We start from the raw sequence: 55,133 nt of genomic DNA on the forward strand, positions 1-55,133 counted from the left end.
GCCAGGACCGGGAAGGCCAGCAGGACCAGCACACCGGTCAGCAGCACGTTCCAGGTGAAGATCGGCATGCGGAACATCGTCATGCCGGGTGCGCGCATGCAGATGATCGTGGTGATGAAGTTGACCGAGCCGAGGATGGTGCCGAAGCCGGAGAAGGCCAGACCCATGATCCACATGTCGGCGCCGATGCCCGGGGAGCGGACCGCGTCCGACAGCGGGCTGTAGGCGAACCAGCCGAAGTCGGCCGCGCCCTGCGGGGTGAGGAAACCGCCCACCGCGATGAGCGAGCCGAACAGGTACAGCCAGTAGGCGAACATGTTCAGCCGCGGGAACGCCACGTCCGGCGCGCCGATCTGCAGCGGCATGATCCAGTTCGCGAAGCCCGCGAACAGCGGCGTCGCGAACATCAGCAGCATGATCGTGCCGTGCATCGTGAACGCCTGGTTGAACTGCTCGTTCGACATGATCTGCAGACCCGGCCGGGCCAGCTCGGCGCGCATGAACAGCGCCATCACGCCACCGATGACGAAGAACGCGAACGACGTCACCAGGTACAGCGTGCCGATCGTCTTGTGATCCGTGGTCGTCAGCCACTTCAGGTGCCTCATGCCCCGCCTGTGTCCCGGTCCCGCCCGCACGTCACACTTCAGGGGCGCGACGAGCATCACGGGAACCGGGTGTGACGATCGGGAAGGTGCCGGACACGAACGGGACATGAGCAACGACGAGATCTTCGCCGCTGCCTACCGCGAGCACTACTGGGCGGTCAGCCGCTATGTCGCACGGCGACTGGACGGGCGGGCCGGTGAGGTGGAGGAAGTGGTGGCGGAGGTGTTCACGGTCGCCTGGCGGCGCCGGGCCGACCTGCCGGACACCCCCCTGCCCTGGCTGTACGGCGTGGCGCGCAACTGCCTGGCCAACGCGGTGCGCGGGCACGGGCGCCGGCGCCGGCTCGTCGACCGGCTCGGCAACGACGACACCGCCCACGGCCGGCACATCGCGGCGGGCCCCGAGGCCGACACGCCCGGCGGCTGGGTGCACGAGGCCCTCGCCCGGCTCTCCCCGGCCGACCAGGAGGTACTGCGCCTCGCGGCCTGGGAGGACCTCGGCGTCGAGGAGATCGCCGTCGCCCTCGGCTGCGGCAGCCGGGCGGCGTCCATGCGGCTGCACCGGGCGCGGCGCCGCCTGAGAGCGGAGATCGACCGTATGCGCCCCGCGCCCGCCCTCACCGAGCATCCCCGCGTGACCGTCCCGAAGGAACACGGCCATGGCTGACGAACTCGACCTGCTGCGCAGCGCCGACCCGGTGCCTTCCGACGACCACCGCTTCGGCGACGGCCCCCTGAACCCTCGCGCGGAGCACCGGCTCGCCAGGCTACTGACCGGGGCCGACGAACGGGCCGCCGGGCGCCCGGGGGAGGGGCAGGAAGCACGATCCGGTCGCCTCCGCCTGCCGTCGGTGTCCTGGTCCGGCCGTCCGGTCGTCCCGTCGCTGCCGGGCGCCGGGCGGCTCCGGATCGTCTGGGGCCTGCTCGCCACCGCTCTCGTCGCCGCCCTGACGCTCGGCCTCGTGGTGAGCGGCCCGAGCAGTCCGCCCGCGGTCGCCGCGCCCCGTCCGCTGGTGATCGAGACCGGTTCCGCGCCCGTGCCGCTGGACCGGCTGGCCGAGCGCGCGGCGGCCCTGGCCGGGGATCGCGACGCGCCTCGCCTGCGCAAGGGCACGCACGTACAGTCCTGGAGCCTCGGCATGTCGGACGACGATCCGCCGGTCACCCTGGCCGAGGAGCGGCTCGTGCGCTGGCGCCCCGACGGCAGCCACACCGAACTCGTCGTGGCGACCGACCCCCGGCACCCCGGCCGCCCCGTCCTCTCCGACGAGGACGGCACGCCCCGGCTCGTCGACGACGGCCACGTCCTGCTCGACCGCACCTACCCGCCGAGCTGGAGCGACGCCCCGCCCCAGTCACCTCCGCCCCGCGCACCGGACCGGCTGCGCGCCTACCTGACGGAGACCCAGTACACCGACACCCCCTTGACCACGCCCGAGCTGCTGGACGCCGTGGCGACGCTGCTGGACCACTGGACCCTCGGCGCCCGGGAGAGCGCGGCGCTCGCCCGGCTCCTCGCCGACACCGAGGGGCTGCGCCCGGCCGGCCGGGTGACCGACCGGCTGGGCCGAAACGGTCAGGCCTACGTCACCGACGACGCGCACGGCGTCCGCCGCATGCTGATCATGGACCCGGCCACCGGTGCCGTCCTCGGCCTGGAGAGCACCCTCACCGCGCCCGACCCCGAGTACCGCGCCGACCGGGGCGCCGTCATGGCGTACAGCGCCTGGATGCCCTGATCACGCCCCGGGCGCACCGAGCCGGGGGGGCCTCCTACTCGTCCCAGGCCTGCACCAGGGTCTGTTCGGCGATCTTGCCGTCCCGCAGCGACAGCATGGACTCCGACAGGACGCGCACGCCGTCGGAGTACTCGCAGCTCTCGCTGTACGCGGCCTCGTCGCCCTGGATCACGCAGCGCTCCAGCTTGTGCGACATGTCGCGGCTGTAGACGTCCTCCAGCATCCGGCCGATCTCGTCCCGGCCGTGCAGGACCTTGGGGTGGCTCGGCTGGGTCGTACGGTCCACGATCCGCAGCTCGGCGTCGTCCGCGTAGAGGGAGAGGAGGATGTCCGGGTTCTCCCCTTCCAGGCCACGGCGGAGTGTCTCTCTGTCGAAGGCGGGGTCTGCGGCGGTTCCCATGGTGACCTCCTCCGAAGGGTCTCTCCTCCCGAGCCTCCTCCCGCCCGGCGGCCCCGGCAAGCGCTGGGGACGCTGGTCCTGACGGGTGAGCGCGGCGGCCCGCCCGTGTCCGCCGGGGGCCCGGGCGCGTTGCCCCATACATGATCTCAACACGACGTATCGTCGCCGCCGTTGGTCTCGCCGCTGGGGTCACCGGCCTCGCCGCGCCGATGGCGCACGCGGCCGACGCCGGGGCGAAGAGCCCGCTCAGCCCGATGGCCGCCCTCGACTCGCTGACCGTGAGCGACATCCCCGCCGAGCACAAGGACGAGATCCCGCGGCCCTCCTCGCAGCTGGCCGGGCTCAACCGCCTCAACGACCTCGACCAGCTGAACCAGGTCGTCGGCCTGGTCTCCCCGGTCTTCGGCTTCGTTCCGAACATCCGCTGACGACCGCGCCCGCGTGAGGGCCGCCCGGCTCCGGGCGGCCCTCACCCGCGCCCGGACTCAGTCCGCGGCGGCCAGGAACTGCGTCGCCGCCAGCTCAGCGTAGAGCGGGTCGGCCGTCACCAGCTCCCGGTGCGTGCCCACGGCCCGGACCCGGCCCGCGTCCATCACCACGATCCGGTCGGCCATCGTCACCGTGGACAGCCGGTGCGCGACCACCAGGACCGTCGTCGTGCGGGCCACGTCCGCGACGGTGTCGCGCAGCGCCGCCTCGTTCACCGCGTCCAGCTGCGAGGTCGCCTCGTCGAGCAGCAGCAGCCGGGGCCGCCGCAGCAGGGCCCGGGCGATGGCGACGCGCTGCCGCTCACCGCCCGACAGCTTGGTGCCGCGGTGCCCGACGAGCGTGTCGAGGCCGTCCGGCAGCCGGGCGACCAGCCCGTCGAGACGGGTCGTCTTCAGCACCCGGGCGAGGGCGTCCTCGTCCGCGTCCGGCCGGCCCAGCAGCAGGTTGTCCCGCAGGGAGCCCGACAGGACCGGCGCGTCCTGCTCCACGTAACCGATGGCGGCGCGCAGCCGGGGCAGCTCCCAGTCGGCGAGGTCCCGGCCGTCGAGCGTGATCACCCCCGAGTCGGGGTCGTAGAACCGCTCGATCAGCGAGAACACGGTGGTCTTGCCGGCGCCGGACGGGCCCACGAACGCGGTCATGCCCTGCGCGGGGACGGTGAACGTCACGCCGTGGTGGACGTAGGGCAGGTCGTCGGCGTAGCGGAAGCGCACGTCGTCGAAGGCGACGGCGGCGGGCTCCGTGCCGGGGGAGGGCAGCGGCGCGGGCGCGGCGGCCGGCTCGGCCGGCAGGCCCAACGCCTCCTGGATGCGGGTGAGCGCCGCGGCACCCGTCTGGTACTGCGTGATGGCCCCGACGACCTGCTGTATCGGCGACATCAGGTAGAACACGTACAGCAGGAACGCCACCAGGGTGCCCACGTCGACGGCGCCGGTCGCGACGCGCGCACCGCCCACCGCGAGCACGGTGATGAAGGCGATCTGCATGGCCAGCCCGGCCGTGTTGCCCGCGGCCGCCGACCACTTGGCGGCCCGCACGCTCTGCCGCCACGACTCCTGCGCCGCCTCGTGCAGCGTGATCTCCTCGCGGTGCTCCGCGCCGGACGCCTTCACGGTGCGCAGCGCGCCGAGGATCCGCTCCAGCGAGGCACCCATGACGCCCACCGCGTCCTGCGCCTGCCGGCTCGCCTTGTTGATGCGCGGCACGATCACGCCGAGGACCACGCCCGCGCCCAGGATCACCGCCAGGGTCACGCCCAGCAGCACGGCGTCCACCAGGCCCATCATCACCACCGTCGCGACGAGCGTGAGCCCGCCCGTGCCCAGGCCGACGAGGGAGTCGGTGGTGACCGCGCGCAGCAGGGTCGTGTCGGAGGTGATGCGGGCCATCAGGTCCCCGGGCTCGCTGCGGTCCACCGCCGGGACCCGCAGCCGCAGCAGATACGACGACAGGGCGCGCCGCGCGCCGAGCACCACCGACTCGGCGGTCCGCTGCAGCACGTACGAACCCAGCGCGCCCACCGCCGCGTTGGCGACCACCAGGCCGGACATGGCCAGCAGCGCGCCGGTGATGGCCCGCTCGTGCGCCAGGTCGTCGATCAGGCCCTGCGCCACGAGCGGCAGCAGCAGCCCGGTCGCCCCGGTGACCAGCGAGAGCACGGCGCCGACGACCAGCGCCCGGCGGTGCGGCCGGACGTAGCCGAGGAGCAGCCGCCAGGGAGGTGGGGCGGTGTCGGTCTCTGCGATGCTCACGTCGCTCCTTCGGCGTCCGGCTCAGCGTTCAGGCTACGTCCGTGCCGGCCCGTGCGGCCTGCCCTTTTCCCGGAGAGGCAGGTGGCCGATCCGTGCCTGTTACCGATCGGTCGCGCGTAGGGTCGGGAGGGACGGACCCGGCCGACGAAGGAGTCAGCGCATGGCGCAGGAAGTACGCGGTGTGATCGCACCCGGCAAGGACGAGCCGGTGCGGATCGAGACCATCGTGGTGCCGGACCCCGGACCGGGCGAGGCGGTCGTGCGCGTCCAGGCCTGCGGCGTGTGCCACACCGATCTGCACTACAAGCAGGGCGGCATCAACGACGACTTCCCGTTCCTGCTCGGCCACGAGGCCGCGGGCGTGGTCGAGGCCGTCGGCGAGGGCGTGAGCGACGTCGAGCCCGGTGACTTCGTGATCCTCAACTGGCGCGCGGTGTGCGGCAAGTGCCGCGCCTGTCTGCGCGGCCGGCCCTGGTACTGCTTCGACACGCACAACGCGCGGCAGAAGATGACCCTCACCGACGGCACCGAGCTGTCCCCGGCGCTCGGCATCGGCGCCTTCGCCGAGAAGACGCTGGTCGCCGCCGGGCAGTGCACCAAGGTCGACCCGGCCGTGGCCCCGCAGGTGGCCGGGCTGCTCGGCTGCGGCGTGATGGCCGGTATCGGCGCCGCCATCAACACCGGCAACGTCGGCCGGGGCGACTCGGTCGCCGTCATCGGCTGCGGTGGGGTCGGCGACGCGGCCATCGCCGGCTCGCACCTGGCCGGAGCGGGGACGATCATCGCCGTCGACATCGACGACCGCAAGCTGGAGACCGCCCGCTCCATGGGCGCCACCCACACGGTCAACTCCCGCGAGACCGACCCCGTCGAGGCCATTCGGGAGCTGACCGGCGGGTTCGGCGCCGACGTCGTCATCGAGGCGGTCGGCCGCCCCGAGACCTACAAGCAGGCCTTCTACGCCCGCGACCTGGCCGGCACGGTCGTCCTCGTCGGCGTGCCCACCCCCGAGATGAAGCTGGAACTGCCCCTGCTGGACGTCTTCGGCCGCGGCGGATCCCTGAAGTCGTCCTGGTACGGCGACTGCCTGCCTTCCCGGGACTTCCCCATGCTGATCGACCTGCACCTGCAAGGACGCCTGGACCTCGGCGCGTTCGTCACCGAGACCATCGGTCTGGACGAGGTGGAGAAGGCGTTCGAGCGGATGCACCACGGGGACGTGCTGCGTTCGGTGGTGGTGCTCTGATGACCACGCGCGTCGAACACCTCGTCACCTTCGGGCAGTTCACCCTCGACGGCGGCACCTGGGACGTCGACAACAACGTGTGGATCGTCGGCGACGACCACGAGGCGATCGTCATCGACGCCGCCCACGACGCCGACGCCATCGCCGAGGCCGTCGGCGACCGACGCCTGACGGCCATCGTGTGCACGCACGCCCACAACGACCACATCGACGCCGCCCCCGCCCTCGCCGAGCGCACCGGCGCCACCGTCTGGCTGCACCACGACGACCTGCCGCTGTGGAAGCAGACCCACCCCGACCGCGAGCCCGACGCCTGGCTGGTCGACGGCCAGGTCATCGAGGCCGGCGGCGCCGACCTCAGGGTGATCCACACCCCGGGGCACGCGCCGGGCGCGGTGTGCCTGTACGACCCGGGCCTCGGCACCGTCTTCACCGGCGACACGCTCTTCCAGGGCGGCCCGGGCGCCACCGGCCGGTCCTTCTCGCACTTCCCGACGATCATCGACTCGATCCGCGACCGGCTGCTCGGCCTGCCGCCGGAGACCGTCGTGCGCACCGGCCACGGTGACTCCACCACCATCGGCGCGGAGGCCCCGCACCTCCAAGAGTGGATCACCCGGGGCCACTGACCGCGTGTCGCCCGCAAAAGGCGACAGAGGATGTCCGGCTTACCCGTCACCCTGAGACCGGCACACAGTCGAGGACACGGGAGGCCGGACATGTCAGCTCCGCTCAAGGACAAGGTCGCACTGGTCGCGGGGGCGACCCGGGGCGCCGGACGGGGCATCGCCGTCGAACTGGGCGCGGCCGGCGCCACGGTCTACGTCACCGGCCGCACCACGCGCGAACGCCGCTCGGAGTACGACCGGCCGGAGACCGTCGAGGACACCGCCGACCTGGTCACCGAGGCAGGCGGCCGGGGCATCGCGGTGCCCACCGACCATCTCGACCCGGCGCAGGTGCGCGCCCTGGTCGACCGCATCGCGGACGAGCAGGGCCGCCTCGACGTCCTCGTCAACGACATCTGGGGCGGCGAGAAACTCTTCGAGTGGGACAGCCCGCTGTGGGAGCACGACCTGGACAACGGCCTGCGCCTGCTGCGCCTCGCCGTCGAGACGCACGTCATCACCAGCCACCACGCCCTGCCCCTGCTGCTGCGCAACCCCGGCGGCCTGGTCGTCGAGGTCACCGACGGCACCGCCGACTACAACGGCGACCACTACCGCGTGAACTTCTTCTACGACCTCGCCAAGAGCGCCGTCCTGCGCATGGCCTTCGCCCTCGGCCACGAGCTCGGCCCGCACGGCGCCACCGCCGTCGCCCTCACCCCCGGCTGGCTGCGCTCGGAGCTGATGCTCGACACCTACGGGGTGCGGGAGGACAACTGGCGCGACGCCCTGGAACGCGTCCCCCACTTCGCCATCTCGGAGACCCCGCGCTACGTCGGCCGGGCGGTGACCGCGCTGGCCGCCGACCCGGACGTGGCCCGCTTCAACGGCACCTCCCTCTCCAGCGGCGGCCTGGCCCAGGTGTACGGCTTCACGGACCTCGACGGCAGCCGCCCGGACGCCTGGCGCTACCTGGTCGAGGTCCAGGACCCGGGCAAGCCGGCCGACACGACCGGTTACCGCTGACGGGGACGTCTCCGGAACGACCCGTGTCCGAGATGCCCTTTATGTAGTCGTCCAACTGTCATGCGCCGGTGGGGAATGTCACCGTTCCGTCGCATCCCCGCCGGGCGCACAACCGGAGCCCCCTCACGGCCGTCTAGCTGGCAGACATCGCAGACCACTGACGTGAAGGGGCATGACAAGCCATGGGGGACGTACGCAGACGGGGTGCCGTCGTACTGGGGGTCACCGCGCTGGTGGCGCCGCTCACGCTCGCGCTCGGCGCCACGCCGGCCGCCGCGGCGAGCTGCACCACGCAGACCGGCCCGTACCAGAAGCAGGTGGAGAAGTTCCTGGGCCGTCCGGTCGACGGCAAGCAGTCCGCCGCCGACTGCAAGGCCATCAAGGCCTTCCAGACCAAGCACGGCATCACTCCGAACATCGGCTACGCCGGATCCGTCACCTGGGGCGTGATGGACCTGATGCAGAAGCAGAAGGCCGTCGGCAAGAACCCCAACAAGGACGGCAAGTGCCCGGTGAACAAGGGCCGGATCGCCTGTGTGAACCTCACGCTCCAGCTGAGCTGGATCCAGGACGGCAAGAAGCTCGTCTACGGCCCCGTCCCGGTCCGCACCGGCCGCAACGGCGACGAGACCCGCACCGGCCTGAAGAAGATCTACTGGCGCAACATCGACCACGTCTCGTCCATCTACGACGTGCCGATGCCCTACGCCCAGTTCTTCGACGGCGGCCAGGCCTTCCACCAGGCGAACGTCAGCATGTGGAACCCGCCGGGCTCGCGCGGCTGCGTCAACATGACCAAGACCGACGCCAAGAAGTACTGGTCCATGCTGAAGAAGGGCGACGACGTCTTCGTCTACGGCCGCAAGCCGGGCACCTGATACCGGGCACCCGGCCCGCCCCGGACCCGGCCCTACCGCGGTGCGTCCCCGAAGTCCGGGACCTCCAGCCGCACACCGCCCTGCCGCGCCGACTCGTGCGCGACGATGCCCGGCAGGGTGTAGCGGGCGGCCACCCAGGCGTTCACCGACGGCAGGGTGCGCTCGTTGACGGCGGTCACGAAGTCGTCCACCAGGAAGTGGTGGCTGCCCTCGTGGCCGTTGTGGAGGTGGTCGAACTCCCTCGGCAGGCGCCCGCGGTCGTGCACGGGTGCCGACCCGGAGGTGAAGGCGGCCCGCAGCTCCGGCGCGATGTGCTGCAGGGAGGGGTCGTCGGGGGACATGGTGGGCTTGGGCTCCAGCAGTTCGCTGATGTCCTTCACCCCCTGCTTGTCCTGCCACAGGGCGACCGTGGCGAGTTGCTCCATGCTCGCCTCGGTGCCGAAGAACCGGAAACGCGACTCCCGTATGTGCGAGGGGTAGCCGACCCGCCGGAACTCGTTCGTGCGGAACGAGCCGCCGCCCGCCACCTCGAACAGCGCGGTGGCGTTGGAGAAGTCGTTGCCGAACTGGCTGATCTCCTTGTCGAAGACGCCGTCGCCCCGGTCGTCGACGACCCCGATCGCCGAGACGCTGACCGCGTGCGTCCGCCAGGCGCCCAGCACCCCGCCGACCGCGTGCGTCGGGTACAGCAGCGGCGGGTAGCTGGCGGTCGCCTTCCAGTTCTCGCCGCCGCTGTACTGATAGGCCTCGTAGAAGCCGAGGTCCATGTCGTGGACGTAGTCGCCCTCGGCGTAGAAGAGCCGCCCGAAGGCGCCCTCGGCGATCTGGTTGCGTGCGTGCACGGTGGCCGGGTTGTACTCGCTGGTCTCGCCCATCATGTAGGTCAGCCCGGTGGCCTTGACCGCGTCGATGATCGCCGCGATCTCCTCCGTGCTGATCGCCATCGGGACCGCCGAGTACACGTGCTTGCCGGCGTTGAGCCCCTGGAGCACCAGCGGCCCGTGCGTCCACCGCTGCGTGAAGATCGCGACCGCGTCGACGTCCTCCGACTCCAGCATGGCCTGGTAGGACGGGAAGGTGCCGGCCAGCGACTGCGCGGCGGCGAGCCGTTCGGCCCGCTCGGGCAGCAGGTCGGTGACGTGGACGGCGCTGACGCCGGGATGGGCCTGGAACAGCGTGGCGAACTGGCCCGAGAACTGTCCGGCGCCGACGATGCCGAGGGAGAACGTCATGGAACGCGTGCCCTTCACTGGGAGAGGATGAGGTTGATCTGGTCGTTGGTCTCGTCGAGGCTGCTCACGGGCTTGCCGTTGCCGTAGATGTCCTCCATGGCAGGGGTCATGAGCGCCGTCACGTCCGCCGAGTAGCTGGCGATCGGATAGGAGAAGGTCCGGAAGTTCTTCTTGTCGGCCACCGGCTCGGTGAACGACGAGACGTCGATGCCCTTCTTCCGGTACGCGGCGACGGCGGCCTCGGTCCCGGCCCTGGTGGCGGGGAAGACCACGCCGTAACCGCCGACGACCCTCTGGCACTCGTCCGAGGCCAGGTACGCCACCCACTTCTTGGCGCCCGCCTTGTTCTTGGACGCCCTGGTGACGGAGTCGGCGAGGCCGTTCATCATGGTGGCCCGCTTTCCGGTGGGGCCGACCGGTGTCACGGCCGTCTTGATGTCCCTGCCCTTGAAACCGGCGTACGTGGAGATCATCCAGGCCCCGTCGAAGGCGGTGGCGGCCTTGCCCGCGGCGACCTGCGTGTTGGCCTGGTTGGACTGGACGTTGTAGTCGGACAGCGGAGGCATGTAGCCCTTCTTCGCCAGACCGAAGTACCACCGGATGACCGACTGGAAGGTCTTGCTGTCGTACTGGTACTTCGTGCCCCAGCGCGGCTTGTCCAGGTAGCTCCAGCCGGCGGAGGCGGTGAAGGGGCTCCACTGGGTCTGGCCGTCACCGAAGCCGCCGCCGTTGGTGGCCAGCCCGTACACCCTGACGTTGTTCCGGTCGAAGCCCGGCTCGTCGCCCCGCTTGCCGTTGCGGTCGATCGTCAGGCGGGCGATGGCCTTCTCGAAGGTGCCGCCGTCCCGCGGGTTCCACGACAGGCTGTTGAGCTCCCCGGCGGTGAGACCGGCGTCCTTCGCCATCCTCGCGTCGTAGAACAGCGCGACGGTGTCCCAGTCCTTGGGCGCGCCGTAACGGTGGCCGTCCCTGCCGACCCAGTTGGCGGCGAGGCCCGGCTGGTAGTCGGAGTCCTCGATGCCGAGGTCGTCGAGCGGTTCGAGGACCCGCAGATCGGCGTACTGGCCGAAGTTCTGGATGTGGTCGGTGAACACGTCCGGCTGGGTCCCCGCGATGAAACCGGCCGTGAGCTTGGTCCAGTAGTCGGACCAGCCCAACTGCGTGATCCTCACCTTCAGTCCGGGGTTCTCCTTCTCGAACCCCTTGGCGCAGGCCTGGTAGGCGGGCAGCTGGTTGGCGTCCCACAGCCAGTAGGTGACCGTGTTCGGGGAGGATCCGGCGGCGCCTCCCTGCGCGCATCCGCTGACCAGGGACAGCGCCAGCGCTCCGGCCGCCGCGACGAGCGTACGCAGACGAATTCGCATCACAGTCCCCTTACTTGATCCCGGTGAAGCCGATGGAGCCGACGATGCGCCGGGCGAAGCAGGCGAACAGCACCAGCATCGGCAGCGCGGCGATGAGCGTCGCGGCCATGAGCCCGGACCAGTCGACGCCGGTCGCCGGGGTCTGCGCCCGGAAGATGGCCAGTGCGACGGTCAGGACGCGGGAGCTGTCGCTGTAGGAGACCATCAGCGGCCAGAAGTAGTCGTTCCAGGACGTGATGTACGTCAGCACGCCCAGCGTCACGAGCGGGGTGGAGGCCATCGGCAGCACCACGCGGAAGAAGATCCTGACCTTCCCGGCGCCGTCGAGCAGTGCGGCCTCCTCCACCTCCTTGGGGATGTTCATGAAGAACTGACGCAGGAAGAACACCGCGAACGGGGTCATGAACATCGTCGGCAGGGCGATGCCCAGGAGCGTGTCCACCAGATGCAGTTGCTTGATGAGGACGAAGTTCGGCAGCAGCGTGAAGATGGCCGGCACCATCATCCCGGCCAGGAACAGCCCGAACACCGCGTCCCGTCCCCGCCAGCGCAGCCGCGAGAAGGCGTAGGCGGCCATCGCGGAGAAGAAGATCTGGCAGCCGGTGATCAGGGTCGAGACGAGCACGGAGTTGAGCAGGTAGCGCCAGAAGTCCAGCCCGCCGCCCGCGCCGCCCTGCGCGATCGCCTCCTCGGCGGACTGCAGGCCCAGGGCCCGCTCGAAGCCGCTGAGGGTGAGGTCCACCGGCAGCGGGTCGGTCGGGTCCGCGCCGAGGCCCGCGTTGGTGGAGAGCGCGGTGCGCAGGATCCAGTAGAACGGCAGCAGGGTGATGAGGACGATCAGCCCCATCACGGTCCAGGCGACGGCCCGCCCGAAGGAGAAGGCGCGTCGGGCCGGTCGCACCCGCGCCGGTGTCGTTGTCGTCACGGCGGTCATGGCCGGTGTCTCCCTTCCGTCAGCCGAGGTCGGTCCGGCCGGCCCGCGTGAGCCGGTACTGGAGGACGGTGATCGCGCTCAGCACGACCAGCAGGGCGACGGACATGGCCGAGGCGTAGCCGAACTGGAAGCGGCCGAACGCCGAGCCGTAGATGTAGTACTGCAGGACGTTGGTCGCGTTCGCCGGCCCGCCCGCGGTGGTCACCGCGACGGTGTCGAACACCTGGAACGAGCCGATCACCGTCATGATCAGCACGACCGCGAGGACCGGCCGCAGCAGCGGCATGGTGATCCGCCGGAACATCCGCCACTCGCTCGCGCCGTCCACCCGGGCCGCCTCGTACATGTCGTTCGGGATGGCCTGCAGACCCGCGAAGAGCAGCAGCGCGGTGTACCCGACGTGCCGCCACACGTTGATCAGCGCGATCGTCGGGATCGCCCAGGTCTCGTCGGCGAGGAACGGGATCCGGTCGACGCCGACGGCGCCGATGATCTCGTTGCCGATGCCCAGCTGGGTGTCCAGGATCCACAGCCAGACCAGACCGGCCACGACGTTCGACATCAGGTAGGGCGTGAGCACGATGCCCCGCAGCATCGCCGACTGCGTCAGCCGCTGGAGGAGCACGGCGATGGCGAGCGCCGCGACCGTCTGGACGCCGATGTTGATGACGACGTACTCGACGGTGACCCACAGGGAGTTCCAGAAGATCGGGTCGTTGACCATGCGGACGTAGTTGTCCAGGCCCACCCACTCCGCGGGTGTCAGCAGGTTGTAGCGGGTGAAGCTCAGATAGACGCCCCGCAGGGTCGGCCAGAGCAGGAAGACCAGGAAGCCGAGGAGCGCCGGCGCGATGAACAACGCGGCCAGCCGCCCGTCCCCGCGGTCCTCCCCGGCCCCGCCCGGTCGTGTTCGGGTTCTGCTGCGGACCTCTGCCGCGTCACCCGTGGGCAGACGCGACGGAGGGCTGCTGGAGGCGATGGTCATCGGGAGACTCCCTCGCTGCGGCGGCTCGTCCTCTGGCGGGACTTACTTTTGGTGCGAAACAATTGCCGCGTCAAGAGGAGGGCGAACATCTTTTCCCAGAAACCTCCACCGGCCTAGAGTGGTCCTGTTCGTTTCAGTGCGAAAAAAAGTGAGGGTGACGTTCATGACCGCAGGCGCCGCCGGCTGGCTGCCGCTGAGCCAGGGGGAGCGCTCGGTGGCGATCGAGGTGCTCGTGAACGGCCCGTTGTCGCGGAGCGAACTCGCCCGGCGTCTGGGCCTGTCGGCCGGCAGCCTGACCCGGCTGACCAAGCCGCTGATCGAGTCGGGCCTGCTGGTCGAGGTGCCCGAGGCGGGAGTGCCGGCGGAGACGCGCCAGGGCCGGCCCTCCCAACCGCTGGACGTCGTCGCCGACTCCGGTTTCTTCCTCGGCTTCAAGATCACCGAGGACATGGTCTACGGCGTGGTCACCACCCTGCGCAGCCACATCGTGGCCCGCCGCGACCGCCCGCTGACCACCCACGATCCCGCCGAGGTCGCCGACCTGCTCGCCGCGATGACGGCCGACCTGGCCGCGGCGCATCCGGGGCTCGCCGGCATCGGCATCGGCGTCGGCGGCTTCGTGCAGGACCGGGCCGTGGTGGGGGAGTCGCCCTTCCTGCTGTGGCGGGACGTGCCCCTCGCCGAGCTCGTCCGGCGGCGCACGGGGCTCCCCGTCGTCGTCGAGAACGACGTCGCGGCCCTGGTCGAGGCCGAGACCTGGTTCGGGGCCGGGCGGGGCCTGGACCGCTTCGTCGTCCTCACCATCGGCGCCGGCCTCGGCTACGGACTCGTGCTGGGCGGAAAGCGGGTGCCCTTCGCCGAGGAGGACCGCGGCTTCGGACGCCACTGGATCGTCGACCCCAACGGCCCGCTCACCCCGGACGGACGGCGTGGCAGCGCGGTCTCGCTGCTGACCATCCCCAACATCCGCTACCAGGTCCAGGCCGCCACCGGCCGCGACCGGACCTATGAGGAGATCCTCGCGCTCGCCGCCGCCGGGGACCCGATGCCCGCCCGGGTCGTCGAGGAGGCGGCGCGCGCCCTGGGCACGCTCGTCGCGCAGATCTCCAACTTCGTGATGCCGCAGAGGATCCTGCTCGCGGGGGAGGGGGTGGGGCTGATGGACGTGGCGGGCAGGACGGTCGAGGAGACGGTCCGTGACCACCGTCACCCGCTGGCCGCTCCGGTCGACCTGGAGACGAAGGTGTCCGACTTCCACGACTGGGCGCGTGGCGCTGCCGTGTTGGCCATCAAGGTGCTGGTCCTGGGATCGGCCGAAGCGTGAACAGGCTCACGTTTACCGGGACATGGACGTGATCAGCAACACTGTCCGTAATGTCCCTTTGGCTCGTGATTACTCACATCGTCTTCACCTGCGGAGACGTATGCTTCACACCATGTCCACCACTGTTGAACCCTCTTCCGAGCGATCGGCTGACGAGGTCAACGAGGAGATCCGGGCCCTGTGGCGCCGATCGGGCGGGACACTGAGCGTCGAGCAGCGCGAGGAGTACCAGCGCCTCGTCCTGGAGTGGGCCGCAGCGGCCCCGCAGTCGGCGCCGGCGGCCTGACCCGCCCGGTCCCGCTGAGGCATCGGACCCTCGTCCCCGGGCACCCCTGACCCGATGGGTGCCCTTCTCGCACTGTCCTCGGCCGTCGTCCACGGCATCGTCGTCCCCCGAGCTCTCGGCCTCGCTCTGGCAGGGCGGTGCCCCCATCACCGGCGGCCTCCTCTCCCGTCGGACGCACCACACCGCCGTCACCTTCCTGGGACGACGGGCGGCGGTCCCGGGCCGGCCTCATCCCCAAGTCGCCGAGTAGTACTGCCGGTACGCCTTGCGGTCCTGCTCCGCGCGGATCCACCGCGTCGCCACCAGGGCCACCAGGCTGCCGGCGATGACCAGCAGGCCCGGGCCCACGTTGCGCGGGTCGGTGAGCCGGCTCAGCAGCGACGACACGTCCGCGCCCGACACCGGCGCCGACGACCCGGGTGAGGCCGCGGCGGCGCCCTGCGACGCCGACGGCGCGGGCGCCGCACCCGTGCCCCCACCGGCCTGCCTGGCCACGATCAGCTTGACCCCCAGCTCGGTCAGCGCCTTCGTCACCGGCTGGAAGAACGTCGTACCGCCCGCCACGCAGTCCCCGCTGCCGCCCGACGTCACGCCGAGCGCGATCCCGTCGGCGAACATCGGGCCGCCGCTGTCCCCGGGTTCGGCGCACACATTGGTCTCGATGAGCCCGGTGACCGTCCCCTCCGGGTAGTTGACCGTCGCGTTGAGGGCGGTCACCTCGCCCTCGCGCAGTCCGCTGGTGCTGCCGCTGCGGAAGATCCTCTGCCCGACCTCGGGATCGGCCAGGCCCGTGATCCGCACCCCCTTGCCGCCGCCGACCGACACCACGTCCGCGCCCTGCCCCGCGCGCCCGCCGTCGTACTTCACGAGGGAGTAGTCGTCGCCCGGGAAACTTCCCCGCAGCGAGGTGCCGACCTGCTCGCGGCCCCGGTCGTCGGCGAACCAGACGGAGCCGTCGGGCCCGCAGTGCCCGGCCGTGAGGATGTAGTCGCTCCTGCCGTCGGTGACGTTGAACCCCGCCGAGCAGCGCCCCGCGGTCGACAGGATCGGCTCCGCTCCGTTGAGCCGTGTCGTGAACGTGCCCGCGGTGCGCTCCATCCGGACGAAGCCGCCGATGCTCTCCGCGACATCGGTGAGCCGGGACCAGTCGGAGGCCGAGACGGTGCTGTCGCCCCGCACCACGACCTGGTTGCCCTTGTAGTCCAGGGCCCAGGCGGTGCCGGCGACCCGGGGGGCCGAACGCAGCGTCGCCGCGGCCGACTTGAGGTCCTTCATGCTGTGGGCGACCATCTTCGCCCGGGCGCCGGCCCGTTCGACCTCCGCGGCGGCCTTCTCGTCCGTGACCGCGACGACCGGACGCCCGGCCGCGTCCACCCAGCTGCCGGCCGTGCGGGAGGCGCCGAGGCGGGACACCAGGTCGGTGCCCGTGCCGGTGGCCGGCTTCGCCGCGTAGGGGACGCCGATGGACGGGTCGGGAGGCTCGCTCGCCACGGCGCGTGTGACCATCGTTCCTCCGAGGAGGAGACCGCCGACGGCCGCCAGCCGTGCCACTCGCCGGACGACCCGTCGTCGTGCGTGCCTCATGCATGGCTCCCGAACCAGAACAGCGCGGTGCGAACACCGCGGGGCCCTCCGTCAGTTGAGCACCCTTCAACCCATACGGGACCGAGCCGTGCGGTGTTCACCCCGTGCGTGATCAATTCGCCCTGCCGGCCACCGGGGCGGCCAGCAGGGCCCGGCTGCGCGCGTCACCCCACACCGAGCCGGGGTCGACGTACGGCCGCAGCAGGGCGGTGAGCACCGGGTCCCCGCGTCCGTTCAGCTCGTCGGAGGCGATCTTGCGGGCAATGCCGGCCAGGAAGTCCGCCACCTGCACCCGGGCGTCGTCCCGCGCGACGACCAGGCGCAGCCCGGCCAGGGCCACCCCGGTCTGCCGGGCCGCCTCCTCGATCCAGGCGATGCGGTCCGGGGTGAGCATGTTCTGCCGGTCGTGCACCAGCCGGACCGGCCGCCCCTCCCCGCTCCACAGCGCGGCCGTCCGCACGATCGCCGGGAGCAGCGGATTGAGCATCGGGATCAGCGGCGGTCCGTCCAGGAACTCCGCCCGGTAGGCCTCCGCGCGGCCTCGCGTCGTGGCGAGCCGGTCGAGGAACCGGGCCGCCTCCGTGCCCGGGTGCGCGTGGCGCAGGGCGTCGACGGTGCCGTAGAAGGCGTCCACGGGGTCGCCGTGGTCGCGCACCCGCAGCAGCCGGTTGGCCGCCTCCAGGAAGGCTCGCCAGCCCTCGTCCCCGAAGGTGGGGCGTCCCGCGCGGAACAGGGCCGGGGCCCCGGCCGCGCCGTCGAGCAGCACGCCGACGGCCCGCTCCACCACGAAGTACGACTTCTCCATGAGGTGCACCCGCGCCCGCCCGTGGATCGGTCCCTCCGGCGCGAGCAGCCACTCCAGCACCGCCCGGTGCTTCTCCCGCAGCAGGTGGTTCGCCTTGTACTCCTCGGCGGGGGAGCGGATCCGGTCCCTGATCTCCCGTACGGCCGCCGCGGCCGCCGCGACGGACAGCGACACGCTGCCGTGCGCGAACACGTCCGTGTTCCCGCCCGTGAGGTTCTCGCCGTCCGATCCGGACTCGTCGCAGGCGATCTCCAGGAAGGCGCCCGGCGCCCCGTCCTGCTCCCCGTCCTCACGATTCCCGCTCACCGCGCAGCCCCCTATCGTGTGCCCATGACCAGGATCCCGCACGAGACGTCCGGTGAACGGAATCCCCTGCAGGCCCTCACCCTGGAACAGCTCCGGCGCCGCACGAGTGCGAAGTGGCGCGCCCACCCCGAGGACGTGCTGCCGCTGTGGGTGGCCGAGATGGACGTGCCGCTCGCCGAACCCGTCGCGCGTGCGGTCACCGGCGCGCTGGAGATCGGCGACACCGGTTATCCCGCCGGTACCGCCTACGCGCAGGCCCTGGCCGGCTTCGCCGCCGAGCGGTGGAACTGGGACGGGATCGCCGTGGAGCGCACCGCGATCGTGCCCGACGTCATGCTGGGCGTGGTCGAGATGGTCAAGCTGGTCACCGGGTACGGGGACGCGGTGGTCGTGAACCCGCCGGTGTACCCGCCCTTCTACGACTTCCTCACGCACCTGGACCGGCGCGTGGTGGAGGCTCCGCTCGGGGCGGACGGGCGCCTCGACCTCGACGTTCTGGAGGAGACGTTCCGGCGGGCCGTCGCGGACGGCGGGCGTGCCGCCCACCTGCTGTGCAGCCCGCACAATCCGACCGGCACCGTGCACACGTCCGAGGAGCTGTCCGCCGTCGCCGCACTCGCCGAGCGGTACGGCGTGCGGGTCGTCGCCGACGAGATCCACGCCCCGCTCGTGCTCGGCGGCACGGGCTTCGTGCCCTACCTGAGCGTGCCGGGCGCCGAGCGCGGCCTGTCGCTGATGTCGGCCTCCAAGGCCTGGAACCTGGCCGGGTTCAAGGCCGCCGTCGCGATCGCCGGGCCGGGGGCCGCCGTTGACCTCGCCCGGATGCCGGCGGAGGTCGGGCACGGCGCCAGCCACGTCGGCATCATCGCCCACACGGCCGCCCTGCGCGACGGTGGCCCCTGGCTGGACGCGCTGCTGACCGGCCTCGACGCCAACCGGCGGCTGCTCGCGCAGCTGTTGGCCGAGCACCTGCCCGCCGTCCGCTACCGACCGGGCGACGCCACTTTCCTGGCCTGGCTCGACTGCCGCGGGCTCGGGCTCGGCGACGACCCCGCGGACGTCTTCCTGCGCCGCGGCCGCGTCGCCCTCACCTCCGGTCCGCCCTTCGGCACCGGCGGGGCCGGGCACGCCCGGCTCAACCTGGCGGCCTCACGCGAGGTGATCACCGAGGCGGTGCACAGAATGGCGGCCGCGCAGGTCTGAGACCGCTGCGCGCCCGTAGACTGCCCGCCATGGACGACAGGGCGTTGGATGAACTGGGCGCGGGCAAGTACCTGCTGGTCACCAGTTTCCGCAAGAACGGCACGCCGGTCGCCACCCCCGTCTGGGTGGTGCGCGACGGCGACGCGCTCGGCGTCTGGACGGTGGCCGACTCCTGGAAGGTCAAGCGGATCCGCAACCGCGCCGACGTCCTGGTCGGCCCCTGCGACCTGCGCGGCAACCCGACCGGTGCGCAGGTGCCGGCCACGGCGGAGATCTGCGACCCGGACACCACCGCGCGCTACCGGAAGCTCATCGCCCGCAAGTACGGTCTGACGGGCCGGCTCACGCTGCTCGGCAGCCGGCTGCGCCGGGGGGCTGACGGCACGGTCGGCCTGCGGATCGTGCTCGCACCCTGAGGCGCGCCGTCGCGGACCACCTGTTCCCGAGCCGGTCGGGTGTGAGGGGGCGTCAGCTCCAGGCCCGGTACGGCTCGTCCAGGAGCTGGAAGACCGGCTCGCCGCGTACCGGGTCCTTGGCCGTGGACAGCCGGACGCGGTCCCCGCTGTGGATCCCGATGGGCGGGCCCATGACCCGGCCACGCACGACGAACCCCTCGGACATCTCGATCAGGGACACATTGCGCGCGGCGGGCGTGTTGCGGTGCACCACGGTGGAGTGGCGCACCGTGCCCGTGCCGGCGCTGCGCTCCGTACGCAGGTCGGAGCCCCGGCAGACCGGACACAGCAGCCGGTGGTACATGGCGGTGCCGCACCAGGTGCAGCGTTGGAAGAGGATGGCGTCGGCGTCCGCGCTCCTGGTGTCGAGCAGACCCGTCGCGGAGCCGGCGGCCTGCTGAGTGACGCTTCCTGAGTGGTGGTACACGCTGGTCAACTCCCTGCACTCGGCCGGAATTGCGCGGGCGCGGTCACCCGCGCACACGCGTGCGCGGTTCGCCGTGCCACCGTGCACGCAGCACAGAGTATGGCACTCAGTGCCACTCGTAAAGGCACTCCGTACCATCAATGTGGGCCCCTCAGGGCCGCCCCATCGCCGACTCGATCTCCTGCACCACACGCCACAGCGGCGCGCCACGCCGCGAGACGACGACCACCACGTCGTCGGGCTGCTCCGTGACCGGAGGCACCGGCGTGCCGCCGAAGGCGGACTGCACGTACGCCAGCGCGTGGTCCATCGCCGCGTTCGCCTCGCCCCGCCCGTCGGAACGCAGCCACGAGCGCAGCGCGTTGTTGTGCGCGGCGACCACCGCCGCCGCGATCACGTCGGCCCGCAGGGTGCCGTCCCGCCGGGCCGCGAACCGCCGGCGCAGATACTCCGCGAGGGCCCGCTCGTAGCGCCACACCACCGACAGCTCGTAGGCGCGCAGCGCGGGAACCTCCTTGGTGAGGCGGTAGCGCTGCACGGAGAACGTCGGGTTCTCGGCGTACATCCGCAGCACGAGCCGGGCCGCGTCGCAGACCCGCCGTACGGGTTCGTCGTCGTCCGCGCTCGCCGCCAGGAAGGCCGTCATGTCGGCCAGGCACCGCTCGTGGTCCGGGAAGACCACGTCCTCCTTGGAGGGGAAGTAGCGGAAGAAGGAACGCCGTCCGACCCCGGCGAGCGCCACGATGTCGTCGACGGTGGTCTGCTCGTACCCCCGCTCCAGGAACAGCCCGAAGGCCGCCGCCACCAGGGCGTCCCGCATGCTCGGCTTTCCGTTCCCCGGATCGGCTTTCTCGGAGCTCATGCCCCGGAACGTAGCACCCGCGAGGCCCGATATGGCACTCAGTGCAGCTGTGGGGAGGTACTGAGTGCTTTCCGGGCCGGGCCGGTCGGCCGTTTGAGCTTCCGGTGCCGCCGCCGCGTATACAGCGGCAGGACGATCCCCGACGCCGGGCACCCCCGAGCCCGGACCGAAGGAGAGCAGCGTGTCGACACCGTCCGGGCCCCGGCCGCCGCACGGCGAACCGCCCCTCGAACCCATCCGCGTGCTGCGGCCGCGGCGCACCGACGCGCTCGCGGAACTGATGCGGGAGTACCACGAGGAGACCCGCCGCGCGACGGGCGGTCCCGCGGCCGGCGACTACGAGTCCGTCACCCTGCCCCGCTCACCGGCCGGTCCGCGAGCCCCCTCGCGTCCGCCGGCCCCTTCGGAAGCCCTGACCCAGGAGCTCCCGCCGCTCGCACCGGCCCACGGCGGTGGCCGTGCCGCGCCTCGAGGCGCCGGGCCGCGCCGCGCCGCCGTCGCGGTGGCCGTCGCCGCCGCGGCGGTGCTCGGCTTCGGCGGCGCGCTGCTGCTCGTGGAGGGCGGCGGCACCGCGGACGAGGCAGCCCCCGCCCCCCGGCCCACCCGGTCCGCCGCCGCCCCCGCGCCCGCGCCCACCCCCACCCCGCCCGCCGCCGACCCCGACGGCCCCGGCACGCTCCGCGAGGGGGCGACCGGCCCCGAGGTGACCGAACTCCAGACACGGCTCCTGCGCATCCCGGACGTCTACCGGGACGGCTCCACCAGCGGTCGCTACGACCCCACCCTGACGGCGGCGGTCGCCCGATTCCAGCTCTGGTACGGCATCCGCGGCGACGAGACCGGCGTCTACGGCAACGACACCCGCGCGGCGCTGGAGTCCCGCACGGCACCGGTCACCGGCTGATCGGGGGGCCGCGCCGGACGACACCCCGGGACACGTCGGCCGCGCGGCGCGGCGATGATGCGACCATTGCGGGCATGGACGCGTTCATCGACCGGCTGAATCCCGACATGTACGTCGTCACGGCCGTCGCGGGCGGTGAACGGGCGGGCTGTCTGGTCGGGTTCGCCTCGCAGTGCTCGATGAAGCCCGTGCGGTTCGTGGTGTGGCTGTCGGAGCTCAACCACACCTTCCGGGTGGCCCGTGACGCCGACGTCCTCGCCGTGCACCTGCTCACCCGCGAACAGCTCGGCCTCGCCGAGCTGTTCGGCGGCCGCACCGGCGACGAGACGGACAAGTTCCAGGGCGTGCGGCTGCGCGAGGCCTACGGCGGCGCGCTCGTCCTGGAGGACGTCCCGGCCTGGTTCGTCGGGCGGATCGTGACGCGCGTCGGCGGCGGCGACCACATCGGCTTCGTGCTGGACCCGGTCGAATGGGGCGGACGCAAGCCCTCCGAGGAGGGGGAGGAGCCCTTGCTGCGCCTCTCGGACGCCCTCACGATCGATCCCGGTCACCCGGTCGACTGACCCCGGCGCCCGCGGGTCGAACGCCGGGCAACGTCCGGGGAAAACGGCGCGGCGGCGGGCCCGCGTGACCCCATCCTGGCCGGGGGCGGCGGGCGAGCCGCCCGAACCGCCGCGAACCGAAGGCCACGCCCATGAACGGCTCCCGCATCCCCGGCCTGGTGCTGCCCACCGTCTTCCTGCTGGCGCTGATCGTGGGCCTGTGGTGGTACTGGAGGCACCGCGGCGACTCCTGAGCGGAGCCCGCGCGGACCCGGCTCAACCGGAGAGGAGTCCTACCGCTCCGGGCCCACCGGGTCCACCGGACCCATCGGAACGACCGGGTCCGCCGGGACCACTGGATCCACCGGAACCCGGACGTCGACGACGCACACGTCGTCCCGTCGCTCGTCCGGCAGCATCCGGGCCAGCAGCGGTCCGAGCGACACCGGCCCCTCGGTCCGGGCCGTGGTGACGGCGTCGGCCAGGCGTTCCATGCCGCGGTCGATGCTCTCCGGCGGGTGTTCGACCAGGCCGTCGGTGAACAGGATGAGCCGGTCGCCCGGCTCGAGACGGCACTCCGCCTCCTCGAAGACCGGAGTGGCGGTGGCCCCGATCAGCATGCCGCGCGGGCGGTGCAGATACCGCGCCTCGCCGTTGCGCAGCAGCAGCGGCGGCGGATGCCCGGCCTGGGCCCAGACCAGGCGGCGATGGCGGGGGTTGTAGCGGGCCAGCACCATCGTCGCCGTGGCGTGCGTGTCACGCGAGTGCAGCAGCAGCGTGTTCAGCCGGGCCAGCGCGCCGGTCAGCGACGAGCCCGTGATGACCATGCCCTTGGCGGTGAAGCGGAGTTGAGCCATCGTCGCGACGGCGTCGACGCCATGTCCGGCGACGTCGCCGACCACCAGCAGCGCGTCCCCCTCGGGCAGTTCGATGGCGCTGAACCAGTCCCCGCCGACGTGCACCCCCGACTGGGCGGGCAGATAAGCGACTTCCACGCGCAGCCCCGCCAGGTGCACCGGCCGGTTGGCCAGCGGCAGCAACGCGTGCTGGAGCCGGGACGCCAGGGTCCGCTCGGCCTGGAGCACGTCGTGCTGGGTCAGGATCGCCCGCTCGCTCTCCACCAGGGCGAGTTCCGCACGCCGCCGGGCGGTCATGTCCTGCACGAAGCCGTGCACCTCGACGGGCCGGCCGTGCATGTCGCTCACCGCCTCGGCGGCGAGCCGCAGATGCCGGATGCCACCGCCGGTCCTGATCCGGAACGGCACGTCGAACGCCCGGCCCTCCGCGACCAGTTCACCGACGGCACGGGTCAGCGCGGGCGTGTCCTCGGGCAGGGCGAGCTCGGGCATCTCGGTCAGGCCGACCGGGCCGCGCGCCGGGTCCCGGCCGAGGAGGGCGAACACCTGGGTCGACCAGGAGGCGTCCCGGCCGCTCAGGTTCCAGCTCGCCCAGCCGAGGTTGCCCAGCCGCTGCAGATCCGCGAGCCGCTGTTCCTGCCGGTCGGAGGAGCCGTGCCGGATCCAGGAGACCACCAGGGTGTCGCCCAGCGGTGCCACCCGCACGGTGTACGTGAACAGCTCGGGGACGCCCGCCACGACCTCCTCGTGCGCGAAGGGCCGGCCCTCGTACTGCTCCCCGGTGGCCAGGACGTGCAGACAGCCGCGCCACAGGGGCTGGGCCGCCAGGGCCGACCGGAACTCCAGCAGCCGCCGCCCGGCCGGCTTCGCGCCGGGGCGGCCCAGCAGGTCTCCCACCTGAGTGGTCGCTGCCTCCACCCGGAAGTCCTCGGTCTCGCCCGACGCGCCGGGCAGCGGGGTGAGCAGCATGGCCGCGACCGGCAGTGCCTCGAACAGCGCCTGCACGGCGTCCGTGTCGGCGTCGGGCCGCCGCTCGGCGGGGGTGTCGAAGGCCCGCAGCCGTCCGGCGCACAGGCCGGTGAGCCCCCGCAGGTGAGCGCGGTCGCGGGGGGTGAAGACACCGGCCCGGCCGCGCAGGACGCCGATGCAGACCCCGCCGGAGCCCGCGGCCATGACCGGCAGCCAGGCCCGCGAACGCCACCGCTCGGGAGGGTCGCCGATCAGCAGGTACCGGCGCACGTCCGAGGCGAGGTCCTCCAGCCAGCGCGGCTCCCGCGCCCGCAGCGCGTCCAGCGCGGCGATCCCGCTCAGCGGCGGCACCCGGCACCACTGGGCGGCCAGCTCGTCGTCGATGCCCGCGTGCCCGATGAGTTCGAGGCCGCCGTCGGGCCGGTGGGCGTAGATCAGGATCGCGTCCGCCCCCATGTCCGGGGCGAGGTGCTCCAGCAGGCAGCGGGCCAGGTCCTGCGGCGTCGTCACCCGGACGAGGGCCTGCCCGAGGCGGGCCAGGGCGGCGGCGACGTCGTCCGGCGTGGACACCTCGTCCAGGGCGGGCTGCTCGGTCTCCGGAGTGTCCGTCGCGGCGCTTCCGGCCGTCCTGCCCGGGCCGGGCGTCGTGGGGGCGAGGTTGCCGAGCGTGATCCAGCACTCCTCCAGCAGCGTGTGACGGCCCGCCTTGGCCCGCTGGAGCAGCCGTTCGCCCGCCGCGTCGGCGGAGCAGCCGGTCAGGGCCATCACCGCGCCCTTGGCCCGTTCCACGACAGCCGAAGTCGCCGCCTGATCGCGCAGCCGGTCCATCTCGGCGCGCTGCCGGGCGACGATCCTGGCCAGTTCGACCAGATCCGGTGCGCCACCGGGTCCAGCCGGTGTCACGGGCTCGCTCACGCGTTGAGCATCGCACATCCGGCCCGATCTGAAGAGCGCCTCGTGAGCAGGGACTGCTCACGCATCACGCGCCCCGCCGGTCACACGCCACCCGGCGTCAGTGGCCGTCGCGCGGGTACAGCCACTGCCGCAGCAGCCGGCTGAGCCGCGGCATCACCAGGTAGGTCAGCACCGGCAGCAGCACCAGGGGGAAGACGGCGGCCCGCAGCGGCAGCGGCCAGCCGGTGGTGTGCGGCGTCACCAGCCACTGGACGAGCAGCGTGAACGGGTAGGCGCCGAGGAAGGTGGTCAGCACCATCTTCCAGCGGGGCGGGGCCTGCACGGTGGTGCCGGGCAGGCTGAACCAGGTCTCCATGCCGGACGTCGACTGGCGTTCGCTGCCGACCTCCGTGGCGATGTCCTCGATCCGCCGGTGCCAGTCCGCACGCTCCGGCGACTCCAGCCAGGCGGCGAGCCGGTGCCGGTCGGACCAGCGCAGGACCGCGTGGTAGCGGTGGCCGTCCTCCACCGTCAGCCAGGAGATGCCCTCGTTGCCGGGGAACTGCCGGGCACAGCGGCTGATGCCGCGCGTCCACTCCTCGAACTCCCGCTCACGGCCGGGGCGCACCCGCCAGGTCAGGACCGTTGTCACCGGCTCGCCGCGCCGGACGTCGGTGGTGCTCATTCAGCTACGCGTGCCACGCGCGGCGCGAGTCATGCCTGAGCCGTCACGAGTGGCGGCCGGCCTCCACCAGGGCCTGGGTCACGGCCCGGACGCTGCGCGCGATGTGCTGCAACTGCATGACCTCGGCCGCGTACAGCTTGATGGTGTGCTCGATGACGCCTTCGTGCAGGCCGAGCCCGGGCAGGTCGGCGCGGGCGGTCTGCAGCGCGGTGCGGGCGATCCGGATCTCGTTCTGGACCTGGATGTGGGCGTGCCGGGCGAGGAGCACCGGGTGGCGGACGAACACGGGGTAGCCGGCGTAGCGCGCGGGGACCAGCTCGCGCAGCCACTTGGCCGCCGAGCGCTCCCAGTCGTAGCTTCCGGGGGTCTTGACCTGGCAGGGCCAGTCCGGGCTGATGCGCGTGGACGTCAGGGGCATGATCATCGCTTCCGGGTGTGCGGCGTCGTGTGGGTGGACGACGGGTCGGGGCGGCCCCGGCCTAGGGGATGACCGGGGCCGCCACGGACACCCGGGACGCCGGAGCGGGTAGGACCCGGCTCCACGGGTGCGGAACGGATCCGGAGCAGCCGGGTCGCGATCCGTGAGCAGTATTTATATATGCCAACCGGTTTGCAAGAAGCATGAAAACATTCATGCGCGCTTTGTTGCGGCTGGTGCCCTTCTGTGCCGGGCGCGCCGCTCAGTCGCGCAGGAAGAACTGGTGCTGGTCGGCGACCTGCTCGTACTCCTCCAGCCGGGCCTGCGTCCGCTCCGGGTCCGCGTCCGTCATGGCCTGCAGCAGCGCCGAGCACATCACGCCCGGGGCGGCGTAGGAGTCGAACACCAGGCGTGAGCCGGTGCCGGTGGCGAAGACGACGTCGGCCTCGTCGGCGAGCGGCCCGAGGGCCAGATCGGTGATGAGGGCGACCTTGAGCCCGGCGCCCCGCGCGACCCGGAGGGCCGTCAGGGTCTCCTGCGCGTGCCGCGGCATGGAGAACGCCAGCACCCAGGTGCCTCCCGCCTCACGTGACTGCAGCAGGGCGTCGTAGGCGACGCTGCCGCCGCGCGTCACGACCCGGACGTCCGGGTGGACCCGGCGCGCGGCGTAGGCGAAGTACTCGGCGAGGGAGACCGAGATGCGCAGACCGAGGACCGTCAGGGGAGCCGACGACGACAGCTTGCGGCCGATGTCGATGACCAGGTCGGGGTCGGCGAAGTCGCGGCGCAGGTTCTCCAGGTTCTCGATCTCGGCGTCGACCGCCGCCTGCAGTTCGTTGCCCCGGTTCTCCTCCGCGGGACCGCCGGCGAGGGTGCCGAGCGCGATCGACTGGAGCTTCTCCCGCAACGCCGGGTAGCCACTGAAGCCGACCGCCGAGGCGAACCGCGTCACCGACGGCTGGCTCACCCCCACCCGGTCCGCGAGGTCCGTGATCGACAGGAACGCCGCCTCGGTGATGTGCTCGATCAGGTACTGGGCGATGCGCCGCTGCCCCGGGGACAGGCGCGGCCGGTCGAAGAGCGCCCTGAGCCGGGCCGACGGGGAGACCTCCGCTTCCGGGGCGGCCTTCCCCGAGGTGATCGCGGATGCCTGTGCGCGTGCCTGCTGCGGCGATGGCACCGGTGCGCCTCCTTCGTCTCCCAGAGACGTTCAACATAGCTCACGCACCGTGGTGACCAGGGCTTCTCACGGAGGGCACATGAGCGGCCCGGGCAGGGATACCCGGAGGCCGGGCGGGAACCCGCCGCCCACAGCAGATCGTGAGAGGAGTCACCGCCATGACCACCCCCGAGGAGAACCGGCCCAAGACGGACACCACGGACGAGGTCGTGCAGCAGCACGACGACCACGGCTCCCGGCCGCCGGGCGCGACCGGCCGCACGATGCGCGAGGCCCTGGAGGAGGCCGAGGTGCGTCCCGACGACTACGACGAGCGGTAGCCCACGCCGGCCATCGCGACCCGACCGACGACGTATCCGGCAGGTGAGACCGCATGGGCGCGCTGAGTGCGCTGGAAGAGACTCTGGAGAACCGATGGGAGGCGCTGTGGGCGCGGGTCCTCGACAAGGAACCGGTCGAGGTCGTCGACGCCCTGCGACGCGAGTGCGACGACAACGCGGTGGTGTGCAGTGAGGGCCGGGTCATGGTCCCGAACGCCTACGACGTCGAACTGCCCGACGACGTCCACGAGCACCTGGTCCGCTCCGGCACCGACGTGGGGCAGGCGCTCACCGACAGCCTGTCCCGCCACGCGGAACGCCGCGGCTACGAGTGGGCGGGCCCCCTGGCGGTCCACGTGGCGAGGTGCCCCGAGGTCCCCAACGGCCGTTACCGGGTGGCCAGCAGGGTGATGCCCCACGTGAGCGCCGACGGGTTCTTCCGCGCGGCCCATTGAGACGCACGCCTTCGAACGCCCCCTTGCCGCGTCGGACGCGGGGCCGGGGGACGCTCAACGGCGATAGATCGTGATCGAGTGCCCGACCCGGTCGACGGGGCGGCTGCCGCCGAGCAACTCGGCCAGCCGCCCCGTCGCCTTGGCGGCGGCGGAGTCCGACACCACCACCAGTCCGCGCACGGCGGCCAGGGGCGCCCGGCGCGGGTCGGTGCTCTCGATGCCGTAGAACTCCGGTACCCCACTGCCCTTGTACACGAGCCACACCCGCTCACCCGCGTACCGCTCCCGCAGCCGGTCCGCGAGCCGCCCCAGGTCCTGCCCCCAGTCGACGTTCGAGTCGTGCAGCCACTCCCGCGTCCTGCCCGGCCCCCCGAACGCCTCGTTGGAGTACGGCAGATAGAAGGGGTACGCCCGCACCGAACTCACCGCGGCGAACGCCACGAGGACCGCGGCCCCCGCCACCACCCACCGCCTCCGCACCGCCGTGACGCACCCCGCCGCCACGGCGAGGAACAGCGGCACGAAGACGACGTACCGGACCCCGAGGTCCCGCGCCCCCGGCACGGCCGCGGCGAACAGCACGGCCGGAGCGGCCAGCACATAGGGGGCGGCGGGCCGCAGCCGCCGGGACGCGACCACGGCCACGACACCCCCGGCCCACAGGGCGATCGCCCCGAGCGGCGTCTTCACCAGCAGCGCGGCCGGCAGGTAGTACCAGAGCGAACCGTCGTACACACGGCCGAACAGAAAGCCCTGCCAGGGCCGGTTCTCCAGCCCGAACTGCAGGCGCACACCGTCCCGGTAGGCCTCGGGGAACGGAAGGAGCCGGACCAGCAGTCCGCGCAGCCCGTGCACCACGGGCACCTGCTGCTCCGGTGCCCAGCGCAGCCGCGGATCGACGGCCAGATACACGGCCCACACGACGGCGATCGCCGCCAGGGCCACCACACCGGCGCCGGCCATGGCACGCACCGCACGGCGGCCTCCCGCCACCACCGACAGCGCGGCCAGAGCCATCACCACCGGTACGGCGGGCAGCGTGCTCATCCTGGTGGCCAGCGCCGCGCCCAGCGCCACGCCCGCGAGCGGCACGTACCACCGGGGCCGCCGACGGGCCCGCCAGGCCAGCCACGCCGACGTCAGCACGAACCCGGCGGCCGGCACGTCGAGCGTGGCGAGCGAGCCGTGGGCGATGACGTCGGGGGAGAAGCAGTACAGCGCGAGCGCGGCCGATCCCGCGGCCCGGCCCGCCAGGTCCCGGGCGAAGGAGAAGACGACGAGCCCGAACAGCAGCGTCAGCGCGATCACCGGCAGGCGGGCCCACACCATCAGGTGCCAGGGGTCGTTGCCCGACTCGTAGAGCAGATGCCGGCCCAGCCGGCCCTGGTCCCCGGCGAAGTCCCGGTCCACGTGGGGCTCCGCGAGGGCCACCCCGGCGCCGATCAGCAGCTTGCCGAGCGGTGGGTGCTCGGGATTGTGCCGCAGCCGGTGCTCGTGGACGTACTCGGCGGCGGCGCCGACGTACACCGGTTCGTCGATCGTGGGGGTCTGCCGGACCGCGGTCGTGAGCATCGCACCGGCCATCTGCGCCAGCAGCACCGCCACGAGGAGCCGCACCGGCCACCGTCGCCCGGACCACCGCGCGGCGCCCGGCCGGGGCGCGGCCGGCACCGGCCGGACGGCGGCGGGGGCGAGCAGGTCCCTCATGGACCCACTGTGCATCAGCCCCCGCCGCGCACCGCGTCACCGCCGCACGAGTCGCACCGACACTCCGTCAGCCGTGTGGACGGGCACGGCCCGCAGCGTCGCCGAGTCCAGCTCGATCCGGTCGAACCGGCCGCGCAGCCCCGGGGCGGACAGCACCGGAACGGTCGTGCCCGCGAGCGGTGGCCGCCCGGCGCCGAGCCGCAGCGCCAGCACCCCGCCCTCGAGCAGGACCCGCCGGCTCACCGTGAGGGCCGGGCCGTGGTCCCGCCGCAGCGTCAGCTCCAGCCGCGACCCGCCCTGCTGCACGTACGAGCCGCGCACCCGCAGGGTCCGGTCCGCGCGCAGCGTGCCGCCCGTGACCCGGACGTCCCCGCGGCCCAGGGCGTCCGGGGAGGCGGCGACCAGGGTGCCGGCCTCGACGACCGTCCCGCCGCGGTAGCGGTTGTGACCGGTCAGGGTGAGCGTACCCGTGCCGCGCTTGGTCAGGCCGCCGTCGCCCACGATGTCGTTGCGCCAGCTGTCGGCCGCGTGGAAGCCGCCGGCCGCCGCGTCCAGCGTGACGGTCACGTCCCGGTCGAAGGCGCCGTAGCCGTCCGCCGCGGCGAACAGATCGAGACGGCCCCACTGCTCGAAGCCGTCCAGCAGGACGTACCCGGAGGGCAGCCCGGTCGTGCGCAGCACCTCGCGCCGCTGCTCCGCGCTCAGGTACGGCAGCCGCGTCTCCAGCAGCACCTCCGCGCCCTTGGGCACGGTCAGCGGGTCCTTGCGGCCGCGGCGCGGCAGCACGTACGTCAACCGGGGCCCGACCGCACGGGCGTTGGCCTCGCGGTCGGCGTACGCGTCGGCGGCGTCGGAGTGGGCGTAGGCGTGGAGCGTGTCCGCCGTCGTGCCGGTCCGCCGGGTGAAGTACGCGAGGGCCTGGGCGCGGGCCGCCGCCTTCAGCTCCGCGTTCGCCGGATCGCACAGGGCAGCGGCGCCCAGGGCCGTGGCCATGATCCGGCCGCCGATGACGTCGACCGTGGAGTGCATGCCCGCCGTGATCCGGGTGTGGCTCAGCTCGAACGCGCGCGTCACGAGCTCCTGGAAGCGTTCCGGCACCGCGTACGCGAAGGCGAGAGCGGCCAGGTGGAAGGCGTTGGTGTGGCCGCTGGGGAAGCCGCCGTCCTCCTGCGCGTTCTCCGAGCGCTGGCGCAGCAGTTGCGGGGCGACGACCACCTCCGAGTCGTACACCGGGTAGCCGAGCGGGTCCTTCCTGCCGGTGTCGACGACCTCGCTGTCCTCGTTCATGCGCCAGGGGCGCGGGTACTGGAAGGCGAACTTGGCCGGGTTGCCCGAGGCGAACGGGCCGCGCACGGTGTCGACCAGTTCGGCCACGCGGCCGAGTTCCGAGTCGTGGGAGCCGGCGCCGAGCGCCGATCCGGCCGGGGCGTCGGCGGGCAGGGTGTCGCTGATCCTCCCGGGGGGTGTGCCGTCCGGGGCGCCGGTGATCGACGTGACGGCCTTGGCGCCCTCCTTGTACAGCCCCGCGAGCGGGCCGAGACCGTCGATCAGGGCGTAGCTCTGGTGCCGGCGGTCGTGGACGAAGGCCTCCTTGGCCTGCTCCTCGGTGCGGGCCCGGGTGACGCGGGCGCAGTAGCGCATGTTGGCACGCAGCACCTCGTGGTCCAGGACCCGGCCGGTGTCCCAGGCGTCGCCGGTCTTCCACACCTCGGCCATCCCGCCCAGGATCCGGACGACCGCGTTGGTCTCGGGGGTCTGGTTGGCCACGACGTTCGACCGGTAGTCGTCGACGAACGCGGCGGGACCCGTGGCCGCCTTCGCGTCCGCGGCCCCCGGCCACGTGACGAACGCCGGTGCGGCGACGAGGCCGGCCGAGGCGCCCAGGGAGGTCCTCAGGAATCCGCGCCTGTCGACGGCGGTGGCGGTGTGGTGCCCGGCTGATGACGGCATGGTGCGCCTCTCTCGAGTGCTGCGGCGGCAAACCCCGGCCGTGCGGCCGGAGGGCGGTGCGGTGTGCGGCCCGGGTGCCTGCGGCGACATCGGCGACATCGGCGGCCTCCGGGGCGGACGGGTGACTTCGGGGCCACCCGATGGGAACGGGTGACTTCGGGGCCACCTGAGGGGAACGGGTGGGATCCGGTGCCACCCGGTGCGGACGAGCGACGGTCCACGGCCGGGGCGTGACCCCGGGAGGAGGGCCGGGCCACGGGCCGGGATCCGGACGGTGAACGGCGGCCGCCCGGCTCACAGCAGCGAACGGGCCAGCGTGAGCGCGCCCTGCACCGGCGGCACCCCCAGGCGGTGGGCACGGGCCGAGGGCAGGGACTCGGCGAGGGCGGAGGTGAACGCCTCGTAGAGGGCCGGCTGGGCGAGCACGGTGCCGCCCGCCACCACGACGTCGTCCACGGTGACGCCGCGCGCGGCGAGCCGGACGACCAGGGCGGCCAGCGCCCGGCCGCCGTCGGCGATCACGGCCCGGGCGAGCGGTGAGCCGGCCTCGGCCGCCGCGAAGACGACCGGGCAGTGGCGTCCCCACTCGGCGGAGACGTCCGTGGCGGCCTCCAGGGCCGCGCCGAGCGCGGGCACCTCGGCCACGCCGAACGCCGCGACCAGACCGGCCGCCAGCGCGTCGGGTTCCTCGCCGCGGTCGTGTGCCGCCCAGACGGCCCGCGCGGCCTCCCGGACGAGGCCGGCCGCGCCGCCCTCGTCGCCGAGTACCGCGCCCCAGCCGCCGACCTGCACCGGATCGCCCTCGGGGGAGCGCCCCACCGCGACCGAACCGGTACCGGCGACCAGGCCGACAGCCCGGTCCAGGCCGGCGGCCGGGACGAGCAGCTCGGCGTCGCCCACGACCAGCGCGGGTACCGCCAGCCGCTCCTGAAGCGCGTCCCGGATGCCCGCGCACTGGCGGGGTGTCTCACAGGCGTGACCGCCCACGGCGACCGCGGACGGCCGGGCGTGCGCGGGCAGGGCGTCGTGGACCAGCGCGGCCAGCCAGCCCGCCGCGGCCGGGGCGTCGTGAGGGCGCCAGCCCGCACTGCTGCGGACGCGGTCCACGACGGTCCCGTCGCCCGCGAGGGCGCGCAGCTGTGTCTTGGTGCCGCCCACGTCGATACCGACCGCGTACGGCGTGGAGTCCTGCACGGAGCCTCTCCCGTCATTGCGCGGTCACGGCGGGCGGCAGGCGAACCGCCCGTCGGACCACGGCAGTTGAGGAGGTAGGGAAGCCCCGGGACGGGCTTCTGCGGGGCACGGCAGGCGAGTACCGTGAAGTTCGTTAGGAAGTTAACTAACGAAGTAGGGTGCGTCAAGAGGCACGGAATTCCCGCTGCCGCGCCACCCTTGCGGCTGCCCTGTCCGGCCGCAGCACGACCTGGGGAGACCATGCACCTGAGTGAGAGTGCCCGTGTGGTGTTCGACGTACTGGCCGGGACGGGCACGGCCACCCGCCCCCAGCTGGCGACCGGTGCGGGCCTTTCCAAGCCGACCGTCTCCGCCGCGGTGGCCGAGCTGGAGACCGCCGGGCTCGCCGCCCACTCCGGGCGGGCCTCCGGATCCACCGGCCGCAGCGCCGCCGTCTACCGGCTCGGTCCGGCCGCGGGCGCCGTGCTCGCCGTGGACCTCGGGCCCGCCGAGACGCGGGCGCGCGGCTGCGCCCTGGACGGCACGCTGCTCGCCGAGGGCACCGGGTCCCGCCCGGAGGCGGCCGGCACCGTGCGCGAGGTCCTCGACGCGCTGCCCGCCGGGGCCCCGCTGCGGGCCGTCGTCGTCGCGGTCGGCGACGTGCCCACGCGCGACGGGGAGGGCGCCGGGGAGCGCCCCGCGACCGCCAAGGCCGGTCCCGTCTTCGACGCCATGGCCGTCGCGCTGCCCGAGGGCGTCCCGGTCCACCTGGAGAACAACGTCAACTGCGCCGCCCTCGCCGAACTGCACGAGGGTGCCGCCGTCGGCCGTGACACCTTCGGCTATCTGCGCATAGGCGTCGGCATCGGTCTCGCCGTCGTCATCGGGGGCAGGGTCCTGCGCGGCGCGAACGGCGCCGCCGGTGAGGTGGCCCGGCTGCCCTACCCGTGGGACGACGACCGCGCCCCGCGCCACGAGGGCCTGGAGCAGCGCATGGGCTCGCGCACCCTGCTGCGCCGGGCCGCCGAGGCCTGGCGGGACGGGGACGGGCCCCGGCCGCGCACCGCGCAGCGGCTGCTCGCCCTCTCCGCGCAGGGGCACGCCACCGCCCGTGCCGTGGTCGACGCGCACGCCGCCGACGTCGGCCGGCTCGCCGCCGCCGTCGCCGCCGTGCTGGACCCGGGGCTGATCGTGCTGGGCGGCGGCACCGGCGCGGATCCGCAGCTCCTGCCCGGTGTGCGGGCCGAGCTGGCCCGGCTGAGCTGGCCCACCGAGGTGGTCAGCAGCGTGGTGGGGGACACCGGGACCGTGGCGGGCGCGAGCAGGCTGGCCGTGGCCCATGGAATTCAAACCGTGACCGGAGCTGTGCGGACGAAGCATTGACGGCCGCGCCATCGGTCTGCCAATGTCCGGACAAGCGCTTTCTAAGTCGGCCGGGACGCCGACTCCGGGTAAGCCTCCCGCTCGTACGCGCAGTACGGCAGCCGCACCAGGGCGAGCTTGTGCGGTGCCGGCCGTCATGGCCGGGGACCCCACCCGTGAAGGCGACGCGGCCGGGCGAGGCCGCGCCCCGGAAGCGACATTCGACATCTCCTGCACAATGCACCCGTGCCGCCTCGGCTGGCGCCGTGCTTCCTCCGCTACGAGAAAAGGGATCGAAGATGATCAGTGTGGGTGTGCGGCGCTCCCGCCGGCTCGGCCGCGGCGGCATACGCCGCCTGGTTCCGCTCGCCGCCGTGGCCACGGCGGGTGCCCTGGTGCTCTCCGCCTGCGGCTCGGGGTCCGGCTCGGGCGGCAGCGAGAAGTCGCTGACGTTCTGGATCTCCACGGTCCCGGGGCAGGACGCGGGCTGGAAGAAGATGGTGGCGCAGTACAAGAAGGAAGCCGGCGTCTCCGTCAAGCTCGTCAACATCCCCTACGACGGGTACCCGGCGAAGCTGCACAACGCCGCGCAGGCGAACTCGCTGCCCGACGTGGCGGCCGTGCCGGCCCTGGACCCGATCTGGGCGAACAAGCTGATCGACCTCAGCTCCATCGCCGACAACAAGAGCTACAAGATCAACAAGAACTTCATCGCCAAGGACTCGTCCGGGAAGGTGCTGTCCATCCCCTCGGACATCACCGCGTCGGGCCTGTACATCAACAAGTCGCTGTTCGAGAAGGCCGGCGTCGACTACCCGACCTCGCCGGAGAAGACCTGGACCTGGACCGACTTCATCAAGGCCGCGGACAAGGTCCGGGACAAGACCGGCGCCAAGTACTCCCTCACCTTCGACCAGTCGCCCTCCCGGCTGCGCGCCATGGTGTACGAGCTCGGCGGCAAGTACGTCCACGCGGACTCCTCGGGCACGTTCTCCGTGGACGCCGCGACCCGGAAGGCCGTGAAGCGCTTCGTCGGCCTGAACGACGACAAGACCATGCCGAAGTCGGTGTGGACCAGCGGCGCCGACCCGTCCGCCATGTTCCAGAGCGGTGACGTGGTCGCCTACTGGTCCGGCGTGTGGCAGGTGCCCGCCTTCGCCGAGAGCATCAAGAAGTTCGAGTGGGCGAGCGTCCCGACCCCCGCCGAGCCGGTGCAGGCCAGCGACGTCAACAGCGGCGGCATGATGGTCGGCTTCAACAACAACGAGGCCGCGGCCGGCGCCGCGAAGAAGTTCATGTCCTGGCTGTACGAGCCGGACCACTACCGCGCGCTGTGCGAGGCGTCCGGATTCCTGCCCGTCGAGACCGGCCTGAACCCGAAGTACCCCTTCACCTCCGAGGCGGCCCAGGCGGCGTTCAAGCTCTACAACGAGTCGATCCCGCTGTACGAGCCGATCTCGGGCTACTTCAACACCGCGCAGACGAACTGGGTGCTGAAGGGCAAGAGCCTCACCGAGGACCCGACCAAGACGGAGCTCGGCAAGGCGATCAACGGCCAGCAGTCGGTCGACAAGGCCCTGGACAACATCGTGGCCGGCTACAACCAGCAGGTCGGCGGCGGATCGTGAGCCGGGGGCCGGACGGCCGGGCCGAGTCCCGGCCGTCCGGCCCCGAGCACCCATGGCCGCCCGGCTCACGCCGTGAGCCCACCGCAACCCCTTCCACCAGCACGGAGTCAGGAAGATGACCAAACGCGCCCCGGACGTGTCCGCGAGCCCGCCCAGGAGACGCAGTCGCTACACCCTCGCGCCGCTCGTCCTCATCGCGGCCAATGTCGTGCTCTTCGCGCTGTTCTTCGTCTGGCCTGCGGTGATCGGGCTCGTCTACTCCTTCACGAACTACACGGGCGTGGGGGCGTTCCAGTTCGTCGGACTGGACAACTACAGCAACCTCTTCGGGGACTCCACCTTCTACGACGCGGTGACCCGGACGCTGTTGTACACCGTGCTCTTCGTCCCGCTGAACTTCGTGTTCTCGCTGCTCATCGCCAACCTTCTGGTGAGCCGGCACGCCAAGGGCGCTTCGGTCGCGCGTGTCTTCTTCTTCATCCCGTGGCTGCTGTCGCCGATCGTCGTGGGTGTCCTGTGGCGGTGGCTGTTCGGTGAGAACTTCGGACTGGTCAACTACCTCATCGAGAAGGTCGGCGGCAACGCCGTTCCCTGGCAGTCGAACGCGGACCTGTCGCTGCTGGTGGTGGTCGTGGCGGCGTCCTGGGCCTGGACGGGCTTCTCCATGCTGCTGTTCATCGCGGCGATCAAGAACGTGCCGGCGTCGTACTACGAGGCGGCCGCGCTCGACGGCGCCGGTCCGTGGCGCCAGTTCGTGAGCATCACCCTGCCGAGCATCGCGCCCACGTCCTTCATCGTCATCCTGCTCAACACGATCCACGCGATGAAGGAGTATCCGCTGTTCGCCTCCCTCAACAACGGCGGGCCCGGAACGTCGAACAACCTGCTGGTGCAGTACATCTACCAGACCGGCTTCAAGTCGGGGCAGATCGGCTACGCGAGCGCCGCGTCGTTCGTTCTCATGCTCATCCTGATGGCCGTCGCGGTCATCCAGCTGATCGTCAACCGGCGGGTGGAGAACCGATGACAACCACGGACATGCCGCGCAAGGTCGACTCCACGCCCGGACGGGCTGTTCCCGGGAAGCGGTCCGGCGGCGCGGCCAGTGGCGGGCTCAGGCGCGCGATCCCCGCGACGACCCTGCTGTGGGTCCTGGCGGCCCTCTACGGGGTGCCGGTGCTGTGGTTCGTGCTCAGCTCCTTCAAGCCGGCGGGAGACCTGTTCTCCCTGCCGCTGACGCTGTTCCCGCACGACCCCACCGTGTCGGGCTACCAGGCGGCGTGGGACAGCGCCAACTTCTCCCAGTACTTCATCAACACCGCCGTCGTGTGCGTGATCGCGACGATCCTCACGGTGGGAGTCAGCTGCTGCACGGGCTACGCCCTGGCCAAGTACGACAACAAGTGGCTCAAGGCCTTCTTCGTCGGCATCCTGGCCACCACGATGCTGCCGGGCGAGGTCATGCTCGCCCCGCTCTTCCTGGTGGTCCGCGACCTCGGCTTCTACAACTCGCTCGCCGGCATCATCCTCCCGGCCGTGCTCACCGCGACCGGGTGCTTCATGTTCCGCCAGTTCTTCCTGACGGTCCCCGACGAACTCATCGAGGCCGCCCGCATCGACGGGGCGCGTGAGCTGTCGATCTTCCTGAGGATCATGGTGCCGATCTCCCGGCCCATCATGCTGACGCTCGCCATCCTGTCGTTCCAGTGGCGGTGGAACGACTACATCTGGCCGCTGCTGATGCTCAACGACCCCGAGAAGTTCACCGTGCAGATCGGCATCCAGAGCCTCGTCGGCGCGCAGAACATCAACTGGTCGGTGCTGCTCGGCGGATCGGTCATCTCCATGATCCCGCTGATCGTCGTCTTCCTGGTGTTCCAGCGTTACGTCATGAACGCCGACATCAACGCCGGACTGAAGGACTGACCGTGCCCGTCGAGCCCGACCACGCATTCGTCCGGTCGGCGGCCCGTGCCGCCGACCGGCTCGCCGTCCCCCTGGCCTCCCGCCCCGACGAGGAACCCGCCGGGGTGACCCACCGCGCCCTGGCGCTGCGGGTGAAGACCCTGATCGCGGCGTACCGTTCCCCGCACTCGGCCCTGCACGGCAGCGGGCAGGCCGTCGCCGCCGCGATGACCCACCTCGGTGCCCTGCGGGCCGCGCAGACCGCCGGCGGTCTCTTCGCCGGCGGCGACAACGTGCAGTCCCCGCCGGACTCCGCGTTCACCGTCAACGACGTGTGCGACGCGCACGTCCTCGCCGCGGGCGCCGGGCCGGAACTGGGTGACGTCACGGCCGCCCTCGCGGGGATCGCCGGCGCCACCCGCGAGGCGCTCCTGGCCGGTGGGGTGCACACCCCGAACCACCGCTGGGAACTGTGCGCGGCGCTGGCCCGCCTGCACCGGTCGTTCCCCGACGAACGGCTGCTCGACCGGATCGGGGAGTGGCTAGCCGAGGGCGTCGACATCGACGCGGAGGGCCTGTACTCGGAACGCAGCGCCAACTACGCGGCCCATGTGTCGAACCCTTCGCTGCTGCTGCTGGCCGACGTGCTCGGCCGCGCCGACCTGCTGGACGCCGTCGTGCGCAACCTCACCACCACCCTGGACCTGATCCGGCCGGACGGCACCGTGGAGACCGTCCACTCGCGGCGGCAGGACCAGCACGCCCCGTTCCCGCTCGCGCCCTACCTGCCGCACTACCGGCTGCTCGCGATCCGCACCGGCCGGGGCGACTTCAGCCGGGCGGCGCGGCAGGCGGCCGCCGGCGGCATCGACGACCCCGGACTGCTCCCCGAGACACTCCTCACCCCGGACCTGTGCGGCGTCCTGCCGGCACCGGCCGCGCCGGAGCTGCCACGCGGGCGGTACCTCACCACGGCGCGCCTCGCCGACCACGCCTCGGCCACCGCGCACACGGTGGTGTACGGCGGCTCCGACGTGCCGGCGCACCGGCGCATCCGCTCGGGCCTGGCCTGCAATCCCACCTTCCTGCGGCTGTTCGCCGGTGACGCGGTCCTGGACGCGGTCCGCCTCGCCCGGGGCTTCTTCGACCTGGGCCCGTTCCGCGCCGCCGGCATGCGGCGACCGGCCGGCCACCGCTATCTGCTCACCGAGACCCTCTCGGCCGCCTACTACCAGCCGCTGCCGCCGGGCCTGCGCCGGGACGACGGCGCCTACCGGATGGCGGACGAAGGACGCTTCTCGGCCGCGATGGCCTTCGAGGACCGGCCCCGGGACGAGGTCTCCCTCACCACCCGTGTCGAGGCGGACCTGCGCGAGGACGGTGCCGACCTGCGGATCGGCATCGACGGGCCACGGGTGCCCTGGGCCCTCGAACTGACCTTCCGCCCGGGCGGCGTGGTCGAGGGTGCCGTACCGATCGGCGAGGGGCGCTGGTGCCTGACGGCCGGACCGATGACCTACCGGGCCGGTGGCGACGAGATCCGGGTCGTGGCCGGCGTGGAGGCGGGTGAACCACTGGCCGGGCCGGACCGCGGGGACGTCCTGCGGTACGACCCTGGTCAGGACTACACCGTGGTCGGCGGCACCGACGCGACGACCGGTGACCGCGTCTACATCGGCGGACTCGGCCCGCACATCCTGACCGTCGCCCTGCGCGCCCGCCGGTCGGCACCGGACTGACCCCGCAGGGCCGCGCCGGGCTGACCCCGCAGGGCCGCGCCGGACTGACCCCGCAGGGCCGCAGCGCAGTGCCTCCGTCGTCCGCAGCGGACCGACCGTGCCGCCGGGCCCGGCTCACCCGCCGGGGGCCGGGTCCACCACCGTCGGCGCCTGGGCGGCGAGGGCCTCCAGGGACTCGCCGCTGAGCCGGCACACGGTCCACTCGTCCATGAGCTCCACCCCGAGCGACCTGTAGAAGTCGATCGTGGGGGTGTTCCAGGCCAGGACCCACCACTCGAAGCGGTCGTAGCCGTTGCGCCGGCAGAGCGCGGCCAGGGCCGCGAGCAGGGCCTTGCCGTGGCCGGAGCCGCGTGCCTGCGGTCGTACGTAGAGGTCCTCCAGGTGCATGCCCCGGGTGCCCGTCCAGGTCGAGAACCGCGGGAACCACAGGGCGAAGCCCAGGATCCCGCCGGTGTCGTCGTCCTGGGCGATCAGGGCGTGGGCGGCCGGGTGTTCACCGAACAGCGCCTCGCGCAGCTGCTCGTCGGTGGCCCTGGCGTGCTCCTCGGCCCGTTCGTAGGCGGCGAGTTCGCGGATCATCGCGCGGATCTCGGGAATGTCGTGCGGCGTCGCGGACCTGATCATGGGCACATCATGCCGGACGGGCGGGGGCCGCCGGGCCGGTCACACCCCGTCCGTCCGCACCACCACGTCGGCCCGTCCCCGGGTCGCCGCGACCAGCTCGGCGTTGGGCTGGTCCGAGCGGGCCACCCAAGCCCGCGCCTCCTCGTGGGTCTTGCCGAACCGCTCGTGCCGGGCGACCAGGCGGCGCACACGCTCCGGCTCGGGCAGTTCGCAGAACCACACCTCGTCCAGCAGGGGCCGGACCCGAGCCCAGGCGCCGGTGTCCAGGAGGAGGTAGTTGCCCTCGGTGACGACCAGACGGGCCGTCGGCGGGACCGGGATCGCGCCGGCGAGCGGCTGCTCCAGCACGCGCTCGAAGCCGGGGGCGTAGACGACGTCCCCGGCGTGCTCCTCCTCGCGCAGGCGCGCCAACAGGGCCGCGTAGCCGGCCGCGTCGAACGTGGCGGGAGCGCCCTTCCTGTCGCGCAGGCCGAGACGCTCCAGTTCGGCGTCGGCCAGGTGGAAACCGTCCATGGGCACGTACGCGACCCACGGCTCGCCGGGTCCGTTCAGCTCCCGGACCAGGCGCTCGGCGAGCGTGGACTTGCCCGCGCCGGGGCTGCCGGCGATGCCCAGGACCGCGCGCCGCCCGCCCTGCGGGAGGGCACGGGCGCGCCGGACGAGATCGTCGAAGGTGTGCGGCACAGGGGAGAGTGTGTCACCCGGCTCCGGGCGTCCGTACGGGCAGGGCCGCGCCCCGCGCGTGTGGCGTGCGCCACTCACTGGAACATCGCCGGGAGGGGAACCGATCCTGTATGACGCAGCTCGGTCTACCCGACGACATCCACGCCTGCCTCTTCGACCTCGACGGCGTCGTCACCAAGACGGCCGTCGTGCACGCGGCCGCCTGGAAGGAGATGTTCGACGCCTTCCTGCGCGCCCGCGACGGCGAGGACTTCCGGCCGTTCGACCCGGCCGACTACGACCAGTACGTCGACGGCCGGCCGCGCGCCGACGGCGTGCGCACCTTCCTCGCCTCCCGTGGCATCGACCTGCCCGACGGCGATCCGGACGACCCACCCGGCGCGGAGACGGTGCACGGCCTCGGCAACCGCAAGAACGACCTGGTCCTGGAGAAGATCCGCACCGACGGCGTCGAGGCGTACGAGGGCACGCTGCGCTATCTGGAGGCGGTCCGCGCCCACGGGCTGAGCACCGCGATCGTCTCCTCCAGCGCCAACTGCCAGGACGTGCTGCGCTCGATCGGCGCCGAGCACTACTTCGACGTGCGCATCGACGGCGTCGTCGCCGCCGAGCGCAAGCTGCCCGGCAAGCCGCACCCCGACACGTTCCTCGCGGCCGCCGAGGACCTCGGGGTCCGCCCGGCCGAGGCCGCCGTCTTCGAGGACGCGCTGGCCGGGATGGACGCGGGCCGCGCCGGCCGGTTCGGGTACGTCGTCGGCGTCGACCGGGTGGGACAGACCGACGCGCTGTACGCGCACGGCGCCGACGTCGTGGTGCGGGACCTGGCCGAACTGGGAGGCGCCGAGTGATAACCCAGCGGGCGTACGGCGTCGAACCCTGGGCGGTGCGCGAGACGGAACTCGACCTGGACGTGCTGGCGCAGAGCGAGTCCGTGTTCGCGCTGTCCAACGGACACGTCGGCTGGCGCGGCAACCTCGACGAGGGCGAACCCCACGGTCTGCCCGGCTCGTACCTCAACGGCGTCCACGAACTGCACCCGCTGCCGTACGCCGAGGCCGGCTACGGCTACCCGGAGTCGGGGCAGACGGCCATCAACGTCACCAATGGCAAGGTGCTGCGCCTGCTCGTCGACGACGAGCCGTTCGACCTGCGCTACGGGCGGCTCGTCGCCCACGAGCGCACCCTCGACCTGCGCCGGGGCGTGCTGGAGCGGGTCTGCGAGTGGACCTCCCCGGCCGGCTCGACCGTACGCGTGCGCTCCACCCGGCTGGTCTCCCTCACCCAGCGGGCGATCGCCGCCGTGGCCTACGAGGTGGAGCCCGTCGACAGCCGCACCCGCGTGGTCGTCCAGTCGGAACTCGTCGCCAACGAGAGCCTGCCCGAGCCGGACGGCGACCCGCGCGCGGCCCGTGCGCTGAAGTCGCCCCTGGAGCCGGAGGAGGACCTCGCCACGGGCACCAGGCTGCGCCTGGTCCACCGCACCCGCCGCAGCGGCCTGCGGGTCGCGGTCGCCGCCGACCACACCGTGACGGGTCCCGAGCGGACCACCACGAGCAGTGAGAGCAACGTCGACGTGGCGCGGCTGACCGTCACCTCCGTCCTGGAGCCGGGGGAGCGGCTGCGGGTGGAGAAGCTGGTCGCCCACGGCTGGTCCGGCGCCCGCTCCCGGCCCGCGATGAGCGACCAGGTCGAGGCGGCCCTCGCGGCGGCCGGACACAGCGGCTGGGAGGGGCTGCTGGCGGAACAGCGGGCGTACCTGGACGACTTCTGGGCGCGCGCCGACGTCGAGGTCGACGGCGACGAGGAGATCCAGCAGGCCGTCCGCTTCGCCCTCTTCCACGTGCTGCAGGCCGGCGCCCGCGCCGAGCAGCGCGCCATCCCCGCCAAGGGGCTCACCGGCTCCGGCTACGACGGCCACGCCTTCTGGGACACCGAGGCGTTCGTGCTGCCGGTGCTGACCTCCACCGAGCCGAAAGCCGCCGCCGAGGCCCTGCGCTGGCGCCTGGACACCCTGCCCGCAGCCCGGGAGCGCGCGGCCCAACTCGGCCTGCGCGGCGCCGCGTTCCCCTGGCGCACCATCGAGGGCTCGGAGGGCTCCGCCTACTGGCCGGCCGGCACGGCCGCCTTCCACGTCGGCGCCGACATCGCGGACGCCGTGGTGCGCTACGTGGCCGCCACCGGCGACGAGACCTTCGAGCGCGAGGTCGGTGTGGAACTGCTGGTGGAGACGGCACGCCTGTGGCGCTCCCTCGGCCACCACGACGACCGGGGCGTCTTCCACATCGACGGCGTCACCGGGCCGGACGAGTACAGCGCGATCGCCGACGACAACACGTACACCAACCTCATGGCCCGGGCGAACCTGCTGGCCGCCGCCGACGCCTGCAAGCGCCACCCCGACGAGGCCGCGCGACTCGGCGCCGACGAGGAGGAGATGGCCGCCTGGCGCGACGCCGCCGAGGCGATGCACGTCCCCTACAACGAGGAACTCGGCGTGCACGAACAGCACGCCGGCTTCACCCGCTACCAGCGCTGGGACTTCGCGCGCACCCGGCCCGACCAGTACCCGCTGATGCTCCACTTCCCCTACTTCGACCTGTACCGCAAGCAGGTCGTCAAGCAGGCGGACCTCGTGCTGGCGATGTACACCTGCGGCAGCTTCTTCGAGGAGGCCGTCGAGGACAACGCCGAGGAGCAGATCGCGCGCAACTTCGCCTACTACGAGCCGCTGACCGTCCGGGACTCCTCCCTGTCCGCCTGTGTCCAGGCCGTCATGGCCGCCAGGACCGGCCATCTCGACCTGGCCTGCGCCTACACGGCCGAGGCCGCGCTGATGGACCTGGGGGACCTGGAGCACAACACCCGCGACGGACTGCACATCGCCTCGCTGGCCGGGACCTGGATGGCGCTGGTCGCGGGCTTCGGCGGCATGCGCTGCACCGACGGCGGCCTGCGGTTCGCCCCGCGTCTGCCCGACCGGTACAGCCGCCTGGCCTTCACGATCCGGTTCCTCGGCCGGTCGCTGCGGGTGGAGCTCACCACCGGCCGGGCCACCTACACCCTGCGCTCCGGACCGCCCCTGACCATCCGCCACCACGGCACGGAGCTGACGGTGAGCGAGGACACGCCCGTGACCCGGCCCGTCCCGCCGTCGCCCCGGCGTCCCGCTCCCGAGCAGCCGGCGCACCGGGCCCCGCGCACCCGCTGACCGTCCCGGCGCGTCAGGCACTTGGCCGTATTCCGCCCTGCACCCCCTCGGCCGGCGGGTTAGTTTGTCCGTGTTTGCCGACTTCACGGGGTAAGGGGCGGAACATGGCCGACGGCGCGAACGCCATCCTCGTCCGCAGGCGGCGGCGCGACCAGCCGCCGGCGGCGGGCACGGCCGGCAGGAAGCGCGGCGACCGGGCGCTCGCCGCGCTCGCCGCCGTCTTCACCCTCGCGCAGCTCGCCCTCGTCCGCCCCGTGCTGCTCCTCGGCTGGGACGAGATCGTCTACGTCAGCCAGGTCACCTCCCACACCCCGGCGGCCTTCTTCAGCGCACCCCGCTCCCGGGGCGTGTCCCTGCTGGTCGCGCCCGTCGCCTCCTGGTCGTCGTCCGTCCCGCTCCTGCGCGTCTATCTCGCCGTCCTCTCCGGAGCCGCCCTCTTCCTGGCCCTGCGCGCCTGGCGCGGCCTGTTCCCGACCAGGGTCCTGGTCGTCGGCGGTGCCCTGTTCGCCACGCTGTGGACGACCCTCTTCTACGGCCCGCAGGCCATGCCCAACTACTGGGTCGCGATCGGCGCCCTGATCAGCGTGGGCTGCTTCCTGCGCGCGCGGCGGGAACGTTCCGCCCGGGCCGCACTGTGGGGCGTGGCCGCGGGCGGTGTGCTCATGGCGCTGATGCGGCCCGGTGACGCGCTCTGGGTCGCCCTGCCCCTGCTGGCCCTCGCCCTGGCCCGGCGCCACTGGCGCCTGCTGCTCGTGCTCGCTGCGGGGCTCGCTGCGGGCGCCCTGCCGTGGGTGATCGAGGCGTGGCTCGGCCACGGCGGTCTGGCGCAGCGGCTGTCGGACGCCTCCCGCATCCAGGGCGGGCTCGGCTGGCAGTTCGCCGTGGACGACCAGCTGCGCAGCCTGGGCGGACGGGCCCTGTGCCGGCCGTGCACCGGGTCGGTGCCGCATCCCGTCGTCACCGTCTGGTGGTTCGCCCTGCCCGTGCTGGCCGGACTCGCCGTGGCCGTCGCGGCCCGGGCCCGGCGCCTGGAACGGACCCTGGTGCCGCTGGCCTGCGCCGCCACGGCCGCCGTGCCCTATCTGTTCATGATCGGCTACGCCGCTCCCCGCTTCCTCCAGCCGGCCTACGCCCTGCTGGCGATCCCGGCGGCCGACGCCCTGTGGCACGTGGTGCGCAGGCCGGGCGGCTCCTGGCGGCCGGTCGCCGCCGCGCTGGTCGCGCTCGGCCTGGCCGGGCACCTGGCCGTACAGATCGCCGTCCTGGAGGGTGCCGTGGCCCGCAACACCGACAGCCGCCGCGACTGGGACCGCACGGCCGGCGCCCTGCACCGCCTCGGCGTCCGCCCGCCCTGCCTGCTCACCGGGCACGAGGCGATCCCCATCGGCTACTACACCGGCTGCTCCTCGGGCGCGACCTCCGGACACAACGAGAACACCACCGTGCCGGAGATCCTGCGCACCGCGGACCGGCTCCCGGTCGCCCACCTCGCACCCGCCGGCGGCACCCCGCCGAAGTACGCCCGCGCCTGGCCCGTCCACCGCGTCTCGGACCTCGACGTCCGCGTCGCACCGCGCCCCTGACGCCCCACGCGCGTTTCCCGCCCGTTCCGTCCAGGTAGGTAGGACTCGGACGACGGCCGCGGACGAGGGGGGACCGGTATGGCGCTGGGCGAGTACGAGGGCGGGCTGGGCGAGGAGTTCTTCACGCCGGGGTCCTCGTCGTTCACGGAGTTCCTGGCGGCCCACCGCCCCGGTCTGCTGAGCACCCGTCGCGTCCTGCCGGACGGCGTCCGCGCCGAGGGCGTCCCGCACGGCACGACGGTCCTGGCCCTCACCTTCGGCGACGGCGTGCTGATCGCGGGGGACCGCCGGGCGACGATGGGCAACCTGATCGCCCAGCGCGACCTGGAGAAGGTGCACCCCGCCGACGACCACACCGCCGTGGCGTTCGCGGGCTCCGTCGGACTCGCCCTGGACCTGGTGAAGCTCTATCAGGTCGAGCTGGCGCACTTCGAGAAGATCGAGGGCATCCCCATGACCCTCGCCGCCAAGGCCACCCGGCTGGCCACCATGATCCGCGGCAACCTGGCCCAGGCCATGCAGGGCCTCGCGGTCGTCCCGCTGCTGGCCGGTTACGACCCCGCCGGCCCGGAGGGCGGACGCGGCCGCATCTTCGGCTTCGATGTCGCCGGCGGCCGCTACGAGAAGTTCGGCTTCCACGCCGAGGGGTCCGGATCGCCGTACGCCCGGGGCGCGTTGAAGAAGCTGTACCGTCCGGGCATGACCCGCCGCGAGGCGGCCCTGGCCGCGCTGCAGGCGCTGTACGACGCCGCGGACGACGACTCCGCCACCGGCGGACCCGACCTCACCCGGCGCATCTACCCGGTCGTGTCCGTCATCACCGAGGACGGCTTCGAGCGCCTCACCGAGGCGGAGACGGAGCGGCTCAGCCGCGAGACGGTCGAGCAGCGCCGCACCCGCCCCGACGGGCCGAACGCCGCCGTGTGACCCGAACGCGCTCGGTCACGTCGTCGTCACCCGTTCCCCGGGCAAGCGGGGGATCCGGCCGTCCGCCGAGGTTAGGGCCCGCGTTACGGGAAACGCGGAACGGACAGCGGAGACGAACGAGTCGACGCAGCGCGACAGGGAGGCAGGAGTGATGGGCACGGAACCGATGCGCCCCGAACCGATGGCGGACGACGCGTACCAGCCCACCGGGACCAACGAGGAGCAGGAGGACGCCGCGCCGCTGGACCTCCAGGACGCCGTCGACGAGCGGACCTACGACGACACCCTCGACGAGGGCTACTCCCCGCCGGAGAAGCCTCTCGGCGTCACCAAGCACGGCACCACCGCCGCGGAGCAGCACGAGGGCGAGACGCTCGACGAACGGCTCTCCCAGGAGGTCCCCGACGTCAGCGCCGAGCCCGTCGGCGACGGCGTGGGCGACAGCCCCGACAGCGACGGCGAACCGGTGGACCCCGAGGCGGGCACCGCCCGGGCCGGCCGTCTGGTCGCCCCGGACGAGGGCGCCCACGAGGACACCACGAAGGAGACCGTCGCCACCGACGTCGGCATCGACGGCGGCGCGGCCGGCGCGGAGGAGGCCGCCGTCCACGTGGTGGAGGACGACACCGTGCTGCCCGAGGACGACGGCAGGGTGTGATCCCGCACCCGCCGCTGACCGGTCTTCGACGTACGAGGCCACCGCACCAGGGCGCGACGGGTGCGGTGGCCTCGTACGGAGCGGGGGCAGTGCGCTAGGGCAGCAGCTTCTCGAGCGCGGCCGGTCCCTCCGCCGCCAGCTTGCGCTTGGCCCATTCGAGGTTGTGCGGCGTGAGGTCCTTGCCCGAGGCCAGGACGAGGTCCTCCGGTGACACGTCGGTGCCGGTGCGGGCGTGGAGCAGGCGGTCCGGGGTGGTGCTGTCCTCGGGCGGCCGGGACGCGGGGGGCTGTGACGTCGACATGGTCTCTGCTCCTAGGGTCCGGATCGCTGGTGCGGCCCCGGTGCTGAAAACGGGTCCGTTATCACCATTCACCGCGGGAGCGCGGTGTGCATCCGGAGAGCGCGGCCCGGGCCCCGCAGACCCCCCGCACCCCGTTCGGACGCCCCCGGATGTCGCGCCGCCGATTTCCGGGTGAGGGTGAAGACACGTGTTCCCGCGACTGACAGGAGCTTTTCCATGCGCACACGTGTGACCGCCGCTGCCGGCCTGGCCTGCGCCGCCCTGCTCGCCTTCGCCGGTACGGCGAGCGCCGACGACGGCACCGTCGGTATCACCAACGAGAGCGGTGGCTTCCTCTCCGGCAACGTCATCCAGATCCCGGTCGACATCAACGCCAACGTCTGCGGCAACTCGATCAACGTGATCGGGCTGCTCAACCCGGCGTTCGGCAACGAGTGCACGATCAAGGACTGACGTACAGGCCGGACGGCTCGCCGGCGGCGGCCCGCACCATGGTGCGGGCCGCCGCCGGCCGTCGTCAGGGCCCGGCCGGCGGGCACGGCGCCAGCACCAGCATCGTCACGTCGTCCCGGACGTCCGGGCAGTGCCGCACGAGGTCGGACCACACCCGCTCGGCCAGTGCGGCCGGGTCCTCGGCGGCCAGGCCCGGCAGCCGCTCGGCCAGCGGGTAGAAGGCCCCGTCCGCGTCCCTGGCCTCCGTGACGCCGTCGGACGCGAGGAAGAGCCGGTCACCGGCGCGCAGCCGCACCGAGACGGCCCGGGGCGGGGCGGCCTCGGCGAGTCCCAGCCCGAGCGGTGTCCCTGGCTCGACGTCCGGTTCGACGACCTGCCCGTCCCGGATCAGCAGCGGGCCGCACTGACCGCACGCCACGATCCGCACCACCCGGGCGTCGGCGGAGAAGTCGAGCAGGACCGCCGTCGCGAACAGCTCGGCGTGGGGGTCGTCCGCCGAGTCCACGGTCAGCCTCCGGTCGAGCCGGGCCGCCACCGCCTTCGGGTCCGGCTGGTCCAGCACCGCCTCCCGGAAGGCCCCCAGCAGCGAGGCGACCGTGGCGACGGCCGACAGGCCGTGCCCCTGGACGTCGCCCATGACCGCCCGGACGCCATAGGGGCCGGCCCGTACGTCGAAGAAGTCGCCCCCGACGAGCGTCCCGCGCTGTGCGGCCCGGTACAGGCCCGCGCACCGCACCGGCCCGACCCGCTCCGGCAGCGGTGGCACGACCGCCCGCTGTGCGGCCTCGGCCACGGCCCGCTCGGTGACCAGCTGCGCGTCCCGCCGGCTGCGCACGTACGACAGCAGCACGCTGAGCACCGACACGAAACACACGGTCAGCACATCCGTACTGCCCGGATCGTCCAGGGCGAAGACCGGGACGGTCAGCACCACCACCGCCAGCGCCCCGAGCACGGCCGTCGTCACCGGCCCGTGCGCCAGCACGGCCAGCGGCGGGATGGCACCCAGCAGGAACCCGATGTCGAGCGGCTCGGGGCTGATCAGCTCCGCCAGGCACACGCCCACCAGCAGCGCCGTCGGCAGCACCCGGGCCCACCACGGCGGCGGTGCCCCGCGCAGCCAGCCGGGCCGGTCCCGTTCGGGGGCCGTGCGGGACCGGCCGCGCGTCACTTTCACACCACCACGCTGCAACGCCCGACCGGCCACCGCACGCCGGGGCGGCGCCTCCGCGGCGTGCGCGGCCGGGCTAGAACGGCGTGAGCGTCAGCCGGAAGCCCGTGGGCGCCGTGTCCTGGATGTAGGAGGCGAAGTCGGCCACGTCGTCGAAGGCGAAGCCGTACGCCTTGCCGTCCTCGGCGGCCGCGTGCATGGCCTTGGCGTAGTGGTTGGTCAGCTCGCCGTGGTAGAAGGACGCCGGGTCGGTCGTCGGCTGGGCGGCGGAGCCCAGCAGCGTCGAGCGGTTGAACCCGGCGCCCAGGATCGCGGCGACCGGGCCGGTCGTGCCGTCGTTGGGGGCGGCGAGGGCGCCGTCGCAGAACAGCACGTCGCGCGTGGACGGCTTGCCGAACGACACCTCGGCGGGCCCGGTGAAGGTGAACCGCTCACCGCGCACCCGGCCGGTGAACGTACCGGCGTTGGTGGTCACCTTCAGGTCCCGGCCGGTGTACGTGCTCCACACCTCGTCGATGGCGGGCGCGAAGTAGTCCTCGGCGAACAGTCCGGCGTCCAGGCCGTGGCCGGGGGCGATGATCCGCGTGTCGTCCACCACCAGCCGGGCGAACTCCGGGATCTGCCGCACGGCGGCGAACGCGGCCGCCCGGCCCCCGTCGCGCAGCGTGCCCGTCGTCTGGTCCTTGGCGCCGGTCAGCCGGATGCTCATCGGCACGCTGAACATGTCGACCATGGTGGTGTTGCAGAACATGCCCGCGGAGTTGTACGTGAACTCGGCACAGTCGTGCAGGACCCCGTAGTTGGGGTCCGAGGACACCCAGCCGGCCGGGTACTGCAGCGCCGGGTTGCCGGCGCCGTCGGCGACGACCTTGAACTTCAGCTTCGCGCCCAGCGAGACGTAGATCCGGCCGGACATGTACGGCAGGGACAGCCGCGTCTCGCCGCTGCCGGCCAGCGGGATCGCGTAGTCGGTGAAGCCGTCGGCGCCGTTGTCCGACAGGGCCACCGGGGCGAGGGTGCCGTCGGGGCGCAACCGCACCTGACGGCCGTCGGCGTTGCCCACGACGTAGACGTGGACGCTCGCGTTGCCGAACGAACCGCTGTTGTTGACGAGCGTCACGGGCAGGGCGGCGGCCGCCTTCGGCGTGCTCGGGGTGGTCTCCGCGAGGGCGTGGGGGGCCAGCGCGGCGACCGCAGGGGCGGCGACCACGGCGCCGCCGAGACCGGCGAGGAGCGTACGGCGGGCGACGGGGCGGTGGTGACGAGGAGTCATGTGGGGGGCCTCCTGTGGTGCGGGTGGGGAGACGCCTGAGAGCGCTCTCAGGGCAATCGCCACGGATGCTACGGACGAGCGGCGTCCCAGCCAACCCGTCCGTCACGAACAAATCCCCCGTACCGCCGCCCACTTGAGTGCCTTAGGAGTCGCTTAACCCGCTCTTAAGGGCCGGTTGAGCGAGGCCGGTAAACGCGTGGACGGGCTCGCCGGTGATCGCGTAACGTGTGGCCCGCCACGCCCCGAGGCCGATGGAAGGAGGGCAGAGCCGTGCCGTTCACACCGTTCCCGCGCTCCCTCCCCGTTGACCCGGCGTGCCGCCACTGACCGACCGGGAGCGCTCCTCGCAGCATCCCTCCCGGAGGACATCCCATGACCGAACCGGTCATCCGCGCGCTCGACGCGAGCGACGCCGCACTCTTCGACACCCTGCCCGACCCGCTGGGCGCCCGTGAGGGCCACCGGCTGACCCGGTACCGCCCCGACTGGAAGCGCGTGGCGCTGCGCGACGGCCGCGTCGTCGCCCGGGGCGCCTGGTGGGGCGGCCCCGACGACACCGCACCCGTCAACGTCAACTGGTTCGACGTGGCGGAAGGAGAGGAGGAGGCCGGCGCCGCCCTCCTGCGCTCCGCCCCCTGGCAGGTCGAACTGGAACTCAACGCGCCGGCCGGCTGGCGCGACGACCCGGCGCTGCGTGACGCGGCCGAGGCCCGCATCACTGCGGCCCGCAAGGCCGGTTACGACCTCCTCGTCGAACGCCTGCTGTACCGCTGGACGCCCGACCTGGGCCTGCCGCAGCGGCCGGGGCGCCTGGAGTTCCGCGCCGAACCGGACGACGCCGTCTTCTTCGACGCGCTGCGCCGCATCCACTCCGCCACCCTCGACGCCCACGCGCTGCTGGCGATCGAGGAGGGCGGACTCGACCGGGCGGCACAGCAGGAACTCGACTTCTTCCACTGGTGCCCGTCCCCGCGCGAGTGGTGGCAGGTGGCGTACACCCCCGAGGGCGAGACGGCCGGCATCCACATCCCGGCCCACAACCCCTCCGGGCCGTGCGTCGGCTTCATCGGGGTGATGCCGGACCAGCGGGGCCGGGGCTACGCCTACGACCTGCTGGCCGAGTGCACCCACTTCCTCGTCGAGCGGGGAGCGGAGTTCGTCACCGCCGCCACGGACCGGGGCAACGTCCCGATGGCCGCGAACTTCGCCAAGGCCGGCTTCCCGGTGGTCCGCGAGCGCCTCAACTTCCAGCCGCCGCGGGAGGCCCGTACCGCCTGAGACGGCCAGGTCGTGTCCGCCACCGTCCCTCCGTCCGCCCGCAGGGCAGGAGGGACTGTGCGGACACGGCCTAGCGCTCGCCACCGTCCAGCAGGTCCTGGGCCGCCGTGAGGATCTCCGTCACTCGGAGTCCGAACGCCGCGTCGCAGGGGTGCGGGCGGCCCGTCCGGACGGTGGCGAGCAGGGCGTCCGCGGCCCGCATCAGGGCCGGGACGGCCCCGTCGGACCCCTCGGGCAGCACCGCGACCCCGGCCTCGCCCCGGAGTTCGACGGTGGCCCCGGCCGCGGCGGGCGGTGCCGTCAGGCTCAGGGTGAGGGTGCTGGCGGCGCCCCGGTCGTGATCGAGGACCACGTACACCGTGTCCCCGGGCCCGTACGCCGCCGCCGTCACGCGCCGCACGTCGCCGAGCACCGGCAGCAGCACGGACAGGGCGTGCGGGCCGACGTCCCACAGGGCGCCCTTCTCCCGCCGCCACGGCGTCGCGAACGGGCTCTCGCTGGTGAACACCGCCCCGAGCCACTGCGCCCGTGCGGTGAACCAGCCCGGCACCGCCGCCTGTTCGGCGATCCAGGTCTGCGGGCCGGGCTGGAAACGGGTGGTGAAGAACACGACCGAGGCCACGCCGGCCGCGTCGGCGGCCGCCACCACCGCCCGCCCCTGCTCGACCGTCGGCGCCAGCGGCTTGTCGAGCAGCAGATGGCACCCGGCCCGCGCCGCCCGCACGGCCAGATCGGCCTGCACCTGGGGAGGCAGCGCCACGGCGACCGCGTCCACGTCGGCGAGGAGCGCGTCCACGTCGTCGTACGCCCGCACCCCGTGCCGCTCGGCCAGCTCCTTGGCGGCCTCGGGGCGACGCCCCCACACCCCCGCGAAGTCCAGCTCGTCGTGCCCGCTCAGGGCGGGTGCGTGGGCGATCTGCGCCCAGGGTCCGGTGCCGAGCAGTCCTATCCGCATGCCGCCGCCTCTCCACGCTGCCTGAGGGAAGAGCGTGACACACGCGCACGACCGGACCACGAGAGGGTGCGCGGAAACACGAAAGGCAAGGAGCCCTCTCCTTGCCACTCTCAACGTATAGCGCACGGGGGGTCTTGCGGCAAGGCCCCCCGTCTCCCGCACACTGTCCGGCCTGAGCCCATGACCTGCGGAAACGGGAGCATGACGTGACCTATGCGACCACGAGCGCGTTCGGCCTTCCCGACCGCCTCGCCCACAAGGCCGCACCGGAGCTGATCTCCGGCGACGAGCGGCACTTCGCCGCCGTCGCCGCGTGCCTGCGGCAGACGATCGCCGACCTCACCGGCCGCCTCGACGCCCAGCGCCGGGCGCCCGGCGGCAAGGGACGGCAGGCGATGGACCGGGACGCCGAGATCCACCGGCTGACCGCGCGGCTGCGCGCACTGCGGCGCTTCGGGCTCGACCTGTGCCTCGGGCACATGGCCGGCGCGGACGGCTCGCCGCCCGTCTACGTCGGACGGCTCGGGCTGACCGACCGTGAGGGCCGCCGTCTGCTGGTCGACTGGCGCTCCCCGGCGGCCGAGCCGTTCTTCGGCGCCACCCACGCCGACCCGATGGGCCTGGCGGCCCGCCGCAGGTACCGCTGGACCGACGGCCGCGTCAGCGACTACTGGGACGAGGTGTTCGCCCCCGGCGCCCTCACCGGGCACGCCGCGCTGGACGACCAGTCGGCCTTCGTCGCCAGTCTCGGCGCCGACCGCTCGCCCCGGATGCGGGACGTGCTCGGCACCATCCAGGCCGACCAGGACGCCGTCATCCGCGCCGGTTCGCGCGGCGCCCTCGTCGTCGACGGCGGCCCGGGCACCGGCAAGACCGTCGTCGCCCTGCACCGCTCCGCCTACCTCCTCTACTCCGACCCCCGCCTCGGACAGCACCGCCGGAGCGGTGTGCTGTTCGTCGGCCCCCACCGGCCCTACCTGTCGTACGTCGCCGACGTCCTGCCCGGCCTGGGGGAGGAGGGCGTGCAGACCTGCGTCCTGCGCGACCTCGTCGAGGAGGGGGCCACGGCCCGGGAGGAGACCGACCCGGAGGTGGCCCGGCTGAAGTCGTCCGCCGCCATGGTGCGGGCGATCGAGAAGGCCGTCGCGTTCTACGAGGAGCCGCCCACCGAGGCCATGACGGTCACCACCCCCTGGTCCGACATCCAGCTGAGCCCGGCCGACTGGGCGGCGGCGTTCGCAGCGGTGGAGCCGGGCACCCCGCACAACGAGGCCCGCGACCAGGTCCGGGAGGAACTGCTGACGATCCTCGTCGCCCGGCACGAGGGCGACGTCCCCGACGAGCTGCTGCGCGCCTCCCTGGCGCGGGACCGGGAGTTGCTCGCCGCCCTCGACCGGGCCTGGCCGGTGCTGGAGGCGACCGACCTCGTCGGGGACCTCTGGTCGGTGCCGGCCTACCTGCGCCTGTGCGCCCCGTGGCTGGACCGGGACGAGGTGCGCACGCTGCAACGCGCGCAGCCCCGGGCCTGGACCGTGTCCGACCTGCCGCTGCTGGACGCGGCGCGGCAGCGGCTCGGTGACCCGGAGGCGTCCCGGCGCGCTCACCGCCGGCGGGCCGCGCTCGACGCCCAGCGCGAGCGCATGGCCGACGTCATCGACGACCTGCTCGAAGCGCACAGCTACGACGACGGAGAAGGCGTGCTGATCATGCTGCACGGTCAGGACATGCGGAACTCCCTGGTCGACGAGTCCGCCCTGCCCACTCCCGATCCGGACCGGCTGGTAGGGCCGTTCGTGCACGTCGTCGTGGACGAGGCCCAGGAGCTGACCGACGCGGAATGGCAGATGCTGCTGCGGCGCTGTCCGTCCCGCAGCTTCACCGTCGTCGGGGACCGTGCCCAGGCCCGGCACGGGTTCACCGAGTCGTGGCGGGAGCGGCTGGAGCGGGTCGGGTTCGACCGGATCGAGACGGCCTCGCTCGGCATCAACTACCGCACACCCCGGGAGATCATGGCGGAGGCCGAACCGGTCATCCGGGCCGTGCTGCCGGACGCCAACGTGCCGGTGTCGATCCGCGACGGGGGCCTCCCCGTCCGCCACGCCTCCACCACCGAACTGCACGCGATCGTCGACTCCTGGCTGGCCGGACACGCCGACGGGACCGCCTGCGTCATCGGCGATCCCGCGTACCGGCCGCCTTCGGCCCGGGTCCGCTCGCTGACGCCGGAGCTGTCCAAGGGCCTGGAGTTCGACCTGGTCGTGCTCGTCGACCCGGAGGCCTTCGGCACCGGCGTCGAGGGCGCGGTCGACCACTACGTGGCGATGACCCGGGCGACCCGGCAGCTCGTCGTCCTCACCCACTCCTGACCTCCGGCCTCCGACGCGGCAGGGCCGCCCTGCACGCCGGTGCCGACGGCGCGCGGGCGGCCCGGCGGGTGCGGCGTCAGCTCTCGGGACTGCTGATGTTCACCATCCACGGGACGCCGAAACGGTCCGTGCACATACCGAACTCGTCCCCCCACATCTGCTTCTCCAGCGGGACCGACACCGAGCCGTCCCGGGACAGCTTCTCCCAGTAGCCGCGCAGCTCGGCGTCGTCGTCACCGCTCAGGCTCACCGAGAAGGGGCTGCCCTGCGGGACCTCCGTGCCGGGCGGGTTGTCCGCGCCCATCAGGGTGAGGCCGCCGGTGGTCTCCAGCATGCCGTGCATGATCTGGTCGGCGTGCGGAGTGTCCCCCTGGCCGAAGTCGCCGTAGGAGTTGAGGGTCAGGGTGCCGCCGAAGACCTCCTTGTAGAACTCCATCGCCTGCCGGGCGTCG

General features: G+C 72.9%; 53 protein-coding genes (2 of these 53 only partly in view). 28 read left to right on the forward strand and 25 right to left on the reverse strand.

Going from position 1 to position 55,133, the window contains the following annotated elements:
• Positions 1 to 608 carry the 5' portion of a cytochrome c oxidase subunit I gene (ctaD, locus tag ACIGAQ_RS06260; RefSeq protein ID WP_399779518.1) on the reverse strand. 1,000 nt of this gene lie to the left of the window's left edge, so 608 of the gene's 1,608 nt are visible here — the first part of the coding sequence; it begins with the start codon at positions 606 to 608; its stop codon lies off the left edge, out of view.
• A gap of 106 nt (positions 609 to 714) precedes the next feature.
• Here ctaD and ACIGAQ_RS06265 point away from each other — a divergent pair, with 106 nt between their 5' ends.
• Together ACIGAQ_RS06265 and ACIGAQ_RS06270 are read left to right on the forward strand one after the other, a co-directional pair.
• Entirely contained in the window at positions 715 to 1,275 is a 561-nt protein-coding gene (locus ACIGAQ_RS06265; RefSeq protein ID WP_362287229.1) for a sigma-70 family RNA polymerase sigma factor, read from the forward strand.
• Positions 1,268 to 2,347 (forward strand): CU044_5270 family protein, encoded by a 1,080-nt coding sequence (locus ACIGAQ_RS06270; RefSeq protein WP_399779521.1) that lies wholly within the window; start codon positions 1,268 to 1,270, stop codon positions 2,345 to 2,347. Before ACIGAQ_RS06265 ends, ACIGAQ_RS06270 begins: the two co-directional genes overlap by 8 nt.
• 34 nt (positions 2,348 to 2,381) lie before the next feature.
• On the opposite strand, the gene ACIGAQ_RS06275 is transcribed toward ACIGAQ_RS06270, so the two are convergent.
• Complete coding sequence (locus ACIGAQ_RS06275) at positions 2,382 to 2,747, reverse strand: nuclear transport factor 2 family protein (RefSeq protein ID WP_311684806.1); 366 nt, start codon at positions 2,745 to 2,747, stop codon at positions 2,382 to 2,384.
• 140 nt (positions 2,748 to 2,887) lie between these two features.
• On the opposite strand from ACIGAQ_RS06275, the gene ACIGAQ_RS06280 reads away from it, so the two are divergent.
• Positions 2,888 to 3,175 (forward strand): hypothetical protein, encoded by a 288-nt coding sequence (locus ACIGAQ_RS06280; RefSeq protein WP_362287224.1) that lies wholly within the window; start codon positions 2,888 to 2,890, stop codon positions 3,173 to 3,175.
• Between the two features lie 57 nt (positions 3,176 to 3,232).
• Here the strand turns inward: ACIGAQ_RS06280 and ACIGAQ_RS06285 are convergent, their stop codons facing one another.
• The gene (locus tag ACIGAQ_RS06285) at positions 3,233 to 4,987 is read right to left on the reverse strand and encodes an ABC transporter ATP-binding protein (RefSeq protein WP_311684810.1); all 1,755 of its coding nucleotides are present in this window, start codon (positions 4,985 to 4,987) and stop codon (positions 3,233 to 3,235) included.
• 160 nt (positions 4,988 to 5,147) lie between these two features.
• Here ACIGAQ_RS06285 and ACIGAQ_RS06290 point away from each other — a divergent pair, with 160 nt between their 5' ends.
• The 4 genes from ACIGAQ_RS06290 (at position 5,148) to ACIGAQ_RS06305 (ending at position 8,745) form a co-directional block, all read left to right on the forward strand.
• Positions 5,148 to 6,233 carry an S-(hydroxymethyl)mycothiol dehydrogenase gene (locus ACIGAQ_RS06290; protein WP_362287221.1) on the forward strand — a complete coding sequence of 362 codons (1,086 nt, stop codon included), beginning with the start codon at positions 5,148 to 5,150 and terminating at the stop codon, positions 6,231 to 6,233.
• Positions 6,233 to 6,862, forward strand: coding sequence for an MBL fold metallo-hydrolase (locus ACIGAQ_RS06295; RefSeq protein ID WP_399779523.1), 630 nt, complete (start codon positions 6,233 to 6,235; stop codon positions 6,860 to 6,862). Before ACIGAQ_RS06290 ends, ACIGAQ_RS06295 begins: the two co-directional genes overlap by 1 nt.
• 90 nt (positions 6,863 to 6,952) lie before the next feature.
• A complete protein-coding gene (locus tag ACIGAQ_RS06300) occupies positions 6,953 to 7,867 on the forward strand; it encodes an SDR family oxidoreductase (protein WP_311684816.1) in 915 nt (304 codons plus the stop codon).
• Between the two features lie 182 nt (positions 7,868 to 8,049).
• Complete coding sequence (locus tag ACIGAQ_RS06305; protein WP_311684818.1) at positions 8,050 to 8,745, forward strand: L,D-transpeptidase; 696 nt, start codon at positions 8,050 to 8,052, stop codon at positions 8,743 to 8,745.
• 32 nt (positions 8,746 to 8,777) lie between these two features.
• On the opposite strand, the gene ACIGAQ_RS06310 is transcribed toward ACIGAQ_RS06305, so the two are convergent.
• The 4 genes from ACIGAQ_RS06310 to ACIGAQ_RS06325 are packed head-to-tail and all read right to left on the reverse strand — an operon-like array spanning position 8,778 to position 13,260.
• Positions 8,778 to 9,977, reverse strand: coding sequence for a Gfo/Idh/MocA family protein (locus ACIGAQ_RS06310; RefSeq protein ID WP_399780695.1), 1,200 nt, complete (start codon positions 9,975 to 9,977; stop codon positions 8,778 to 8,780).
• Between the two features lie 14 nt (positions 9,978 to 9,991).
• The gene (locus ACIGAQ_RS06315; RefSeq protein ID WP_399779525.1) at positions 9,992 to 11,341 is read right to left on the reverse strand and encodes an ABC transporter substrate-binding protein; all 1,350 of its coding nucleotides are present in this window, start codon (positions 11,339 to 11,341) and stop codon (positions 9,992 to 9,994) included.
• Positions 11,342 to 11,351: 10 nt separating this feature from the next.
• The gene (locus ACIGAQ_RS06320) at positions 11,352 to 12,275 is read right to left on the reverse strand and encodes a carbohydrate ABC transporter permease (protein ID WP_399779527.1); all 924 of its coding nucleotides are present in this window, start codon (positions 12,273 to 12,275) and stop codon (positions 11,352 to 11,354) included.
• Between the two features lie 19 nt (positions 12,276 to 12,294).
• Positions 12,295 to 13,260, reverse strand: coding sequence for a sugar ABC transporter permease (locus ACIGAQ_RS06325; protein ID WP_311684824.1), 966 nt, complete (start codon positions 13,258 to 13,260; stop codon positions 12,295 to 12,297).
• Between the two features lie 163 nt (positions 13,261 to 13,423).
• Between ACIGAQ_RS06325 and ACIGAQ_RS06330 the strand changes: the two genes are divergently transcribed.
• Both ACIGAQ_RS06330 and ACIGAQ_RS06335 read left to right on the forward strand, forming a co-directional pair.
• Positions 13,424 to 14,584 carry an ROK family protein gene (locus ACIGAQ_RS06330; RefSeq protein ID WP_399779530.1) on the forward strand — a complete coding sequence of 387 codons (1,161 nt, stop codon included), beginning with the start codon at positions 13,424 to 13,426 and terminating at the stop codon, positions 14,582 to 14,584.
• Between the two features lie 100 nt (positions 14,585 to 14,684).
• The gene (locus ACIGAQ_RS06335) at positions 14,685 to 14,870 is read left to right on the forward strand and encodes a hypothetical protein (protein ID WP_311684828.1); all 186 of its coding nucleotides are present in this window, start codon (positions 14,685 to 14,687) and stop codon (positions 14,868 to 14,870) included.
• A gap of 228 nt (positions 14,871 to 15,098) precedes the next feature.
• On the opposite strand, the gene ACIGAQ_RS06340 is transcribed toward ACIGAQ_RS06335, so the two are convergent.
• Positions 15,099 to 16,454: a S1 family peptidase gene (locus tag ACIGAQ_RS06340; RefSeq protein ID WP_399779532.1), complete on the reverse strand. Its 1,356-nt coding sequence runs from the start codon at positions 16,452 to 16,454 to the stop codon at positions 15,099 to 15,101.
• A gap of 112 nt (positions 16,455 to 16,566) precedes the next feature.
• The gene (locus ACIGAQ_RS06345) at positions 16,567 to 17,565 is read right to left on the reverse strand and encodes a hypothetical protein (RefSeq protein WP_399779534.1); all 999 of its coding nucleotides are present in this window, start codon (positions 17,563 to 17,565) and stop codon (positions 16,567 to 16,569) included.
• 24 nt (positions 17,566 to 17,589) lie between these two features.
• Here ACIGAQ_RS06345 and ACIGAQ_RS06350 point away from each other — a divergent pair, with 24 nt between their 5' ends.
• Together ACIGAQ_RS06350 and ACIGAQ_RS06355 are read left to right on the forward strand one after the other, a co-directional pair.
• Positions 17,590 to 18,768, forward strand: a complete 1,179-nt coding sequence (locus tag ACIGAQ_RS06350) for a MalY/PatB family protein (RefSeq protein ID WP_399779536.1) — start codon at positions 17,590 to 17,592, stop codon at positions 18,766 to 18,768.
• 29 nt (positions 18,769 to 18,797) lie between these two features.
• A complete protein-coding gene (locus ACIGAQ_RS06355; protein WP_311684836.1) occupies positions 18,798 to 19,184 on the forward strand; it encodes a PPOX class F420-dependent oxidoreductase in 387 nt (128 codons plus the stop codon).
• 52 nt (positions 19,185 to 19,236) lie between these two features.
• On the opposite strand, the gene ACIGAQ_RS06360 is transcribed toward ACIGAQ_RS06355, so the two are convergent.
• On the reverse strand, positions 19,237 to 19,650 hold the full coding sequence (locus ACIGAQ_RS06360; protein WP_311684838.1) for a zinc ribbon domain-containing protein: 414 nt from the start codon (positions 19,648 to 19,650) through the stop codon (positions 19,237 to 19,239).
• 151 nt (positions 19,651 to 19,801) lie between these two features.
• Positions 19,802 to 20,470: a TetR family transcriptional regulator gene (locus tag ACIGAQ_RS06365; RefSeq protein WP_311684859.1), complete on the reverse strand. Its 669-nt coding sequence runs from the start codon at positions 20,468 to 20,470 to the stop codon at positions 19,802 to 19,804.
• A gap of 223 nt (positions 20,471 to 20,693) precedes the next feature.
• Here ACIGAQ_RS06365 and ACIGAQ_RS06370 point away from each other — a divergent pair, with 223 nt between their 5' ends.
• Positions 20,694 to 21,416 carry a peptidoglycan-binding protein gene (locus ACIGAQ_RS06370; protein ID WP_399779538.1) on the forward strand — a complete coding sequence of 241 codons (723 nt, stop codon included), beginning with the start codon at positions 20,694 to 20,696 and terminating at the stop codon, positions 21,414 to 21,416.
• A gap of 65 nt (positions 21,417 to 21,481) precedes the next feature.
• Positions 21,482 to 21,979 carry a flavin reductase family protein gene (locus ACIGAQ_RS06375; RefSeq protein ID WP_311686385.1) on the forward strand — a complete coding sequence of 166 codons (498 nt, stop codon included), beginning with the start codon at positions 21,482 to 21,484 and terminating at the stop codon, positions 21,977 to 21,979.
• A 272-nt stretch (positions 21,980 to 22,251) separates the two neighbouring features.
• Here ACIGAQ_RS06375 and ACIGAQ_RS06380 read toward each other — a convergent pair whose 3' ends face one another.
• From ACIGAQ_RS06380 to ACIGAQ_RS06395, 4 genes are all read right to left on the reverse strand, one after another.
• Entirely contained in the window at positions 22,252 to 24,717 is a 2,466-nt protein-coding gene (locus ACIGAQ_RS06380; protein ID WP_399779540.1) for a SpoIIE family protein phosphatase, read from the reverse strand.
• A 79-nt stretch (positions 24,718 to 24,796) separates the two neighbouring features.
• Entirely contained in the window at positions 24,797 to 25,363 is a 567-nt protein-coding gene (locus ACIGAQ_RS06385) for an antibiotic biosynthesis monooxygenase (RefSeq protein WP_399779542.1), read from the reverse strand.
• A gap of 43 nt (positions 25,364 to 25,406) precedes the next feature.
• On the reverse strand, positions 25,407 to 25,787 hold the full coding sequence (locus ACIGAQ_RS06390; RefSeq protein ID WP_399779544.1) for a hypothetical protein: 381 nt from the start codon (positions 25,785 to 25,787) through the stop codon (positions 25,407 to 25,409).
• Positions 25,788 to 26,043: 256 nt separating this feature from the next.
• Positions 26,044 to 26,961, reverse strand: coding sequence for a MurR/RpiR family transcriptional regulator (locus tag ACIGAQ_RS06395; RefSeq protein ID WP_311686376.1), 918 nt, complete (start codon positions 26,959 to 26,961; stop codon positions 26,044 to 26,046).
• Between the two features lie 158 nt (positions 26,962 to 27,119).
• On the opposite strand from ACIGAQ_RS06395, the gene ACIGAQ_RS06400 reads away from it, so the two are divergent.
• Both ACIGAQ_RS06400 and ACIGAQ_RS06405 read left to right on the forward strand, forming a co-directional pair.
• Positions 27,120 to 27,281 (forward strand): hypothetical protein, encoded by a 162-nt coding sequence (locus tag ACIGAQ_RS06400; protein WP_311686374.1) that lies wholly within the window; start codon positions 27,120 to 27,122, stop codon positions 27,279 to 27,281.
• Between the two features lie 53 nt (positions 27,282 to 27,334).
• Entirely contained in the window at positions 27,335 to 27,736 is a 402-nt protein-coding gene (locus ACIGAQ_RS06405) for a DUF3662 domain-containing protein (RefSeq protein ID WP_311686372.1), read from the forward strand.
• A 54-nt stretch (positions 27,737 to 27,790) separates the two neighbouring features.
• Here ACIGAQ_RS06405 and ACIGAQ_RS06410 read toward each other — a convergent pair whose 3' ends face one another.
• The 3 genes from ACIGAQ_RS06410 to ACIGAQ_RS06420 all read right to left on the reverse strand — a co-directional run bounded on the left by ACIGAQ_RS06410 (position 27,791) and on the right by ACIGAQ_RS06420 (position 32,587).
• A complete protein-coding gene (locus ACIGAQ_RS06410) occupies positions 27,791 to 29,458 on the reverse strand; it encodes a phospholipid carrier-dependent glycosyltransferase (RefSeq protein ID WP_399779547.1) in 1,668 nt (555 codons plus the stop codon).
• Positions 29,459 to 29,479: 21 nt separating this feature from the next.
• Positions 29,480 to 31,393 (reverse strand): phosphatase PAP2 family protein, encoded by a 1,914-nt coding sequence (locus ACIGAQ_RS06415; protein WP_399779549.1) that lies wholly within the window; start codon positions 31,391 to 31,393, stop codon positions 29,480 to 29,482.
• A 294-nt stretch (positions 31,394 to 31,687) separates the two neighbouring features.
• Positions 31,688 to 32,587, reverse strand: coding sequence for an N-acetylglucosamine kinase (locus ACIGAQ_RS06420; RefSeq protein WP_399779551.1), 900 nt, complete (start codon positions 32,585 to 32,587; stop codon positions 31,688 to 31,690).
• A 240-nt stretch (positions 32,588 to 32,827) separates the two neighbouring features.
• Between ACIGAQ_RS06420 and ACIGAQ_RS06425 the strand changes: the two genes are divergently transcribed.
• The 5 genes from ACIGAQ_RS06425 to ACIGAQ_RS06445 all read left to right on the forward strand — a co-directional run bounded on the left by ACIGAQ_RS06425 (position 32,828) and on the right by ACIGAQ_RS06445 (position 39,200).
• Positions 32,828 to 33,949, forward strand: a complete 1,122-nt coding sequence (locus ACIGAQ_RS06425) for an ROK family protein (protein WP_399779552.1) — start codon at positions 32,828 to 32,830, stop codon at positions 33,947 to 33,949.
• Between the two features lie 278 nt (positions 33,950 to 34,227).
• Positions 34,228 to 35,556, forward strand: coding sequence for an ABC transporter substrate-binding protein (locus ACIGAQ_RS06430; protein WP_399779554.1), 1,329 nt, complete (start codon positions 34,228 to 34,230; stop codon positions 35,554 to 35,556).
• Between the two features lie 115 nt (positions 35,557 to 35,671).
• Positions 35,672 to 36,583 carry a carbohydrate ABC transporter permease gene (locus tag ACIGAQ_RS06435; protein ID WP_399779556.1) on the forward strand — a complete coding sequence of 304 codons (912 nt, stop codon included), beginning with the start codon at positions 35,672 to 35,674 and terminating at the stop codon, positions 36,581 to 36,583.
• The gene (locus ACIGAQ_RS06440; protein WP_399779558.1) at positions 36,580 to 37,482 is read left to right on the forward strand and encodes a carbohydrate ABC transporter permease; all 903 of its coding nucleotides are present in this window, start codon (positions 36,580 to 36,582) and stop codon (positions 37,480 to 37,482) included. The genes ACIGAQ_RS06435 and ACIGAQ_RS06440 overlap by 4 nt, the downstream gene beginning before the upstream one ends.
• 2 nt (positions 37,483 to 37,484) lie before the next feature.
• A complete protein-coding gene (locus tag ACIGAQ_RS06445) occupies positions 37,485 to 39,200 on the forward strand; it encodes a hypothetical protein (protein WP_399779560.1) in 1,716 nt (571 codons plus the stop codon).
• A 114-nt stretch (positions 39,201 to 39,314) separates the two neighbouring features.
• On the opposite strand, the gene ACIGAQ_RS06450 is transcribed toward ACIGAQ_RS06445, so the two are convergent.
• Both ACIGAQ_RS06450 and ACIGAQ_RS06455 read right to left on the reverse strand, forming a co-directional pair.
• Positions 39,315 to 39,824 carry a GNAT family N-acetyltransferase gene (locus ACIGAQ_RS06450; RefSeq protein ID WP_311686356.1) on the reverse strand — a complete coding sequence of 170 codons (510 nt, stop codon included), beginning with the start codon at positions 39,822 to 39,824 and terminating at the stop codon, positions 39,315 to 39,317.
• 39 nt (positions 39,825 to 39,863) lie between these two features.
• On the reverse strand, positions 39,864 to 40,508 hold the full coding sequence (locus ACIGAQ_RS06455) for a nucleoside/nucleotide kinase family protein (RefSeq protein ID WP_311686354.1): 645 nt from the start codon (positions 40,506 to 40,508) through the stop codon (positions 39,864 to 39,866).
• 110 nt (positions 40,509 to 40,618) lie between these two features.
• On the opposite strand from ACIGAQ_RS06455, the gene ACIGAQ_RS06460 reads away from it, so the two are divergent.
• From ACIGAQ_RS06460 to ACIGAQ_RS06480, 5 genes are all read left to right on the forward strand, one after another.
• Positions 40,619 to 41,356: a beta-phosphoglucomutase family hydrolase gene (locus ACIGAQ_RS06460; RefSeq protein WP_362283507.1), complete on the forward strand. Its 738-nt coding sequence runs from the start codon at positions 40,619 to 40,621 to the stop codon at positions 41,354 to 41,356.
• Positions 41,353 to 43,716, forward strand: a complete 2,364-nt coding sequence (locus ACIGAQ_RS06465; protein WP_399779563.1) for a glycoside hydrolase family 65 protein — start codon at positions 41,353 to 41,355, stop codon at positions 43,714 to 43,716. Before ACIGAQ_RS06460 ends, ACIGAQ_RS06465 begins: the two co-directional genes overlap by 4 nt.
• 104 nt (positions 43,717 to 43,820) lie before the next feature.
• Positions 43,821 to 45,299: a hypothetical protein gene (locus ACIGAQ_RS06470; protein WP_399779565.1), complete on the forward strand. Its 1,479-nt coding sequence runs from the start codon at positions 43,821 to 43,823 to the stop codon at positions 45,297 to 45,299.
• Between the two features lie 78 nt (positions 45,300 to 45,377).
• Positions 45,378 to 46,226, forward strand: a complete 849-nt coding sequence (prcB, locus tag ACIGAQ_RS06475) for a proteasome subunit beta (RefSeq protein ID WP_399779567.1) — start codon at positions 45,378 to 45,380, stop codon at positions 46,224 to 46,226.
• Between the two features lie 166 nt (positions 46,227 to 46,392).
• A complete protein-coding gene (locus ACIGAQ_RS06480; protein ID WP_311686403.1) occupies positions 46,393 to 46,884 on the forward strand; it encodes a DUF5709 domain-containing protein in 492 nt (163 codons plus the stop codon).
• A gap of 94 nt (positions 46,885 to 46,978) precedes the next feature.
• Here the strand turns inward: ACIGAQ_RS06480 and ACIGAQ_RS06485 are convergent, their stop codons facing one another.
• Positions 46,979 to 47,185: a hypothetical protein gene (locus tag ACIGAQ_RS06485; protein ID WP_094051327.1), complete on the reverse strand. Its 207-nt coding sequence runs from the start codon at positions 47,183 to 47,185 to the stop codon at positions 46,979 to 46,981.
• A gap of 216 nt (positions 47,186 to 47,401) precedes the next feature.
• Between ACIGAQ_RS06485 and ACIGAQ_RS06490 the strand changes: the two genes are divergently transcribed.
• Positions 47,402 to 47,638, forward strand: a complete 237-nt coding sequence (locus tag ACIGAQ_RS06490) for a chaplin (RefSeq protein ID WP_311686343.1) — start codon at positions 47,402 to 47,404, stop codon at positions 47,636 to 47,638.
• Between the two features lie 64 nt (positions 47,639 to 47,702).
• Here the strand turns inward: ACIGAQ_RS06490 and ACIGAQ_RS06495 are convergent, their stop codons facing one another.
• Both ACIGAQ_RS06495 and ACIGAQ_RS06500 read right to left on the reverse strand, forming a co-directional pair.
• The gene (locus ACIGAQ_RS06495) at positions 47,703 to 48,815 is read right to left on the reverse strand and encodes a PP2C family protein-serine/threonine phosphatase (protein ID WP_399779570.1); all 1,113 of its coding nucleotides are present in this window, start codon (positions 48,813 to 48,815) and stop codon (positions 47,703 to 47,705) included.
• Positions 48,816 to 48,885: 70 nt separating this feature from the next.
• Entirely contained in the window at positions 48,886 to 50,082 is a 1,197-nt protein-coding gene (locus ACIGAQ_RS06500) for a glycoside hydrolase family 64 protein (protein ID WP_399779572.1), read from the reverse strand.
• A gap of 372 nt (positions 50,083 to 50,454) precedes the next feature.
• Here ACIGAQ_RS06500 and ACIGAQ_RS06505 point away from each other — a divergent pair, with 372 nt between their 5' ends.
• Complete coding sequence (locus ACIGAQ_RS06505) at positions 50,455 to 51,360, forward strand: GNAT family N-acetyltransferase (RefSeq protein WP_311686337.1); 906 nt, start codon at positions 50,455 to 50,457, stop codon at positions 51,358 to 51,360.
• 70 nt (positions 51,361 to 51,430) lie between these two features.
• Here the strand turns inward: ACIGAQ_RS06505 and ACIGAQ_RS06510 are convergent, their stop codons facing one another.
• The gene (locus ACIGAQ_RS06510) at positions 51,431 to 52,315 is read right to left on the reverse strand and encodes a Gfo/Idh/MocA family protein (protein WP_399779575.1); all 885 of its coding nucleotides are present in this window, start codon (positions 52,313 to 52,315) and stop codon (positions 51,431 to 51,433) included.
• A 206-nt stretch (positions 52,316 to 52,521) separates the two neighbouring features.
• Between ACIGAQ_RS06510 and helR the strand changes: the two genes are divergently transcribed.
• Positions 52,522 to 54,681, forward strand: a complete 2,160-nt coding sequence (gene helR, locus ACIGAQ_RS06515) for an RNA polymerase recycling motor ATPase HelR (protein ID WP_399779577.1) — start codon at positions 52,522 to 52,524, stop codon at positions 54,679 to 54,681.
• Between the two features lie 76 nt (positions 54,682 to 54,757).
• Here the strand turns inward: helR and ACIGAQ_RS06520 are convergent, their stop codons facing one another.
• Positions 54,758 to 55,133, reverse strand: partial view of a VOC family protein gene (locus tag ACIGAQ_RS06520; RefSeq protein ID WP_311686332.1) — the 3' portion only. 38 nt of this gene lie beyond the right edge of the window; the window shows 376 of its 414 coding nt (coding positions 39-414); the start codon falls outside the window, past its right edge; the stop codon is at positions 54,758 to 54,760.

This window comes from Streptomyces sp. NPDC085932, from assembly GCF_044540525.1.
Classification (GTDB): domain Bacteria; phylum Actinomycetota; class Actinomycetes; order Streptomycetales; family Streptomycetaceae; genus Streptomyces; species Streptomyces levis.

Coding starts and splice junctions, on each gene's coding strand:
- ACIGAQ_RS06265 (WP_362287229.1), top strand. CDS start 715: ATGAGCAACGACGAGATCTTCGCCGCTGCCTACCGCGAGCACTACTGG.
- ACIGAQ_RS06270 (WP_399779521.1), top strand. CDS start 1,268: ATGGCTGACGAACTCGACCTGCTGCGCAGCGCCGACCCGGTGCCTTCC.
- ACIGAQ_RS06275 (WP_311684806.1), bottom strand. CDS start 2,747: ATGGGAACCGCCGCAGACCCCGCCTTCGACAGAGAGACACTCCGCCGT.
- ACIGAQ_RS06280 (WP_362287224.1), top strand. CDS start 2,888: ATGATCTCAACACGACGTATCGTCGCCGCCGTTGGTCTCGCCGCTGGG.
- ACIGAQ_RS06290 (WP_362287221.1), top strand. CDS start 5,148: ATGGCGCAGGAAGTACGCGGTGTGATCGCACCCGGCAAGGACGAGCCG.
- ACIGAQ_RS06295 (WP_399779523.1), top strand. CDS start 6,233: ATGACCACGCGCGTCGAACACCTCGTCACCTTCGGGCAGTTCACCCTC.
- ACIGAQ_RS06300 (WP_311684816.1), top strand. CDS start 6,953: ATGTCAGCTCCGCTCAAGGACAAGGTCGCACTGGTCGCGGGGGCGACC.
- ACIGAQ_RS06305 (WP_311684818.1), top strand. CDS start 8,050: ATGGGGGACGTACGCAGACGGGGTGCCGTCGTACTGGGGGTCACCGCG.
- ACIGAQ_RS06310 (WP_399780695.1), bottom strand. CDS start 9,977: ATGACGTTCTCCCTCGGCATCGTCGGCGCCGGACAGTTCTCGGGCCAG.
- ACIGAQ_RS06315 (WP_399779525.1), bottom strand. CDS start 11,341: ATGCGAATTCGTCTGCGTACGCTCGTCGCGGCGGCCGGAGCGCTGGCG.
- ACIGAQ_RS06320 (WP_399779527.1), bottom strand. CDS start 12,275: ATGACCGCCGTGACGACAACGACACCGGCGCGGGTGCGACCGGCCCGA.
- ACIGAQ_RS06325 (WP_311684824.1), bottom strand. CDS start 13,260: ATGACCATCGCCTCCAGCAGCCCTCCGTCGCGTCTGCCCACGGGTGAC.
- ACIGAQ_RS06330 (WP_399779530.1), top strand. CDS start 13,424: ATGACCGCAGGCGCCGCCGGCTGGCTGCCGCTGAGCCAGGGGGAGCGC.
- ACIGAQ_RS06335 (WP_311684828.1), top strand. CDS start 14,685: ATGCTTCACACCATGTCCACCACTGTTGAACCCTCTTCCGAGCGATCG.
- ACIGAQ_RS06340 (WP_399779532.1), bottom strand. CDS start 16,454: ATGAGGCACGCACGACGACGGGTCGTCCGGCGAGTGGCACGGCTGGCG.
- ACIGAQ_RS06350 (WP_399779536.1), top strand. CDS start 17,590: ATGACCAGGATCCCGCACGAGACGTCCGGTGAACGGAATCCCCTGCAG.
- ACIGAQ_RS06355 (WP_311684836.1), top strand. CDS start 18,798: ATGGACGACAGGGCGTTGGATGAACTGGGCGCGGGCAAGTACCTGCTG.
- ACIGAQ_RS06365 (WP_311684859.1), bottom strand. CDS start 20,470: ATGCGGGACGCCCTGGTGGCGGCGGCCTTCGGGCTGTTCCTGGAGCGG.
- ACIGAQ_RS06380 (WP_399779540.1), bottom strand. CDS start 24,717: ATGTGCGATGCTCAACGCGTGAGCGAGCCCGTGACACCGGCTGGACCC.
- ACIGAQ_RS06385 (WP_399779542.1), bottom strand. CDS start 25,363: ATGAGCACCACCGACGTCCGGCGCGGCGAGCCGGTGACAACGGTCCTG.
- ACIGAQ_RS06390 (WP_399779544.1), bottom strand. CDS start 25,787: ATGATCATGCCCCTGACGTCCACGCGCATCAGCCCGGACTGGCCCTGC.
- ACIGAQ_RS06400 (WP_311686374.1), top strand. CDS start 27,120: ATGACCACCCCCGAGGAGAACCGGCCCAAGACGGACACCACGGACGAG.
- ACIGAQ_RS06405 (WP_311686372.1), top strand. CDS start 27,335: ATGGGCGCGCTGAGTGCGCTGGAAGAGACTCTGGAGAACCGATGGGAG.
- ACIGAQ_RS06410 (WP_399779547.1), bottom strand. CDS start 29,458: ATGCACAGTGGGTCCATGAGGGACCTGCTCGCCCCCGCCGCCGTCCGG.
- ACIGAQ_RS06415 (WP_399779549.1), bottom strand. CDS start 31,393: ATGCCGTCATCAGCCGGGCACCACACCGCCACCGCCGTCGACAGGCGC.
- ACIGAQ_RS06425 (WP_399779552.1), top strand. CDS start 32,828: ATGCACCTGAGTGAGAGTGCCCGTGTGGTGTTCGACGTACTGGCCGGG.
- ACIGAQ_RS06430 (WP_399779554.1), top strand. CDS start 34,228: ATGATCAGTGTGGGTGTGCGGCGCTCCCGCCGGCTCGGCCGCGGCGGC.
- ACIGAQ_RS06435 (WP_399779556.1), top strand. CDS start 35,672: ATGACCAAACGCGCCCCGGACGTGTCCGCGAGCCCGCCCAGGAGACGC.
- ACIGAQ_RS06440 (WP_399779558.1), top strand. CDS start 36,580: ATGACAACCACGGACATGCCGCGCAAGGTCGACTCCACGCCCGGACGG.
- ACIGAQ_RS06450 (WP_311686356.1), bottom strand. CDS start 39,824: ATGATCAGGTCCGCGACGCCGCACGACATTCCCGAGATCCGCGCGATG.
- ACIGAQ_RS06460 (WP_362283507.1), top strand. CDS start 40,619: ATGACGCAGCTCGGTCTACCCGACGACATCCACGCCTGCCTCTTCGAC.
- ACIGAQ_RS06470 (WP_399779565.1), top strand. CDS start 43,821: ATGGCCGACGGCGCGAACGCCATCCTCGTCCGCAGGCGGCGGCGCGAC.
- prcB (WP_399779567.1), top strand. CDS start 45,378: ATGGCGCTGGGCGAGTACGAGGGCGGGCTGGGCGAGGAGTTCTTCACG.
- ACIGAQ_RS06480 (WP_311686403.1), top strand. CDS start 46,393: ATGCGCCCCGAACCGATGGCGGACGACGCGTACCAGCCCACCGGGACC.
- ACIGAQ_RS06485 (WP_094051327.1), bottom strand. CDS start 47,185: ATGTCGACGTCACAGCCCCCCGCGTCCCGGCCGCCCGAGGACAGCACC.
- ACIGAQ_RS06490 (WP_311686343.1), top strand. CDS start 47,402: ATGCGCACACGTGTGACCGCCGCTGCCGGCCTGGCCTGCGCCGCCCTG.
- ACIGAQ_RS06500 (WP_399779572.1), bottom strand. CDS start 50,082: ATGACTCCTCGTCACCACCGCCCCGTCGCCCGCCGTACGCTCCTCGCC.
- ACIGAQ_RS06505 (WP_311686337.1), top strand. CDS start 50,455: ATGACCGAACCGGTCATCCGCGCGCTCGACGCGAGCGACGCCGCACTC.
- ACIGAQ_RS06510 (WP_399779575.1), bottom strand. CDS start 52,315: ATGCGGATAGGACTGCTCGGCACCGGACCCTGGGCGCAGATCGCCCAC.